We start from the raw sequence: 57,465 nt of genomic DNA, 5'->3' as shown, positions 1-57,465 counted from the left end.
GGTTGACCGTGAGATCCCTGGTGCGCTGTTGCTGCTGCAATTGCTCTTCAGCCTGCTGCAACTGGCGCTGCATGAAGCCCTTAGCAGCCGCCTGCTGCTGATCCGGCGTTGCGTTAGCAGGGATCTGACCGGCCTGAGCTGCCTGGGCGATCAATTGATCGATGACCTGGGGGTTATCCATCTGGGCGCGGGCCATAGCCAGCTGACCCTTACGGGCTTCCAGCTGCTGGTCGGCCTGTTCAGTGAGGCTGCGGTCGCCACTGATCGACATCGGCACCGCCACGATCAAGGCAATGGCAAGCAGGATGCTCACTACAGCTACGAGCCCGCGCAGCGGGGTGCGACCGGCGGCGGGGTGGTCGAGGCGACTGCCATAGAGCATCAGCAGTAAACCAACCAGGGCCATCGGCGACTGGGTCACCAGCCGATCCATCAATAGCTGGCGGTATCCCTCCTCCGCCCAATTCCAGGATCCCAACAGCACCAGCAGCTGCAAGACCAGCAACACGACCAAGGTGAGGCCGAGCCAGCGCAGCAGGTGGCCCAGGCGGCCGAAGGAAGCAGTGCTCACAGAAGGGGCTCGCGGCAGATTTAAACAACGGCTCAACTTTACGGGCGATGACCCTGCACGCCCACCACGACCTGGCAACACGTTTAAAACAACAGGCCCAAAAGCTTGGCTTTGACCCAGTGGGCCTCGCCGCCGTACCAGCCGGGGAGCGCCTAAAGCTGCGCACGGCGGCCCTGGAGCGCTGGTTGGCCGCCGGCTATCAAGCCGACATGGCCTGGATGGCCGACCCGCGCCGACGCGCTATTGAACAGCTGCTACCAGGGGTGCGCAGCCTGCTGGCAGTAGGCCTCAACTACTACGTGGAGGCCGATCGGGCACCTGGGGCGCTCAAGGTGGCGCGCTACGGCTGGGGGCGGGACTACCACCGGGTGATCGATGGCCGCCTGCGCCAGCTAGGTCGCTGGTTGGAGCAGCAGGTGCCTGGGGTGGGTTGGCGGGCCTGCGTCGACAGCGCCCCGCTGCTGGATAAGGCCTGGGCCGAGCAGGCGGGCCTGGGCTGGATCGGCAAAAACGGCAACCTGATCAATCGCGATCGTGGCTCCTGGCTACTGCTAGGCCACCTACTCACCACTTTAGATCTGCCTGCCGATGCTGCCGCCACACCCCTTTGCGGCAGCTGCAGCCGCTGCCTACCGGCCTGCCCCACCGGCGCCATCAGCGAGCCCTTCGTGGTGGACAGCCGCCGCTGCCTGGCCTTCCACACCATCGAAAACCGCGATTTGCAACTGCCAGAAGCAATCGCCAGCAAGTTGCAGGGCTGGGTCGCCGGCTGCGACATCTGCCAGGACGTGTGTCCCTGGAATCAACAGCCGCTGCGAAGCAGTGAAGATGCGGATCTGCAGCCGCGGCCCTGGCTGCTGAACCTGCAAGCCGAAGAAGCTCTCCAGTGGAGCGACACCGACTGGGATACACGGCTGCGTGCCTCCGCCCTGCGCCGCCTCAAACCCTGGATGTGGCGGCGCAATCTGCGAGCCAGCCGGAACAGCGATGCCTAGGCTGATTAAATCCGTCTCCTAGTGATGGCACCGCGCTGGTCGCGCCCTGTTCTAAGAAATGCCCTGCTAACCGCTGCCCTCGGGCTGTTGGTGATAACAGGGCTACCCGCCCGGGCATTGGTGCCCTACGTGTACGTGCCCCAACGGCAGGAACTCGAAGCTGCCGGTTTGGGCATCGCCCAGGCGGCGGCGCGACTGCTGCGGCTTGGCCAAGCCAGGGATGCCGCCCGGCTGGCCGCCCTAACTGTGCAGCTGTTGCCCGAAGACCCCCGAGGCTGGGTGTTATTGGCCGAAGCCCAGTTACGCAGCAACCAACTGGAGCAGGCCGGGATATCTCTGGCCAAAGCCAAGCAATTGGATCCACGCAATCCCGGCATCTGGTTTGCCGAGGGCTCCCTGGCCCTGCGGGCCGGCAAGCCCAATGAGGCCATCGGCCTGTTGGAGCAGGGCCTGAAACTAGACAAGCGCAACGCCGGCGCCTATTTCGACTTGGGCAACGCCCGCATCCTGATTGGCCAGAGCAACCAAGCCCTGGCGGCCTTTGAACGGGCTTCTTCCCTACGCAATAGCTTCTGGGAAGCCATCAACAACCAAGGGCTGGTGTTGTTCGAGCAGGGCAATACAAAGGAGGCCATCCGCCGCTGGCGCGAGGTGTTGAAGATCAAGCCAGATGCGGCTGAACCAACCCTGGCCCTGGCCGCCAGCCTGTTTGCCAACGGCCCGGATAATCGCAGCGAAGCTATCGAGTTGGTTGGCAAGGCCCTCGACACCGAACCCAACTACGTTCTCGACGTCTACCAGAAAGACCAGCTCTGGGGACCGAAGCTGCGCAGCACCACCGCAGAACTCTTCAAGCTGACCGAACTCAAACCAGTGGTGGATCGGGCCCTTGCCAATGCCAGCCCAGAGGGCGAAACCAGCGACGAGGAGTGAGTGGAGGGGCCTGGACAGCATCTGTAGGCTGAGCCGCAACTTGCTCTCCCAGACCCCAACACAGGATGGCCGAGGAGCAATCAGGAGAATCAATCGGACCGGGCAACGACGCCCGCATCGAGCCAATCGCTCTGCACCTAGAGATGCAGCGCTCCTACCTCGAATACGCCATGAGCGTGATCGTGGGAAGGGCCCTGCCGGATGCGCGCGACGGCCTCAAGCCAGTGCAGCGACGCATTCTATTTGCTATGCACGAGCTGGGGCTCACCCCAGATCGGCCCTATCGGAAATGCGCCCGGGTAGTCGGCGACGTGCTCGGCAAGTACCACCCCCATGGTGATCAGGCTGTCTACGACGCCCTAGTACGCCAGGTTCAGACCTTCGCCAGCCGCCATCCATTGCTGGATGGTCACGGCAACTTCGGCTCCGTCGACGACGACCCGCCGGCGGCGATGCGCTACACCGAAACCCGCCTGGCTCCGATCGCCAACGAAGCACTGCTCGATGAAATCGGCGCCGACACCGTTGATTTTGCAGCCAACTTCGATGGCTCCCAGCAGGAGCCGACGGTGCTGCCAGCCCAGCTGCCCTTCCTGCTGCTAAATGGCTGCACCGGTATCGCCGTGGGCATGGCGACCAACATCCCGCCCCACAACCTGGGCGAGGTGGTGGATGCCCTGATCGCCTTGGTGCGTAAACCGGAGCTGAGCGATGAAAAGCTGCTGGAGCTAGTGCCCGGCCCCGACTTTCCCACCGGCGGCGAAGTGCTTGTGGGGCAAGGGGTCCGCGATACCTACCTCGTGGGCCGCGGCAGCATCCCGATGCGGGGCGTCGCCCACATCGAGGAGGTACAGCCCGGAAAGGGACGCCATCGCCGCGGCGCCGTAGTGATCACCGAGCTGCCTTACCAGCTCAGCAAAGCCGGCTGGATCGAGAAACTGGCTGAGCAGGTAAACGACGGCAAGATCGGCGGCATCGCCGATATCCGCGATGAAAGCGACCGTGATGGCATGCGGGTGGTAATTGAACTCCGCCGCGACGCCAACGCCGAAACCGTTCTGGTCGACCTGCAGCGCCGCACCGCCCTGCAAAGCAACTTCGGCGCCATCATGCTGGCCCTGGTGAACGGCCAGCCGGTGCAGCTGAACCTGCGTCGCCTGCTGCAGGAATTCCTGGACTACCGGGAACTCACCATGATCCGCCGCACCCGCCACGCCCTCAAGCGTTGCGAAGACCGCCTGGAGGTGGTTGAAGGCCTGCTCAAGGCACTGCATGCCCTGCAACAGGTGATCGCCCTTATCACCGCGGCGCCCGATGCCGCCAGTGCCCGGGCGGCCCTGCAGGTACAACTCGACCTAAGCGAGCGCCAGGCAGACGCAGTGTTGTCGATGCCACTGCGGCGCCTCACGGGCCTTGAACAGGAAAGCCTGCGCAAGGAAGCTGCGGAACTGGCAGAAGAGCGGGAGCGCTTGCGCCACCTGCTCGATGATCGCACCGTGCTGCTCGACACCCTGGTAGCCGAACTTAAGGCCCTGCGCAAGCGCTTTGCTACGCCCCGGCGCACCCGCCTAGTGGAGGGCGGAGATGCGCTGGTTGCCCAGCGAGCCGCCGCCATCCGCCCCAACGCCGAACTGCAGCGCCAGCAAGCTTTTAGCGCCCTGCCCCCCGAGAGCCGGCTACTGATCCAGGCCGATGGAGCTGTGAAGATCCTCAGCCCCCAAATGCTCGGACGGCTGCACCTGGATGAACCGATCGAACTGGGTGACCATCCATCACCCGCCAGGCTGATCCTGCCGATCGCTGAGCAACCCCTGCTGCTGGCCTTCACCGGCAGTGGCCGAGTGGCGCTGCTGCGCTGGGAATTTGCCAGCCAGCAACCCGGGAAGCTGGAGCGCTTCCTGCCTGAGAGCATCGAGGGTGAGCCAGTGGTACAGGTGCTGCCCCTGCCTAGCCAAGGCAGCCTGGGGCTGCTGAGCAGTGATGGGCGCTTCAAACGCCTACCCGTGCAGGAGCTTCAGGAATTGTCTGGTCGGGCTACAACCGTGCTCAAGCTCAAGGAGGGCGTGACCCTGCGACGAGTAGTGGCTGGCCAGGAGGGAGACACCCTCGTGGTGGCGAGCAGCACCGGTCGCGTGCTGCGGCTACGCCTGGATGAAACCCAGCTGCCCCTGATGGGTCGCGCTGCCCAGGGACCGCTATTGATGCGCCTTCTGCCCGGGGAGTTGGTGGTAGGTGCCGCCTGCCTGCCAGCAATTGAGGCCGAAACCGACGAAACGATCACCGGCTCTGTAGTTCTGGCAACGGCCAGTGGTCAGCTGAAACGGCTGCTTACATCGAGCCTGCGGCCCTGTCAGCGAGGCGACATGGGTCAGATCGGTATGCGGCTGCAACAGCGGGGCGATTACCTCATCGACCTGCAGAGCGCCGGCAGCGCCGTGCTTGGAATCCTTACTGACAAAGGCTGGAGCTGCCGCATCGGCTCGGATGAGCTAGCCGGCGAAAACACCAGCGGCACGGGCATCAGCCTGCCGCTTCCCCAGGGCCAGCAGCTGCAGGAACTGGTACCGCTGATCAACTAGCTGCCAAGAGATTGGCAGCCTTTAGAGCTCCTGCAACACCTTTGCAGCGATGCCAGCTGGCTCAAGCATCAGCTTGCTGGAGCGCAGCTGCTCTGCCATCTCAATCGGATAGGCGCCGTCAAAGCAAGCTGTGCAGAAGTGGGTGGAATTGGCATGGGCCGCATCCACCATGCCCTGCTTGCTCAAGTAAGCGAGTGAGTCAACGCAAAGGTGAGCGGCGATCTCTTCGAGAGTGAGGCGAGCTGCGATCAACTGGTCCTGGGTATCTGTGTCGATGCCGTAGAAGCAGGGATGGGTGACCGGCGGCGAACTGATCCGCATATGTACCTCGGTAGCACCGGCATCCCGCAGGGCTTGCACCAACTTGCGACTGGTGGTTCCCCGCACGATTGAGTCGTCGATCACCACAACGCGCTTACCGGCCAGCACATCCGGCAGAGGGTTGAGCTTCACCCTGATGCCTGCCTCCCGCATCGCCTGGGTGGGCTGGATGAAGGTGCGACCCACATAGCGGTTCTTAATTAGACCATCTGCGAAAGGGATGCCGCTGAGCTGGGAATAGCCAATAGCCGCCGGAATACCGGAATCGGGGACACCGATGACGATGTCGGCCTCAACCGGTGTTTCGCGGGCCAGGGCCTCGCCAATCCGCACCCTGTAGCTGTAAAGGGATTCGCCGAAAAAACGGCTGTCTGGCCGGGCGAAATAGATCATCTCGAAGATGCACAACTTGGTGGGCTGCTCACACCAACGGCTACGGCTTGGTTCAGCTTGACCTGCACGGAAGTGAATGATCTCGCCGGGATCCACATCGCCATCAAAGACGGCACCGATGATGTCAAGCCCGCATGATTCGCTGCTCACTACCCACTGGGCTTGCTCGTTGTCGCCGATGTGACCAAACACCAGGGGCCTGATGCCATAGCCATCCCGCAAGGCAAAAAGCCCATCAGGCGTACCGATCACCAGGCTGAAGGCACCGCGACAGCACTCGGCCGCAGCCCGAATCGCCCCATCCCAATCCAGGCCCCGGTTCACTGCCTGCTGAATCGCAAAAGCGATCAGCTCTGAATCGGTGGTAGAGGTGAGCTCCTTAGCAATGGCGGCCAGATCGTGACGCAGCTCAGCTGCATTGACCAGATTGCCGTTGTGGGCAAGGGCGAAAGGACCAATGCGGGTGTTGAGCACCACCGGCTGGGCATTGCAAACCTTGCTACTGCCAGTAGTGGAATAGCGGTTGTGGCCGATGGCCAGATCGCCGGTGAGGCGCTCCAGCACGGCCTGATCAAACACCTGGCTCACCAGGCCCATGTCCTTGTGCAGCCGCACCTTGCGATCGGCATCAAAAACGGCAATACCAGCCGATTCCTGGCCTCGGTGCTGCAGAGCATATAGACCGAAGTAGGTGAGGTTTGCCACCGGTTGCCCCGGCGCCAGCACGGCATAGACGCCGCAGGCTTCCTCGGGCTTGTCCGGACGCATCACCAGCACAGGCCCATCAACAGTCACGGTGAAATTTCATTCTGCACGAGCGCCCTCGCCCATTCGCCGCGGGATGGCCTGCTCGTAGCAGGCCGCCAGTGTCGCCAGGCTCTGCTCAAGCAAAGGCTGGCCTGCTTGGCGAATTACCAGGCTGGCAGAGGCCTTAACCACACCAAGCCGCTCAGCTGGCACCGCCGCCGCCGCCAGAGCCTGCTGCCAGGCGGCATCCTGGTCGACTGGCACGCTCACCAGGATGCGGGCACCACCTTCAGCAAATAGCAGCCGATCAAGCCGGGCAGTACCAGCCGGCAACTCCAGCTCAGCTCCCAGAGGTGTTACTGCAATGGTGGCAATGCAGCACTCGGCTGCAGCCACCGCCAGGCCGCCATCGCTGAGATCGTGGGCAGATGCCACCAGGCCGGCGGCAATCGCCTGGCGCAAGAAAGCCTGAACCGAACGCTCCAGCACCAGATCAATCTCAGGCGGGCGCCCTGTGACGGCTCCATGCAGCCGCTCCAGATAGCTGCTGCCGGCCAGGCTCAAGCGGGGATCGGCTGGAGCCTCGACCGTTTCCAGCGGCACCCCCAGAAGCCAGATGGCATCGCCCGCCTGGCGCCAGGCCTGGCCTCGCACCTTGGCCAGATCATGCACCAAGCCCACCATGCCAACCACCGGGGTGGGATGGATCGGCTGCATGGAGCCATCGGGCAGGCTGGTCTCGTTGTAGAGCGAAACGTTGCCGCCAGTCACGGGGGTGTCCAGGGCGCTGCAAGCGGCCGAGAGGCCGCGGCAGGCCATGGCCAGCTGCCAGTAGCCGGTAGGGGTTTCCGGCGAGGGGAAATTAAGGTTGTCCGTCACGGCCAGGGGCTCGGCCCCCACGCAGCTGAGATTGCGGGCCGCCTCAACCACCGCCGCCATGGCGCCGCGCTCGGGGTCGAGGGCCACCCAGCGGTTAGAGCAGTCCACCACAGCTGCCACGCCACGGCTCGATGCCGCCATGGCGCCCTCGCCCTGCTGGGGCCGCAGCCGCACCACAGCCGCATCAGCGCCGCCGGGGGGCACCACCGTGTTGGCCTGCACCTGGTGGTCGTACTGGCGGTACACCCAGCGCTTGGAAGCGATGGTGGGATCGTCGAGGAGCGCCAGCAGGGCCTCATTCCAGCTCAAGGGCAGATCGGTGGGCAGATCGGCCTCGCTCCAGCGCCAGTGGGCCTGGATCTCGGCCGGGGGTTCGCTGATTAGGTCGTGATGGTTGATCGGCGTATCGTCGGCCAGGGCGCTGGCGGGCACCTCGGCCGCTATTTCGCCGTTCTGCAGAACCCGCACAATGTTCTCTTCCAGCACCCGTCCCACCACGGCCGCCTGCAGGCCCCAGCGGCTGAAACGAGCCATCAGCGCCTCTTCCCGGCCAGGCTTGACCACAAACAGCATGCGCTCCTGGGATTCGCTGAGCAAAAACTCATAGGCGGTCATGCCGGCCTCGCGGGCGGGCACCTTGTCGAGATCTAGCTCGATGCCCAGGCCGCCTTTAGCAGCCATCTCAGAGCAGCTGCAGGTGAGGCCGGCGGCTCCCATGTCCTGGGCAGCCACCACATCACCGCTCTGGAAAGCCTCCAAACAGGCCTCGATCAGGCCCTTCTCCAAGAAGGGGTCGCCCACCTGCACGGCGGGGCGATCATCCAGGGAGGCCTCAGTGAGCTCGGCGGAGGCAAAGCTGGCGCCACCCATGCCATCGCGGCCGGTGGTGCTGCCCACGTAGACCACCGGATAGCCCACCCCCTCGGCGCCGGAGCAGACGATCTCCTCGGTTTCCATCAGCCCGAGGGCCATGGCGTTCACCAGGGGGTTACCGGAGTAGCTGGGATCAAACGCCACCTCGCCGCCCACGGTGGGCACGCCGACGCAGTTGCCGTAGTGGGCAATGCCGGCCACCACGCCCTCCATTAGGCCCACGTTGCGCTCATCCTCCAAGGGCCCAAAACGCAGGGCATTGAGCAAGGCGATGGGGCGGGCGCCCATGGTGAAGATGTCGCGCAGGATGCCGCCCACGCCCGTGGCCGCCCCCTGGAACGGCTCCACCGCCGAGGGGTGGTTGTGGCTCTCAATCTTGAAGGCCAGCCGCTGGCCCTCGCCCAAATCCACCACGCCGGCATTTTCGCCAGGCCCCACCAGAATGCGTGGACCAGTGGTGGGAAAGCCCTGCAGCAGCGGCCGCGAGTTGCGGTAGCAACAGTGCTCCGACCACATCACCCCAAACATGCCCAGTTCGGCCCGGTTGGGAGCGCGGCCGAGGCGACGGCAGATCTCGTCGTAATCGGCCTGGCTGAGGTTCTCCTTCTTGAGGGCATCGGGAACCGAATAGGCCGGTGCTTCAAAAGAGGCGGCAACCACGTGCAGCTGGGCAAGATCCCTGCAGTCTCGCCGAGCGGGCCTCACAGCAACCGGAACTGGTCTAGGCGGGGTTCAAATCCAGGGATCTTCCCCTTCAGCAGGAGGACCAGAACGGCGGCGGCGAGGGGGGTCATCGGTTTCGTAGGGCTGATCTAACTTCTCCGGCTCCTGCCAGGGCGGCTCCTCAAGCCAGCCCTCCAGCCTCTCCTCAAATCGATTGCCCGCCTCCTGCACCTGATCGCGCCACCGCCTTGAACGACGCAAAAACTCTTGCCGCACACTTGCCCGGGCCAGAGGCAAGTCGTCGATGCTCTCAAGGGCAGTTAGCACCTGGCCTGGCTGCTGATCCAGCAGGCGATCCAAGCTCAATCGCCAACGGCTGCTGCCCGGCAAGCGCGGATCACTGCGACTCACCAGATAGTGACGGATGCGGCCGCTACGCAACTCGATGGCGGCATCAGCCAGGGTGCCAATTGGTTGCTGGCGGCGATCCAGAACGGCAGCATCGATCAGGGTTGGCAGCTTCTCCAGCACAGCGAGCTCCGTTTCTGCTGGTTCGCCCTGCACAAGGGATTCCAGCTCGGAAATGCCCCTCAACTGGTTGAGACGCCACACCACCCGGCGATTAGCAAAAGCCGATGGCTTTGAAACCCAACCCAGCACCCGATGCACAGGGGGATGCATCCACACCTGCACGCCCGCACCGTGATCGAGCCCCTGATCGCAGCGGACACGGCGGCGCAGCAGCTCACTCAGCAGCACCTGCTCAGGAAGGGGCCCCACCGTCAGCTGCGGATCTGAATGGGCATCACCAGGTAGGTGAATTGATCCCCTTCCGCAGGAGTCAAGATCGCCGGCGTAGTAGGGGCGTTGCACTGCAACAGCACCCGATCAGATGCCATAGCTTTGAGTCCATCTAACAAATAGCGCACGTTGAAGGCGATCTGGATTGCTTCTCCCTCAATCGTGGCCGCGAGTCCTTCAGAACCACTGCCCACGTCCTGGGCATCGGCCTGAATCAATATTTGACCGGTGGCGGGTTCGGCGCTGAGCTTGACGACATTGTTGTGCTGATCAGCAAGCACTGCCACACGCTCAAGGGCCGACACCAAAGCTCGGCGATCAAGGTTGATCGTGCGAGTGAAACTCTCTGGAATTAGCTGGCGATAGTTGGGGTAGATGCCATCAATGCTGCGGCTGGTGAGCACCTGATCAGCCCAAAGGAACACCACCTGGCCGCGATCACAGAACAGGCTCAAGGGCTCTTCAGATTGACGTCCTGACAGAAGACGCTCCAGCTCCCGCAGGGAGCGAGCGGGCACGGTGACGGCAAAAGGCTCCTCGGCTTCGCTTTGTCCAGAGGCGTTTGCATGGGCAAGACGGAGCACGGCCAGACGATGGCCATCGGTTGCCGCACATTCCAGCCCGGCCAGATCAAGGCCCAGGTGCACACCAGTGAGCAGTTGCTTGGCTTCATCGCCACTGCTGGCAAAAAGGGTGGCGCGCAGACCCTTAACCAGGGCTACTGCTTCCAGTCGGATCGGCGTACCGCTCTGCACTAGGGGCAGGTCGGGAAAATCATCGGCAGGCATACCCCGCATCTGGTAGCTGCCCGAAAGGCTGGTGAGCTCCACCTGCTCGGAACCCTCAGCGCAATTCAGGGTGATCGGGCTATCACTCGAGAGGCGCGAAACAATTTCACCAAACAACCGGGCCGGCAGGGTGATAGCGCCGCTGGTCTCAACGCTGGCGCTGAGGCTGGTCTGGATGCCCAGGCTGAGGTCAAAGCCGGTGAGGCTGAGTCGGCCCGTGCCCGCATCAGCGGTAAGCAGCACATTTGCAAGCACCGGATGGGTGGGGCGACTGGCCACGGCCCGGCTCACCAACTGCAGGCTGGAGCTGAGTTCGGACTGGGAGCAGACCAGCTTCATGGCGTTTGTGCTGGGCAGCCTGACGGCTTGATCAAGGGCGACCCCACGCTTCCACAGGGCGGCTGATTTCGCAACGCCGGTGATCCGTCTTGCTGTGCGCTTCTAAGGGTTTGATTGATCAAGCTCAAGAAAGAAATTAAAACCGTTTTAGTAGGGGCTGAGGAAACCGGGGAAAACCGAAAACCTCTTTGCTGCAGCTGGTTTTGATCTGGATCAGCCCTGGGGAGTGGCCTGGGCCAGCTGGGGTAAAAATTAGCTTTTCCGCTGTTTCCAGGGGCTGGGGAAAACTTTGAGGCCGAGGAGCTTGGCTAAGGCGAGATCTTCTCCGCGATTTTTAGCCCCTTTTCCCAAGCCGTTCAGCAGACGCTTTGCTGATTGGTTGAAGCTTTTGGCTAGGCCTGGGCTTGGGCTAAGCCTGGCTTGGGCTAAGCCTGGCTTGGGCTAAGCCTGGGCTTGCTTAAAAACCCATCACTTCAGCCACCTTGGCAGTGTCCGCCTCCAGTCCGGTATGGAAGCGGGCGTCATTGTTTTCGATGGCGGTGGTTGGATCCTTGAGGCCGTTGCCGGTGAGTACACAAACCACCGTGGCTCCCTGGGGCACCTCCTGGTGGTGCTTGAGCAGGCCTGCAACCGAGGCAGCACTAGCTGGCTCGCAGAACACGCCCTCGCCGCTGCCCAGCAGCTTGTAGGCATCGATGATTTCAGCGTCGGTTACGGCCAGGAAGTTGCCTCCGCTTTCGCTGCGCACGTTTAGGGCCTTTTCGCGATTCACCGGGTTGCCGATGCGGATCGCCGTGGCGATGGTGTCTGGCTGCTCAACCGTGTGGCCCAGCACCAAAGGAGCGGAACCCGCCGCTTGAAAGCCCATCATTCGGGGCAGCTTGCGGCAATGGCCCTCTTTGAGATACTCGTTGAATCCCATCCAGTAGGCGCTGATGTTGCCGGCGTTGCCAACCGGGATGCACAGCCAGTCCGGCGCTTCTCCAAGGGCATCCACCACCTCGAAGGCGGCGGTTTTTTGCCCCTGCAATCGGTAGGGGTTCACCGAATTCACCAGGGTGACTGGGTATTTGTTGGCAACTTCCTGCACAATTGCCAGGGCTCTGTCGAAGTTGCCCTGGATGGCGATTACCTCGGCGCCGTAGAGCAGGGCTTGGGCCAGTTTTCCCTGGGCGACGTATCCATCTGGGATCAGCACGAAGGCCCGCATACCGCCACGGCGGGCGTAGGCGGCCGCAGCTGCAGAGGTGTTGCCCGTGCTGGCGCAGATAACCGCTTCTGAACCTGCTTCCTTGGCCTTGGATATGGCCATGGTCATGCCCCGGTCCTTAAAGGAGCCGGTGGGGTTGAGGCCGTCGTATTTCAAATAAACCTTGACGCCGCGACCGATCCGCTCCGTGATGACGGGGGCAGGAATCAGCGGTGTTGATCCCTCCCTCAGGGTGATGACGGGGGTGCGCTCTGAAACAGGCAGCCAGCGCCGATAGGCCTCGATCAGGCCTGGCCAGTCCTGCATGATGGGACGGGCGGCAAAGGGTCCCTTGCTCAAACGCTGCAGAGAACGGAGCAAGGACACGATTTAGACAGATGCTCCAGTGAATCTACGGCGCAGCAGCAGGCGTATCGCCACGCAACCCATCGAGGGGCGATTCGGAGAAGAAGCGCACCAGCTCTGTGATCGAGCTGGCCTTACTGAGCAGGTTCATCAAGGCAGGGATGCTCACCTCCATCTCCCGAGCGGGATAGGCCCGCAAAAAGGACAGGGCGGAGATCGCACCGTTGCCTTCAACCACCCCCAACACCATGGCGGAGCGCATAGCAGGAATCCCGGCCTGGGATGCCTTGAGCGGAAATACGATTACAGCTAGACGCTGCAGGATTGCCTCACCGATTCGGGTATTGAGCAGCCTGCTCACCAGGGTTACCGGCAGGCTCACCGACTGATTTAGCAGCTTGGCGATCTCCTGGGGATTTTGGCGGCTGAAGCTCAAAACATCGGCTAGCAGGCCCCTGGGCTGTCCGGTTTCAGCCAAGTGCTCTAGGTCGGCAACGGGGATGGAGCGACGAAAGGCGCCGCTTACAAACACGAGATTTTCTGCAGCACCAGCCTGGCGCTGGCTTGACGCAGGCCAAGCAGCTACCAGGCTCAGGCCCAGGGCGATGGCTACTAGGGATTGGCGTTTACGGCCCGTTGAGGCTTTTTGCATGGCCAGCAGCCTACGGCGATTGCTTTCAAATTCAGGCGGCGACGAGCACATCTCGCACCAGGCGCACCATGCTGCGCTCGGCCAGGCCCTTGGCTAGTTGAACGCCCATTTGGCGCAGTTCCGGTTCCCCTATCAGGCGAGGTAGGCGCCTCAGCAGCATCTGGGGTTCGAAGCCAGGTAGGGATTGGAGGATTCCCATCAACTGGCGCACCGGTTCAATGTCGAGCAGTGGTTCACCCGCTTCACTGAGCCTGTGACGGCGCAGGCCTGGGGGTTGGAAACGCTCCGGTAGGCGCTTGCCGATGCGCAGGGTGGTTTGCCAGGCCATGGCATCCATACGACCCACCATGGCATCTACAAGCTGTAGGCGCAGTAGGCCGCCGTTGGCTGAGAAAAGAAAGCTCAGCACCTGATCGAGCAGGCCTTCTAGATCGAGCTGGGCTCCTTGGGAGGCGCTAGCGATCAGGTTGTCGAGCCTTTGCCAGCGGAAGATGTCACCATCGAAGAGCATCTCCTTGAGGCTCTGGCGCAGAGTTGGATCGGGGTCTTCCATCAGCCGCCGGGCGAAGTAGGGATAGGCGGCGCCGAGAATTTTGAATTCGGGGTCAACGCTTAGGGCGATGCCCTCCAGGGTTACCAGGGAGCGGATGATCAGGGCGTAGTAGGGCGGCACCTGGAAAGGGAAGCGATACATCACCCCGGAAAGGTCGTCGGTGACTGCCTTGAAATCCATGCGGCTGACCCCCTGCTCGATCGCCTGGCCGAACACTGTCTCAAAGGCCGGCACGATCGGTTCAAGGTTTACGTCTTCTGCCAGGAAGCCCAGGCTGACGAAATCCTTACTCAGCTTGCTGAAACTGCGATTTACCAGGTGGACAACCGCCTGGATCAGGCCGGTGCGCGATTCGCGGCTCACCTCGCTCATCATGCCGAAATCGAGGTAGGCAAGACGACCATCCGCCAGGGCCAGCAGGTTGCCGGGGTGGGGGTCGGCGTGGAAAAAGCCGTGCTCCAGGAGTTGTTGCAACGAACAGCTCACACCTATCTTGACCATGTCGTCGGGATCGACACCGATGCCCCGCACCGCTTCGAGGTTGGTGAGTTTCACCCCCTCGATCCACTCCATGGTGAGTACTCGGCGGCTGGTGGCCTGGTGATAGATACGAGGTACTGCGATGCGTGGATTATTGGCGTGCAGTTCAGCGAAGCGTTCGGCGTTGGCGGCTTCGTTGAAATAGTCCATCTCCTCAAACACCCGCTTGCCCAGCTCATCGATCAGGGCAACTAGGTCGGAGCGGATTAAACCGACGTTCTGGTTCAACCAGGCGGCGATATTGCGCACGATGTAGAGGTCGAGCGTGATCTGTTCACGCAGGCCTGGGCGCTGCACCTTGACAGCAACTATCTGGCCTCCCTTGAGCACACCCTTATGAACCTGTCCCAGTGATGCGGCTGAGATCGGTTCTGGGTCTAATTGTTCGAAAATATCTAGTACCGCTGCGCCTAGGTCCTCTTCGATGCAGGCCATCGCTAGGGCGGAGTCGAAGCCAGGCAGTTGGTCCTGCAGTTGGGCCAGTTCTTCCAACAGCACAGGTGGCACGATGTCGGGCCGAGTGGAGAGGGCCTGGCCGGCTTTGATGAAGGCGGGGCCCAGTGAGGCGACCAGATCAGCTGCTTCCTTAGCTCTGGACCTGGCGACATCCGTATTTTTCACGCGGCCGGTGAGCCAGTCAAAGCCCACCCCAAGTAGGTAGAGGCCGATCGGTACCAGGGTTTGCCAGAGTCGTCGGACCAGCCGTTGTGGGTGGCCGGCGTAAATGCGGGTAATGGTGGCCGGGTCGTAGCTCAGTAGGCCGGCAGCCTCCAGAAAGTCTCCCAATTCGGGATGGTTGCTGTCGGGTTCCATAGGAATAAGTCAGGCGAGGCACCGCAAAGGCGCACCACCCCCCTTCTAAACGAAACCCACTGCCGCTACGGTCTGGCCGGTTACCCCAGTCCGGTTAGCGGAGGCCGACGTGCTCACGGGACTGCGCCTCAGCAACATTGCCCTGATTGAGCGGCTGGAGCTCAGTTTCAGCGAGGGCTTCACGGTGTTGACCGGTGAGACGGGTGCCGGTAAGTCGATCCTGCTTGACGCCCTCGATGCCCTTTTAGGTGGTGCCCAGGGCAGCGCCGGCGCCCGGCTGCTGCGCCGCGGCGCTGAGCGCGGCACAATCGAGGCCAGCTTCAGCCTCTCTCCTCCACTGCTGGCCTGGTTGCAGCAGCAGGAGCTGGAAGTTGAGGATGACGAACTGTTGCTGTCGCGCGAGTGGCGCCTCACGGAGGAGCGCCTGAGCAGCCGCAATCGTCTCAATGGCGTGGTGGTGAGCCGGGCCCAGATCCAGGAGCTGCGCCCCTTGCTGCTCGATCTCACCGTGCAGGGCCAAACCCAGCAGCTGGCGCGGCCCGGTCAGCAGCGGCGTTGGCTGGACCGCTTTGGCTGCGAAAGCCTTTCGCCTTTGCTGGAGCCGGTGGCCGCGGCCTGGCGCCACTGGAAACAGACGGCGGCAGCTCTGGAGCAGTCCCGCAGCCACTGGGACCAGTTACAGCAGCAGCGCACTGCCCAAGAACAACTGCTGGCCGACCTGGAGGCGGCCCAGCTGCAAGATCCCCAGGAGCGTCAGCAGCTCCAGAACGAGGAAAATCGCCTCGCCCATGGGGTGCGGCTACAGGAAGGGGTTATGGGTTTGCTGGGCCGCTTGGTGGAGGGTGCAGAGCAGGCGCCATCGGTGTTGGACCACTTGGCAGTTTGCGAACAGGAGCTGCTGCAGATGGAGGCATTAGATGCAAGCGTCGGCGATCTGCGCAGCCGCTGCAGTGATGGTTTGGCGGCTTTGCAGGATCTGGCCCGCGATCTGGATCGCTATGGATCTGGTCTCGAGAGTGACCCAGAAAGCTTGGCGGCGTTGCAGGAGCGCATAGCCCAGCTCAAGGCCCTGGAGCGTCGCCATGGCCAGGAGCTGGCCGGCTTGATCGCCCTGCGCGATCGCTTGCGGGAGCAGCTAGCATCCGGTGGCGGCGAAGCTTCCCTGGAGGCCCTGGAGCTGGCGGAGCAGCAAGCCCGCCAGCTTCGCGATCAGGCCAATGCCTCGCTCAGCGCCGCCCGCCGCCAGGCCGCCGCTGCCCTGGAGCAGCAACTGATGCAGGCGCTTCGGCCGATGGGACTGGCCAATGTGCGCTTCGCGGTGGCGATTGCACCAGCGCCAGCGGGGGAGGAGGGAGCCGATGCGGTGCAGTTCCAGTTTTCAGCCAACCCGGGTGTGCCGCTGGCTCCCCTGGCTGAGGTGGCCTCAGGCGGTGAGATGTCGCGCTTTCTGCTGGCTCTGAAAACCTGTCTGGCCGCCGCAGACCAGCACGTCACCCTGCTTTTCGATGAGATCGACACCGGCGTGAGTGGCCGGGTGAGTGGCGCCATGGCCGAATTACTGGCCCGGCTGGCCCAGCAGCGCCAGGTGTTTTGCGTTACCCACCAACCCTTGGTGGCTGCGGCGGCAGACCATCACTTCCGCGTCTCCAAGCAGGTGTTGGAGGGGGTTACCCATACGCGGGTGTCCCAACTGCTGGACACTCAGGCTCGTCAGGCGGAGCTGGCTGAACTGGCGGGAGGCGATTCCGGCGAGGCCCGCAGCTATGCAGCCAGCCTGCTCGATCAGCACGGTCATTAGAACTGCTCCAGCACTGGTCTATGCCCATGGCAAGGGGGAGCATCCGTAGACTTGCTAGTTCATGAGCCGTCTGGATGCCCCGCGCCAAGAGCTCTGCAGCCTCTAGCCCTGCGACCAACGGTTCAGCTGCCAGCAGAACCCTCGCCCAGACCGTTCACGAAAAGGCCCTTGACCCGAGCCGTGTGCTCAGCGGCGGCTCTTTTGAGGATGTGATCCGGGTGCGGGGCGCCCGCCAGCACAACCTCAAAAACGTCGATCTGACGATCCCGCGCAATCGCCTGGTGGTGTTCACCGGTGTGAGTGGCAGCGGTAAGAGCTCGCTGGCTTTTGACACGATCTTTGCCGAGGGCCAGCGCCGCTACGTCGAGAGCCTCTCGGCCTATGCGCGCCAGTTTCTGGGCCAGGTGGATAAGCCCGATGTGGATGCGATTGAGGGGCTCTCCCCGGCGATCTCGATCGATCAGAAATCCACCAGCCACAATCCCCGCTCCACCGTTGGCACGGTGACGGAGATCCAGGATTATTTGCGCCTGCTGTTTGGCCGGGCTGGGGAACCCCACTGCCCCCAGTGCGACCGCTCGATCCGGCCCCAAACCATCGACGAGATGGTGGATCAGATCCTGGCCTTGCCCGAGGGCACCCGCTACCAATTGCTGGCGCCGGTGGTGCGCGGCAAGAAGGGCAGCCACGTGAAGCTCCTGGGTGGTCTGGTGGCTGAGGGCTTTGCGCGGGTGCGCATCAATGGCGAAGTGCGAGAACTCGCCGACAACATTGAGCTGGATAAAAACCACGCCCACAACATTGAGGTGGTGGTGGACCGGCTTGTGGCCCGCGAGGGGGTGCAGGAGCGGCTCACAGATTCGTTGCGCACTGCCCTTAAGCGGGGTGACGGCTTGGCCTTGGTTGAGGTGGTGCCCAAGGCTGATGAGGAGCTGCCCGAGGGGGTGGAGCGGGAGCGGCTCTATTCGGAAAACTTCGCCTGCCCGGTGCATGGCGCCGTGATGGAGGAGCTATCGCCACGGCTGTTCTCCTTTAATAGCCCCTATGGGGCCTGTGCCGATTGCCACGGCATCGGTCATCTGCGCAAGTTCACCCCCGAGCGGGTGGTGCCTGATCCCTCCTTGCCCGTTTATGCGGCGATTGCACCTTGGGCCGATAAGGACAACTCCTATTACTTTTCCTTGCTCTATTCGGTGGGTGAGGCGTATAAGTTTGAGATCAAGACGCCCTGGAATCAGCTCAGCGCCGAGCAGCAGGAGGTGCTGTTGCATGGCAGCCAGGAGCCGATCACAATTCAGGCCGACAGCCGCTACCGCAAGAGCGCCGGTTACGAGCGGCCGTTTGAAGGCATCTTGCCGATCCTGGAGCGCCAGCTGAGCGATGCCAATGGTGAATCGGTGCGCCAAAAGCTGGAGAAGTTTCTCGAGCTGGTGCCCTGCGCCACCTGTCACGGCCTGCGTTTACGGCCGGAGGCGCTGGCTGTGCGGGTGGGCCCCTATGCCATCCACGAGCTCACGGCGGTGAGTGTCGGCGAAACCCTGCGCCGAATAGAGTCTCTGATGGGGGTGGGCGAGAGCGAGGGCGCTGATCCGTTGCTCAGTCCTCGCCAGATCCAGATCGGTGATCTGGTGTTGCGGGAGATCAGGTTGCGCTTGAAGTTTCTGCTGGATGTGGGGCTCGATTATCTGAGCTTGGATAGGCCCGCCATGACCCTCAGCGGTGGTGAAGCCCAGCGGATTCGGTTGGCGACCCAGATCGGCGCCGGTCTCACCGGAGTGCTCTACGTGCTGGATGAGCCCAGCATCGGTTTGCACCAGCGTGACAACGACCGGCTGCTTAATACCCTGCTGAAATTGCGGGATCTAGGCAACACCTTGATCGTGGTGGAGCACGACGAAGACACGATTCGTGCGGCCGACTACGTGGTGGATATCGGCCCGGGGGCTGGAGTTCACGGCGGCCACATTGTGGCTGAGGGCAGTTTTGAGGATCTACTTGCCGCAGAGGATTCCCTTACTGGGGCCTACCTAAGTGGCCGCCTCTCGATACCGACCCCAGCGGAGCGGCGCAGCACCGGAAGCCGCCGGCTCACGATGGTGGACTGCGAGCGCAACAACCTTGCCGGCTTCGATGTGGAGATTCCCCTGGGGCGGCTGGTGTGTGTCACCGGGGTAAGTGGCAGTGGCAAGAGCACCCTGGTAAATGAGCTGCTGCATCCGGCCCTGGAGCACCAGTTGGGCATGAAGGTGCCATTTCCACCTGGTTTAGGTGAGCTGCGTGGTATCAAGGCGATCGACAAGGTGATCGTGATCGATCAATCACCGATCGGTCGTACGCCCCGCTCCAACCCCGCCACCTATACGGGCGCTTTTGACCCGATCCGCCAGGTGTTTGCAGCCACGGTGGAGGCCAAGGCCCGCGGCTATCAGGTGGGTCAGTTCAGTTTCAATGTCAAGGGTGGCCGCTGTGAGGCCTGCAGTGGCCAGGGTGTCAATGTGATTGAGATGAACTTCCTGCCGGATGTATATGTGCAGTGCGACGTTTGTAAGGGAGCTCGATACAACCGCGAAACGTTGCAGGTGACCTACAAGGGTCACACGATTGCTGATGTGCTGGAGATGACGGTGGAGCAGGCCGCCGATGTGTTCTCAGCCATCCCCCAGGCTGCCGATCGATTGCGCACCTTGGTGGATGTGGGCCTGGGCTACGTGAAGCTCGGCCAGCCAGCTCCCACCCTGTCAGGAGGTGAAGCCCAGCGGGTGAAATTGGCCACCGAGCTTTCCAAGCGCGCCACCGGAAAAACGCTCTATTTGATCGACGAACCCACCACCGGCCTCAGCTTTTTTGATGTCCATAAGTTGATGGATGTGATGCAACGGCTGGTGGACAAGGGCAACTCGATCCTGGTGATTGAGCACAACCTCGATGTGATCCGCTGTGCCGACTGGATCGTGGATCTCGGCCCGGAAGGGGGAGACAAGGGAGGAGAGATCGTGGCGTGTGGCACCCCGGAGGAGGTTGCCGAGCATCCCACCAGTCACACGGGCAGGTATCTCAAGCAGGTGCTAGAGCAGCATCCTCCTGAGGTTGTAGTTGCTTGAAGCAGCACCAATTCAGGGCTCGGGCTGTTCGTCGCCAACCCCGGCGTAATGGCTATTACCGTTGGGCATCCAGTAGCTGAGGTCGTTGTGCCAGAACAGGCGGCCCGGAAGTTGCTGGGTGCTCAGTTTGGTGCTAGCCATAGCTGAGATCAGTTGGCCCATCTCCACTGGTGAAAGATCGGTTTTGATGTCTTCGCCGGCGACCTTCAGCAATTCCGGTAGCTGGGCCAGGGTGGAGGGTTTGGCAAGTTTGCGAAAAACCTGGGCCAGCACCAGCTTTTGACGCTCCATGCGACCCAGATCGCCCATCTCGTCATTGCGGAAGCGCAGGAAGCCCTCGAGTTGCTCGCCTTTCAGCACCTGCAGGCCTGGATAAAGATCGATGTAAAGGTTCTGGGCATTGTCGACGTAATACATCCGTTTAGGCACATCAATTTCCACGCCATCAATGGCATCGGCTAAGTGCTCCACAGCGCGCATATTCACCCGCACATAGCGATCTACCGGTGCATTCAGAAGACCGGTGAGCTCTTGCTTTAGGGTACTAATTCCCCCGAAGGCATAGAGGGAATTAGCCTTGATTACGCCAAACTCGGCCGATTCCACGAAGGTGTCGCGCGGCACCTGGGTGAGCTCGGTGACACCGTCCTTGAGTTGAACTGTGAACATCACATCGGTGTTATCGCCCACCTTGTCGGTGCCGATCACAACAACACGCCGGTTGCCGTTTCCAAATGGGTTGATCAGGCTGGTCAGCTGGCTTGGTCCGCGCAGCATGGCTGCCCAAACCCCTGAGGCCATTTGCGGCAGGGGCCCGGCAAGTCCATAGCCCAGGCCGATACCCAGTAAGAAAGCCAGAACTGGCGGTTTGCGTCGTCGAGGTTTTGGCGCTGCTTGGGCTTTGGTGTCGTTGGCTTGCGCTGCTTGACGCAGCTCGCGCCGGTTGCGCAGGTCGGTGACCAGAGCCCGGCGGCTGCTTTCGCTTCGGCTGCGACGCGGGCGGGGCTGGGCCTGGCTCATATCGGCTCCTATTGATCGCACCTTAAGGGCCGGATTCCTGCCGCACCAGGGGGTGAGCGCCGCTTGCTCAGCTGGAATCCCGCACCTGGATGCAGGCAGCTGCCCTGTCTGCCTTGCGGCGGGCTTCCTCCTCATTACGGCCGCAGGCCAGGGCTACGCCCATGCGCCGCTGGGGCCGGGCGTGTTGCTTGCCGAAAAGCAGCACCTGGGTATCGGTTTCGCTCAGGGCCTGCGCTACGCCGTCATAGGAGACCGCGGCTCCCTCGCTGTTGGCCAGAATTACCCGGCTGGCAGCGGCTCCCAGGCTGTGGATCGACGGGATCGGCAGGCCCAGCACTGCCCGCAGGTGCAGTTCGAATTCGCTCAGGTTCTGCCCCACCAGCGTCACCAGGCCGGTGTCATGGGGTCGCGGCGAGAGCTCGGAGAACACCACCTTAAGCTCACCTGGCTTATCGGAGCTGCTGCCGGGCTTCTTGCATAGGAAAAATTCAACGCCAAACAGGCCGGCGCCGCCCAGGTTGTCGGTGAGGCTGCGGGCCATGGCTTCTGCTTCCGCCAGAGCGGCGGCTGGCATCTGGGCTGGCTGCCAGCTGCATTGGTAGTCGCCCCGCTCCTGGATGTGGCCGATCGGCGGGCAGAAGAGTGTTGGACCTTGCCATTGCTTGACGGTGAGCAGGGTGATTTCGAGCTCGAAGTGCAGGAATTCCTCCACTATCACCAGCTCGCCGGCACCTCGGGCACCCGCCAGCGCTGTCTCCCAGGCGGTGGCAATTTCTTCTGGACCCCGCACCACGCTTTGGCCCTTACCCGAGGAGCTCATTACGGGTTTGACCACCACGGGCCAGCCCAGGCCGGCAGCGGCGCTTGCCAGTTCCCTGGCGCTGCTGGCGTAGGCAAAGCAGGCGGTGCGCAGCCCCAGCTCAATGGCCGCCAGGTCGCGGATGCGGTCGCGATTCATGGTCACGGCCGTGGCCCGAGCGGTGGGAATAACGCAGATGCCTTCCGCCTCTAGCTCCGCGAGGGCATCAACCGCTAGAGCTTCTATCTCTGGAATCACCAGATCGGGCCGGTGCTGGCGCACAACCGCCTTGAGGGCTTCTGGGTCGGTCATGGCGACCACCTCAGCGACATCAGCCACCTGCATGGCCGGGGCGTTGGCGTAGCGATCCACTGCGATTACCCGGCAGCCGAGCCGCTGGGCTGCGATGGCAACCTCCTTACCCAGCTCACCGCTGCCGAGCAGCATCAAGGTGGCGGGAAGAGTGGCAGGGGTGGGAAAGGTCATGGTGGTCGCCCGGATCGCGGGCAGGACAGCAAGATGGAACTGATCTTTTTGCACACCGGGGCGTGTTGATGGCTTGGCTGTTGGGATTGCCCTTGGGTTTCAGTACGGCTGGGGACGCTGCTAACGGCCTGTTATTTGGCTGGGACATCGCCACTTTGCAGAAATGGGCCCTGATCTACCTGGGTCTTTCCTCCCTGGCTTTTGTGGTGGTGTGGCTGGTGGGCTATGTGCGTCGAAACTGATTAGCTCAGCAACGTCAGCTGCCGTACCGGCGATTCCTCGTTGATGAAGCCGTAGGCCTCAAATACGTTTGGATCTGGGTGGGTGATGTGCTGGCCATCGCTGTGGCGCTCCAGCTGAAAGCCTTCGCTGGCCATGCGGCGCATCAGGGCAGCGGCTTCCTCGAAGCGGGCAGCCATGGCGGCCAGGCTGGCGCAGTCGGAGCTGAGGCCGGTGTCCTTCCAGGTGAAGTAAGCCATGGTTGATAGGCGAGAGCAGGGCTTAGGGCAGCAGCACTAAACCCAACCCCACCAGTAGCAGGCTGGCGAGCCAAAAGCGGATCACTACCACCTGTTCGTTGAGCCCACCAAGCTCGAAGTGGTGGTGCAGCGGCGCCATCTTGAACAGACGCTGGCCCTGGCCCGTGGCTGGGTTTTTGGTGGCTTTGAACACCCACACCTGCAGGATTACCGACAGCGATTCCGCCAGGAAGACGCCGCCCATCAGCAGCAGGGGCCAGAGGCTGTTGGAGAGCAAGGCGACGGCGCTGAGGGCTGCGCCCATGGCCAGGGAGCCGGTGTCGCCCATAAACAGCCGGGCCGGGTGGCGGTTGTGGGCCAGAAAGCCCAGCCAGCAGCCGGCCATCGCGGCGCAGAAGCCAGCCAGAGCCGCATCGCCTTCGTGGCCACGCAGCATCAGCTGCAGCCCCATGCCGGTGAACACCACGGCGCCGCAGCCTGCGGCCAAGCCGTCGAGGCCATCGGTGAGGTTGGTGGCGTTGCTTTCGGCCATAAACACAAACAACCCCAGCGGCCAGATCAGCAGACCGATCGGCAGCACCCAGCCCAGGGGCAGGGCGATGTCGCCGGGGGAGGCCCCACCCAGCCACTGGCCTGCTGCGGCCCAGATCAGAAACAACAGGGCCGCGCCCGCCTGCAGCAGCAATTTGCCCCGGGGCGTGAGGCCCGTGTTGGTTCGGCGGGTGAGGCTGCGCCAGTCATCGATGGCACCGATCGCCATGTAGGCCAGGGTTACGGCGGCAACAGCAAGCAGGCGGGGATCGCTTGGGCTCAGCAGGCCGCCCACCAGCACTCCCACGGGCACCACCAGCAGGCCGCCCATGGTGGGAGTGCCGGCCTTGCTGAGGTGGCCCTGGGGCCCCTCGGCGCGAATCACCTGGCCGAGCTTGAGCTGGCGCAGTCTCGCCACCCCCCAACCGCTGACTGCAGCGCTGATTAGGCCGGCAACTAGCAACGGCACGGTGAGCTGGGGTGCGCCGCTCAACCAGTCACAAACCAGACAGGCAAGTAGCAACAGACCGCTGAGTAGGGCAGCCGGGGTCGATAAAACCAAGAGAAAGGGACGGCGACCGCCCCAGTTTCCCCTGCGGAACTCAGTCTTCCCAGTCTTCGTCCTGTTGTTCGTCGTCCTTGTTGTAGTCCTCCTTCTCGCCCATCAGGGCGGAAAGCTCCTCCTCTTCCACCGTGCTCACTTCGGTGCTGGCGGTTTCTTCATCCGCTACCAGGCGGCCAGTGCTCTCCAGCCAGCTCAGCAGATCGGGTTCATCGCGCAGGGGCAGCACCGGAGCTGGATCGCTGCGCCGGTAGCGGGTCAGCGAGGGATTGATTGTGTCAAGTCGACTGCTGTCACTGGTCGCGAGTGTGCTCATGCGTGCGCCTACCGGTAGCTAGGTCTGGGGCTAGGCCCATACAGACCAATCAGTCACCATAGCTGCAAAGCAAGTGCACCCCTCCCGCCCATGCCCACCAGCAGCCAAAAGGCCAGCCCTCTAGCCGGAGTGCTGAAGGTCTGGGCCCTGGCCCTGGCCATTAGTGCCGCGCTGGCCGCAGCGGGCGAGCGCTGGCCCCAGCCGTTGCCCCTGCAGCAGGGGGTGGTGTGGCTGCTGGTGGGCCTGCCGCCCCTGCTAGTGGGGTTGTGGTTGCTGACCCACTGGTCCGTGCCACACCCCGACAGGGGAGAATCGAGCAACTGAACGCATGGAGAGGCGTTGATGGGTCGGGCGAAGAAGGCGGTGCTGGCCTATTCCGGCGGCGTAGACACCAGCGTCTGCATTCCCTACTTGATGCAGGAGTGGGGCGTGGAGGAGGTGATCACCTTTGCAGCCGACCTAGGTCAGGGCGACGAGCTTGAGCCGATTCGCCAGAAGGCGCTCGATTCAGGGGCCAGCCAGTCGATCGTGGGCGACCTGATCGAGCCCTTCATCACCGAATTCGCCTTCCCGGCTATCCGTGCTAACGCCCTCTATGAAGGCCGCTATCCCCTCTCCACCGCCCTGGCCAGGCCCCTGATCGCGCGGCGACTAGTGGAGATTGCCCGAGAGCTGGGAGCTGATGCGGTGGCCCACGGCTGCACCGGTAAGGGCAACGACCAGGTGCGCTTCGATGTGGCGATTGGCGCCCTCGCCCCCGACCTCAAGGTGCTCACCCCGGCGCGGGAGTGGGGCATGAGCCGCGAGCAAACCATCGCCTACGGCGAGCGTTGCGGCATTCCTTCGCCCGTGAGCAAGAAATCGCCCTATTCAATCGACCTCAACCTGCTGGGCCGCTCGATCGAGGCTGGCCCCCTCGAAGACCCCAACGTGGAGCCGCCCGAGGAGATCTACGCCATGACCGTGTCGGTGGATGCGGCGCCGGATCAGGCCCAGATCGTTGAGATCGGCTTTGAGCAGGGCAATCCGGTGAGCATCGACGGCCTGCGCCTCGATCCGGTGAGCTTGATCCGCCAGGCCAATGCCCTGGCTGGCTGCCACGGCTTCGGCCGCCTCGACATGGTCGAAAACCGGGTGGTGGGCATCAAGAGCCGGGAGATCTACGAAACCCCTGGCCTACTGCTGTTGATCAAGGCCCACCAGGAGCTGGAGAGCCTCACCCTGGCGGCCGATGTGCTGCGCACCAAACGCCAGCTCGAGCAGCAGTGGGCGGATCTGGTGTATCAGGGCCTTTGGTATGGCCCGCTCAAGGATGCGCTTGATGGCTTCATGGACCGCACCCAGCAAACCGTGAATGGCACGGTGCGGCTGAAGTTGCACAAGGGAAATGCCACCGTGGTGGGCCGCAGCAGTGCCAGCCACAGCCTCTATGTGCCCGATATGGCCACCTACGGCGCTGAAGATCAGTTCGACCACAAGGCAGCTGAGGGCTTCATCTACGTGTGGGGTCTGCCCACCCGCCTCTGGGCAGCCAACCAGCGCCGGCGTTAGGGAGCCTGGGTGCTGCCAAAGCCGAAGGCATGGAGCAGGGCTTGGCGCCGGCGAGGCCGGCTTTGCTCATGCTGGGGCACAAGTAGGTGCTGACGCAACATTGAGTTGTCGTTGATCAGTCTCTGTTGCTGCTCGAGTAATGGCTGCAATCGCTGCCGAAATTTGTCCTCAAACAAACCGGGTAGGTCTTCGAGCAGGGCCTGCATGGCCTGAAGCTCTTCCCGAGTTTTGGCGAGTTCTTGTTCTAGCTGGCTTTGGCGCTCGAGCTGCTGGTGCCACGAAACGGAAGTGACAGAGGGCTGCCGCTTCGGTATTGGTGGTATGTAGTCACGCTCCATAAAAGAAGAATACGAGTGGGCTTGTTTTTTCACAAGCCCACTCGTATTCGTTTCGTAGCTACTTGGAGTCTGGGAGTCAGACAGCAGCTGGTTCCATTGGAGCGGCTTCGCTGGCGGCTCCGGGTAGGGTGCGGGGAGCTGGCATCGGGCCGTCTTGCTTGACGGTGAGGTAGCGAATCACATCCTCGGAAAGACGCATGGCGCGCTCCAGTGGTCCAACCTGCTGGCCGTCACCATTGTGATTGAGCTGCACGTAGATACCTTCGCGGTGCTTGGCGATCGAATAGGCCAAGCGGCGCTTGCCACGCATCTGGCAATCCAGCACTTCACCACCGGATTCGGTTACCAAATCGCGGTACTTGGCGACATGGGTTTCAACCTCTTCCTCCGGAATGTCCGGACGAAGGATGTACATGGTCTCGTAGTAGGGCTGCGTCATGGTCGCTTCGGGGTTGTCGCCTCAGGAGTTGGGGCAGCGGCCGATGGGCTGATGCCCACCAGCGACGGATCAACCACTTTACAACTGCATCCGAACAGCCTCTGAGAGGCTGGGAATATCGGCCTCTTTGCCTCGCAGGTTCTGCACTATTGCGAACAGCACCAGCACCAAAACGCCGATGAACACGGTGTTGCTGAGGGTTTTGCCGACGAAGTCCAGGGCGCCCAGCTGCAGCACCTGGAAGGCCAGGGTCACCAGCACCACCACGATGTCGATCAGGATCGCCTGCAGCACGTTGAAGCGGATCACGTAGGGCACCTTGTTGTTGCGCACCACCGCCAGGAAAAGCACCAGGAACAGCACCAGTCCGCCAAAGGGCACCGCCTGCTCCAGCAGGGCGATCGGCAGGATCGGCACCCCTAGCCACTGCAGTGCTGGGAACAGGCCGAACAGCCCCCGACCGAAGGAGAAGGCGTCGCTCCACGGCAGCAGGTAGGCCAAGGCCGCTAGCAGTCGCTGCCAGATCGGTGGATCCTGCATGGGCGGTGACGTTATAGGGCCCTAAAGCTAGGAGCCCAGCTGGGCAAGGGCCGCCGCCCGCATTGCCGTCACGGGCACTTGCTCAAGCCCGCTCCAGCGCCGCAGGGAGGTCGCCCCTTGCTGCACCAGCATTTCCAGGCCATCGAGGCTTCGGCAGCCCCGACTGGCCGCCGCCAGCAGCAGGGCCGTGGGCCTGGGCGTGTAGATCAAGTCGTACACCGTGGCAGCGGGTCGCAGGGCCTCCAGCTCGCCGGGGCTGAGCGGGCACTGCCGGGCCGCATCCGGATTGCCCGCGGTAGCCATGCCCACGGGTGTTGTGTTCACCACCAGATCTGCCAGAGCCAGGGCCTCGGCCAGTGCCCTGCTGCTTTCTGCCCATTCGAGCCCCCGCAGTTGGGGCGCCCAGCTGTGGCAGGTGGTCAACAGGTCCTCTAAGCGATTTGTGCTTCGGCCCGCCACGGCGATCGAACTGCAGCCCAGTTCCACCAGGGCTGCCACTACGGCTCGGGCACTGCCGCCACAGCCCAACATCACCGCTCGCCGCCCCTGCCAGTTTTGCTCACAGCTACGCAGGGGCGCCAGGAAGCCCTCCACATCTGTGTTTTCGCCAAACCAGCCCCCTTGCGGATGCCGCACCAGAGTGTTCACCGCACCCACCCGTTGCGCCAGGGGCGAGAGGCTGTGGCAGAGGCCGGCCACGACCTGCTTGTGGGGCAGGGTTACGTTGAGGCCGCGGCAGTCGACGGCCTCCAGGCCCTGCAGCACCACCGCCAGCTGGTCGGCAGGGGCTGGCAGGGCCAGATACACCCAGTTGAGCCCCAGCTCCGCTAGGGCGGCATTGTGCATTGCCGGCGAGAGGGAGTGGCGCACCGGATCCCCGAGAACCCCAGCTAGGGCAGTGCTTCCGGAGATCGGCTGGGGCATGTAGGTGGGCTGGGTGGCTGGACCTGTTCGGGAACCACCCCTCGCCTGGGAAGGCCCCAGCTGCTGAAGATGCTCCCAGACAGATTCACTCACCGTAAGGAATTAGTTACCCATGGGCAAGGTCGTTGGCATTGATTTAGGCACCACGAACAGCTGTGTTGCCGTCATGGAGGGCGGCAAGCCCACCGTGATCGCCAACGCTGAGGGGTTCCGTACCACTCCTTCAGTTGTGGCTTACACCAAAAACCAGGATCAGCTGGTGGGCCAAATCGCCAAGCGTCAGGCGGTGATGAACCCGGAGAATACTTTTTATTCGGTGAAGCGATTCATCGGTCGTCGCGTTGATGAAGTCAACGATGAATCGAAGGAAGTTAGCTATGGCGTAGAAAAAGCCGGCGCCAATGTGAAGGTGAAGTGCCCGGTTCTCAATAAACAGTTTGCTCCCGAGGAGGTGAGCGCCCAGGTGCTGCGCAAGCTCGCCGAAGACGCCGGCAAGTACCTCGGTGAAACGGTGACCCAAGCGGTGATCACCGTTCCCGCCTACTTCAACGACTCCCAGCGCCAGGCCACTAAAGATGCCGGCAAGATCGCTGGTCTTGAGGTCCTTCGCATCATTAACGAGCCCACGGCGGCCGCTCTGGCCTACGGCCTCGATCGCAAGAGCAATGAACGCATCCTGGTTTTCGACCTGGGCGGCGGCACCTTTGACGTCTCCGTGCTCGAGGTGGGCGACGGTGTGTTCGAAGTGCTCTCCACTTCCGGTGACACCCACCTGGGTGGTGATGACTTCGACAAGGTGATCGTTGATTACCTGGCCGCCAGCTTCAAAGCCAATGAGGGCATTGATCTGCGCCAGGACAAGCAGGCGCTGCAGCGTCTCACCGAAGCTGCCGAGAAGGCCAAAATTGAGCTCTCAAGCGCTACCCAGAGCGAAATCAACCTGCCGTTCATTACGGCCACCCCAGAGGGTCCCAAGCACCTCGACCTCACCCTTACCCGAGCAAAGTTTGAAGAGTTGGCCTCTAAACTTATAGACCGTTGCCGCGTGCCGGTGGAGCAGGCGCTTAAGGACGCCAAGCTCTCTTCCGCTGAACTCGACGAGATTGTGATGGTGGGCGGCTCCACCCGTATTCCGGCGGTGCTTGAGCTGGTCAAGCGCGTCACCGGCAAAGACCCCAACCAAACCGTCAACCCTGACGAAGTTGTGGCTGTTGGTGCCGCGATCCAGGGCGGCGTGCTGGCCGGTGAGGTCAAGGACATCCTGCTGCTGGACGTCACCCCTTTGTCCCTTGGCGTTGAGACCCTTGGCGGCGTGATGACCAAGATGATCACCCGCAACACCACCATCCCCACCAAGAAAACCGAGGTGTATTCCACGGCGGTGGACGGCCAGACCAATGTGGAGATCCATGTGCTCCAGGGTGAGCGCGAGATGGCTAGCGACAACAAGTCGCTCGGCACCTTCCGCCTAGACGGCATCCCTCCCTCCCCCCGCGGCGTGCCTCAGATCGAGGTCACTTTCGATATCGATGCCAATGGCATCCTTAGCGTCACCGCTAAGGACAAGGGCAGCGGCAAGGAGCAGAGCATCTCGATCACCGGAGCCTCCACCCTCAGCGACAATGAGGTGGAGAAGATGGTCAAGGATGCCGAGAGCAACGCTGCTACCGACAAGGAGAAGCGTGAAAAGATCGACCTGAAGAATCAGGCCGAAACCCTCGTCTATCAGTCGGAGAAGCAGCTCGGTGAGCTCGGCGACAAGGTGGGCGCTGAGGATAAGGCCAAGGTGGAATCCTCCTCCGCCAAGCTCAAGGAGGCGATCGCTAAGGAAGACTTCGACACTATGAAGTCTGAGCTCGAAATTCTGCAGCAGGCTCTATACGCCGCTGGTGCCGCCGTGTATCAGCAGGCTGCAGGTGCTGAGGCCGGCGGTGCTGCCCCTGGTGGCAATGGCGCCGGTGCCGATGCGGCCAGCTCTGCCTCCAGCGACGACGTGATCGATGCCGAGTTCACCGAGAGCAAGTGATCAGGAGTTAGTAACTGCTGACAGGTAATTGCCAGCCCCCCGCAAGGGGGGCTTCTTGCTGGCTCAGGGGCCAACGCTGGCCAGGGCATCCTTCGCTTTGGCCAAAACAGGAGCGGGCAAGGGGATGTAGCCCAGAGCTGGAGCCTGCTGTTGGGCTGCTTCGCTCAGGGCGTAGTTGAAGGTGCGCTGCAGGAGGGGCAGCTTGGCTGCATTGCCATTTTTGTAGAGCAGCACCCAGGTGAAGGTGACGATTGGATAGCCGGCGCTGGGATTGGGATCGCTACCCGTGAGATCGTCTCCCAAGTTGATCGTGGCCAGGGCCTGGCTGGCGTTTGCGGCATTGGGCAGGTTGAAGCTGCCGCTGCGATTGGCGATGGCGGCGGCCTGGAGGATGCCCCGCACATAGGCCGCCTCCACGTAGCCAATGCTGCCTTTGGTTTGCAGCAGGCTGGCGGCGATGCCCTCATTACCTTTGGCGCCCACTCCCGTGGGCCATTTCACCGACTTACCAACGCCGGGCCCTTTCTTCCAGCTGGGGCTGAAGGCGGCCAGGGAATTGGTGAAGTTGTAGGTGGTGCCGGAGCCATCGGAGCGCACCACCACCTGGATCGGCTGGTCGGCGCAGCCCAGCTGCTGGAAGTTCCTGATCTTGCCCTCGAAGATCTGCACCAGCTGCTCCTGGTTGAGCTTGAGCTTGCAGCCGGGCAGGTTGTAGGCCACGGCGATGGCGCCAGCGGTGAGGGGTATTTGCACTACACCGCGTTTGATCGCTGCAGCATCTTGGCCGTCTAGGGGTTTGTCGCTGGCGGCGAAATCCACCGTGCCGGCTTGGAACTGGCGGACGCCGGCATCGGAGCCCACCGACTGGTAGTTGACCCGAATCTTGTCCTTGCTTGCCAGGTCTGCAAACCAGCGTTGGTAGAGGCCCGCCGGGAAGCTGGCGCCGGCGGCTTGCAAGGTCTGGCCGTTGCTGCAGCTGCTCATGCTGATTAGGGCAGCCAAGCCGAGGGCGCTCCTCAACAGGATGCTGGGGCGAAAGCGGCTGACGGCCATGGAGGTAGCTGGTGAGGTGTGGCGTCCCGGCAGGTTAGGGCTTGATTAAGAAGGTGTTTGCTGGCTGGTTTGTCAGCCTTGCTCCAGTTGCTCTGCCACCCATTGCGCTGTCGCCGCTGCCAGCAGCACGCCATTGCGGTAGTGGCCGCTGGCCAGCACTAGGCCCGGCTCCAGCTGCTCGAGCAGGGGCGCTGGGCGGCCGATCGGATGGGGCCGGTGGCCCTGCCATTGGCGCACCACGGTGGACTGTTGTAGCCAGGCTGGCGCGGTACCACCCAGCTGTTGCAGGTTGGCGAGAGCGGCGGGATCGGCTTGATCGCCAGGCTCCAGGGTGGCTCCCAGCCAAAGCTTGCTGCTGGCACGGGGCACCAGGTTGAGCCCCTGCCACACCACTGCCCCAGGCCAGGGGCTGGTGCTGCTCCAGTTTGTGGGGGGTGGCAACTCCAGTTCCAGGGCCTGGCCTAACACCGGCTCCATGGGCATCTGGTGGCCTAGGTCTGCCAGCAGAGCGCTACTGGCTACCCCGGCGCTCAGTACCACCCCTTCCACCTCCAGATTTTCGCCGCAGCGAGTGTGAACGCTCCAGCCACCGGGGCGTTGCTCGAGGCGCTCAACCCGATCGCAGCAGGTCTGCAGACCCAGCCGCAGGCCATCGGCTAGCAGGGCTGCGAGGGCGGGGCCGGGATCCAGCTGCCCGTCGGCCGGGGAGTAGAGCCCGGCTAGGGCTCCGATCGGCAGGGCTGGTGTCAGGGCGTCAAGCTGGGGTTGCTCCCAGAGCTCCAGGGCAAAGCCCTGCTGCCGCCGGCTTGCCACCAACTGGCGCTGGCGCTCCAGTTCCTCAGGCGTGCTGGCCAGCAGTAGCAAGCCGGGCCGCCAGGGCAGGGCCCAGCCCTGGGCCTGCAACTGTTGACGCCATTGGCCCCAGAGCTCCAGGCTGCGTTGGCGCAACCGCCAGGCCCGGCCGCTGTTGCGGTGAAACACCTGGGCCATCAGCACCCCCAGGGCCGCCTCGCTGCCTGAACTGGGGTCGCGCTGGCCGTCCAGACCTGGATCGAGCAGCAAAACTCGGTGGCCACGCTGCAGCAGTAGCCAGGCGCAGGCGCGGCCCACCAAGCCGGCGCCGATTACAGCGATCGAAAGGCGCCTAGCGGCTGATCCGACGGGGTGGGTTTGCTTAATCAGATCTGCTTGAGGTCTTCCTGCACTTGGGTGGGCAACACCTGGGCATAGAGACCAAAACCGCTCGCCACCTTGATGTAACCCTTACGCAGCTTGTCGCCGTCTTGAAGGCGGGAGGCTTCATCGAGCTGGGCAAGGGCGGTTTTTAGGGCGGTGGCGCGCTTCTCGGCCTCGGGGCGGTCGGCGGGCAGCAGCCTTTGGTTGATGTAGCTCATTTCCCGGCCCACTTCCTGCATGGGGCCGTGGATCAAGTTGGCGGTGAATACCCAGTTGCGATCATTTACGAGGGCGGCCAACTCGGGCAGGCGGTTGCGGGCTGCCAGGAAGCCCTCCGCTTGGCGCTCGATCAGGGCCATGTCCTCTGGGCTGATGGTCGGCGGCTTCTTGCCCTGGCTGCCGTCACAGGCGCTCAGGCCGAGGCAGAGCACGGTGGCAAGGCAGAGCACCAGTAAACGGCGTAGCTGCTGGCCAAAAGTGGTTTGGCTAAAAACGGGTTGGCCGGAAGCAGTGAAAACCGCAGGAATCCGCGCAGAAGCCATCAGCAGGTACCAACACCTTTTCGTGGGGGTGAGTTTATCGGGGCGGGCTGGCTCTTCCGGCCTGTCTGTTGCCCCTCGCAACCTGGCCCTAAATGCCGCCGAGGTGCTACGTCTGAATCGTCGTTGACCAAGGCCATGACTACAGCCACCGCCATCCTGCAGATGATCTGCCCGGATCAACCCGGACTGGTGCGGGAATTGTCTGGCTGGGTAGCGGCTAACGGCGGCAACATCGTGCACGCCGACCACCACAGCGATCAAGGCGCCGGCTTGTTTTTGAGTCGGATCGAGTGGCAGCTTGAGGGTTTCGGGCTGCCGCGGCAGGCGATCTGTCCCATGGCCAGCGCCCTGGCGGAGCGTTTGGGCGGCCAATACAAGGTGAACTTCTCAGATGTGCGTCCGCCGGTGGCGATCTTCGTGAGCAAGCAGGACCACTGCCTGCTGGACCTGTTGTGGCGCACGCGCACGGGCGAGTTGCCGATGCAGGTGCCGCTGGTGATTTCCAACCATCCCGACCTTGGCGCCATGGCTGAGGAATTTGGGGCCCGCTTTGCCCATGTGCCCATCTCAGCCGCCAACCGGGAGGAGGCTGAAGCCCGGCACTTGGAGCTGCTGGCCGAGCACGGCATCGAGCTGGTGATCCTGGCCAAGTACATGCAAGTACTTACACCGGCATTTTTGGAGAGCTTTGATCCACCGGATGCTTTCCATCGAGTGATCAACATCCACCACTCTTTCCTGCCTGCCTTCCAGGGCGCCCAGCCCTATCACCGGGCCTGGGAGCGGGGCGTGAAGCTGATCGGTGCCACCGGTCACTACGTGACCGAGCAGCTGGACGGGGGGCCGATCATTGCCCAGTCCACCGTGCCCGTGGGCCATCGCGACGAGATCGATGACCTGATCCGGCTCGGCCGCGACTGCGAACGCCTGGCCCTAGCCCGGGCCGTGCGCCTGCACCTCAAGCGCCAGGTAATGGTTTACCGGGGGCGGACGGCGGTGTTTGCTTGAGGTTTATACGAAGAGGATATCGCTGCCACTGAGGCTGGAAACACCTTCAAGGATTGCGATCAGCTCGTCGCGGTTGCGACCGCCCGTATCAAGCTTGCCATTGCCGTTGCGATCCCAGTAGAGGGAGAGATTGCCGCTCGAAACGGTGGAAAGGTAGGTGGCATTGCGCAGCTGGAGTTTGTCTTCTCCTGCGATGAAATCCTTGATCCGGGCATAGTCGGCTGTGCCTAGGTTGCCGCTGTTGCGGTCGTCGTAGAACACGCCGCGGCTGTCGCCCAGTACGAACACATCGGCTCCGGGGCCTCCAGTGAGCACATCGATCTGCCCCCTGCCCATGGCGGCTGCGGTGGTACCGCTGGCCAGTACGCCTGAGATCCGGTCGTTACCGTTGCCGCCGGTGATGGTGTCGCTGCCGGTGGTGCCCCAGAGGATCTGATCGGTGGTGGTGACCGGCGTTGTGGAGGTGTCGTTCACAGTTATCGAGGCCGATGCGAGCACTGTGGTACTGGCTGCATCGCTGAACAAGTTGGCCACCAAGGTCTCGGCCCCTTCGGTGAGGGCGTCGCTGGCCAGGGTGATGCTGAAGCTGGCCTTGCCGTCGCTGCCTACGATGACGGTGCCCTGCAGGCTCCCTCCCACCACGTCACCGGTGGTGATCCCGGTGCCGCTGAGCGTCCAAGCCAGGCTGGTGTTCGCAGCCACATTGGTGGTGGTGAGCGTGAAGGTGCTGCTGCTGCCCTCGTTAACGGAGTTGGCTTCAGCGCTTAGGGCGTAACTGGGCTGCGGATTCGTGCCGCCACCGCCATCGCCAAAGGTGGCACTAAGCAGCTGTAGGGAGCGATTCACATCCAGACGGCCGCCGGTCACGGTTTTGCCGGAGAGGCTGGTGGTAGCGGCGGTGCCGTCGTAGAGGGCTTTCTGCAGCTGCTGGGGGGTTGCCTGGGGGAAGGCCGAAGCCAGTAGGGCTAGGGCTCCCATTACATGGGGAGTGGCCATCGAGGTGCCGCTGTAGCTGGCATAGCCGCCACCGGCCACGGTGGAGTTGATCGACGAGCCGGGTGCCCCCAGATCAACGGTCTGAGAGCCGTAGCTGGAGAAGCTGGACAGGCCTCCGGAACTGGTGATCGAGGCCACGGCCACCACAGCCTCCCAGCCAAGTGCAGAGGTGGTGCTGTAGTTGGAGGGGAAGTTGCTGGTGCTGTCGTTGTTGGAGGAGCTGTTGCCGGCCGCCGCTACAAATAAATTGCCTGCCCTGCCGCCATTGCCGATGGCGTTGTTGAGAGTGCTGCTGAAGCCACCCCCTCCCCAGGAGTTGTTGGTGCCCACGTACTGCGCGGTGGTCCCATGCTGGGAAGTCATGTTGGCGTAGTAATTAACCGCTGCTACTGCGCCCGAGGTGTACCCGCCGTTGGGCCCCAGGAACTTCAGCGCCATCAGCTGCACATCCCAGTTGACGCCGGCTACCCCAACGCCATTGCTACCGATGCCGCCGATGGTGCCGGCCACGTGGGTGCCGTGGTTGTCACCTTCCGATGGGCGATAGGGATTGTTGGTGTTGTAGACGAAATCCCAGCCGATCAAATCATCGTTGTAGCCATTGCCATCGGTGTCGATGCCATCGGCCCAGCGGGAGTCATTCAGTAGGTCACCGGCATCGATGCGGCCATTGAGGTTGATGTCGCTTACGAAAGCCGAATTGCTGCTGTGGTTGAGATCACGGAAGGTGATCAGGCCATCGCCATTGATGTCGTTGAGGCTGCTGAAGAAGCTGAGCCCCCTGATCTCCCCCTGGTTGAGGAAGATGTTGAGATAAAGGTCAGGGTGGGTGTAGTCGATGCCCTCATCGATCACGCCCACCACGACTTTGCTGCTGCCCGTTTGACCCTGGGCCCAGGCCTGCTCGGCCTGGCTGCCAAAGGCGTTGGTGGTGCCACTGCCACCGGCAGCCGTGGGGTTGTCGCTGGAGTACATCCCCCAGAGGCGGCTGCTAGTTGTGTAATAAGGATCGTCAGATATAGATTGGGTGCCTACCACCCAGTCCACCTCGGCCAACTCAACGCCTGGCCGGTTGCCATAGGCGCGGATGGCCTGATCAACCGACATCCCAGGCGGCACGCCGATCACCTCAACCACCCCCTGGCCCAGCTGCTTCATCAGGTTGGTCTGGATCGTGCTCACCACCCTTCCACCTATGGCACCGAGGGCCGCTAGGCGTTGATTTGCGGTGCTGGTTGGGTTCCACTGCACCAGAATCTGGCTGGTCGTCAGCTTGGGAGTCGCCTGAACGCCCCCTGCGCGTCCGTCCGGCCCGCCCGCTGCTCCGCCACCCAGCGCCAGGGTGCCGTTAATGACTGGGGAGCCAAGTTCCGATTGGATGTCGAGGCTGGTGTTCGGGAAAGGGGCCGTCGGAGATGGATCTATATAGGTTGCGTATCGGGCATCGCCTGTTTCTTTTGCGATCGGCGAGGAGCGGAGGGAGGTGTTGACAGGGTGGTTCTTGTCAGCCTTGTTGACGGGACTGAGCTTGTCCAAGACATTGCTGGAGCGTCGACCAAGGCGGGTGGCTTGCTCCCAGGGCCAGTCTGTGGCGAGGGACAAACGGGCCATGACATCAGTCTCCAATTGGGTAAAGCTTCACGTTGAGCTTGATTTTCACCCTAGTTGGTGCTGCAGCGCCTGTGCAGCATGTTGTTGCAAAGTTTTCGCAGGCAGCGGCCCCTCCAAGTGCGCCCAGGGCAACACCCGCTCCGGGCTCCAGGTGGCGTGGATCACTTCCTCCCAGGCTGGTGGGCTTTCGGGCCCTGAGGTTTGCTCCCGCACCGCCCGATAGGCCTGCTTCCAGCCCCCCAGGCTCTCGTGCTTGCCGCGGGCGGCAGCGATCACCGGCGCTAGGCGCCGGTCGCTGCGCGACAGCAGGGCCTGGATCACACTCCAGCCGTAGCTCTCGGGGCGCAGCTCGATGCCCTTGGGCTTGAGCCGCTTGGCCAGCAGCTTGAGTCGCTTGTCCGCTTCGGGCCGCACGCCTTGCCACTGGAACGGCGTGTGGGCCTTGGGCACGAAGCTGCTCACTCCCAGGGTGAGCCTCAGGCCGGGGGTGGCCTTTTTCAGAGCCAGCAGCAGCTCGGCGGTGGCTTCCACATCGACGTCTTCTTCCGTCGGCAGGCCCACCATGCCGTAGAGCTTCAGGCCCGTGAGGCCACCTTCTTTGGCATAGCGGGCTGCTGAGTAGATCTCTTCGGTGGCAAGTTTCTTGTTCACCACCTGGCGCATGCGCTCGCTGCCGCTTTCAATCGCGATCGTGAGCGATTTGCTGCCCCGTTTGGCCAGGATTCGCCCCAGCTCGGCGGTCACGGTGGCGGCCCGCACCGAGCTGACGCTCACCCGCGTGCCTTCAAAGCGGTCCTGGTCTAGCCAGGCCAGCAGGTCGGCGAATTGGGGGTGCTGGGTTACTGAGGCTCCCAGTAATCCCAGGCGCTGGGTGGCGACCAAACCCTTCTCTACCGCTGGGATCAGGCCGTCTTCCAGGCTGGGGGTGCGAAACGGCAGGGTGAGGTAGCTGGCCAGGCAGAAGCGGCAGAGCTCCGGACAGCTGCGCGCCACCTCCACCATGTGGATCGAGGGCCAGGCCGCCTCCGGGGTGATCACCGCCGAATGGCTCAAGGTGTTGCCGCGCCAGGTTTGTTTGGCCACCGTGGTCGGGATACCCGCTTCTGTTGGCACAACCGCGAGCAGATCGCCCTCGGGGCTATAGCGGGGGGCATAGAGAAAGGGCACATACACGCCGGGTACGGCCGCCAGCCGCCGGAGCCGTTCGGCTCGGGGTGCGCCGCGGCCTGCCTGCAGGGCATCGATGAAGGCCGGCAGCAGCAGTTCGCCATCGCCCAGCAACACCACATCAAAAAATGGTGCCAGCGGCTCAGGATTGGCGGTGAGCACCGGCCCACCGCCGAACACGATCGGGTCGTTGTCGCCGCGCTCGGCCGCCCAGATCGGGATGCGCTGCTGCTCCAGCAGATCCAGCAGCACCGGCCCATCCAGTTCCCAGCTCAGCGATAGCCCGAAGAGGTCGCAGTGGCGATGCGCTGGATCGCCCTGGTCGGTGAATAGGCGCCGCACATCCACATCGGCCCGCTGGGCCAGGCTGGCCCACACCACCTGGTAGCCCAGGCTGGTGATCCCCACGGTGTAGGTGCTGGGGAAGGCCAGCACGGCACGCAGGGCACCGGCCTCAGCTGGGGCGGGTTCGAACAGCAGGATTTCCTTGTTCAGATGAGACGACGGCTGTAGGCCTCCAGCGTCTCACCACGGCAGGCTCGACTTACTTACCGGCCAGGGCGAAAAGGGGGCCAAGTAAGCCACTGATGGGGGCGTTGGGGGTGCCTTTGCTGAAGGTGCTGGTCAGGCCCTGGGCGGCCTTGACGCTCTGGGTGGCCTGGTCACAGCCGGTGAGGGCGTCGCTTCAAACGAGGGCCAGGGCCAGGGCACCTTTAAAACACAATAAATGGAGATCGCGATGCAGTCTTCTGGATACCAGGAAGTCCAGTTGGTGCAATTGATCCTTCAGTTTATGTCAGTCTTTATACCAACGGGCGCCTGCCTGTGCGGCTGTCGCATTGGCGCAGGCCTCAGCGGGCATCGGATTCGTCATCAAACTCGTCCAGCCATTGCTGGTGGTCCTGTTGGATGATCAGCTCTAGCTCGTCGTCGCCTGTAAGTTGTCGAAAGGCGTAGATCGTGCGTCCTTGGAGCCTTCGTGTGCTGGTGAGATCCAGTAGCCAGGTGGTGCCGTCGTCATCGTATTTGGTGACAATCCAGATCTGACTGTCTTCCCGTTTGAGCAAGGGAAATAGCGCGTGCTCTCGCAAGGGGTGATGGGGTTGCAATTTGGCCTCTAGATAGGCCAGAGCGTCGTCCACCACATCCAGCTGCACCATCTGCCAAGGCTCCAGGATTTCCAAGGCCGGGGGTTCTTTGAGGGGTGCGGCTGATTGAGCAGCTGCCCGCTGCCAGGGCGGAGCAGTGGCGGGCTTGCGATGTAAGCGTCCGGCGGCCTTGAGGTTGAGGTAGCGCGTATGGAAGCTGCGCCAGATCCCCTGGCCCAGCTGAACGCTTGCGACAAAAATCCCATCGCAGAGTATTTTGCCGGCGAAGGGGCAGAGTGCGGTTTCCACAAGAAATCCTCGATCTCCGATGATGGCGCTCGGCAGTTGGGTGAGGCCCACTGCGCTGTAAGCCTCGGTGCCCTCCTGATTGAGAAAGATGGCACCGCTTTTCAGGTCTTTGAGGTGTACCCATTCCGCCAGCTGCATCTGGCGTAGGGCCGTGATCACCTCTGAGTCCGCCTCAGTGTCGCGTTGCTCCAGAAACCGAACGGCCTGGTCGAGCAGTGCGGGGCTCTGCTGGAGCCGCTTGCGGGCAGCAGCGAGGCAAGCGGATGGACTCTTTGGAGGTTTCTTGTCGCAGACGGCATGTAGGGCAATGGCCACCCGCTCGTAGGTGGTCATGAAGCGGCGTGCATCCTGTGGAGAAAGCAACATGGCTGCCTTTCACACCCCCGCAAGCACCCTGGCCTCCTCTTCGCTGCTCACAACCCGGCCGCTGTCTTCGAAACCCTCGATTTGATCGAAGTTGAGGTAGCGGTACAGCTCGGCGCCGTAGGGGTCGAGCTTTTCGGCGGCGATCTTCAGGTATTCGACCCTGGAAGGAATCCGTCCCAGTTGGGCGCATACCGCCGCCAGTTCGGCGCTGCCCAGGTATACCTGGGCGCCGTTGCCGAGGCGGTTGTTGAAGTTGCGGGTGCTGGTGGAAAACACCGTGGTGTCGTTTTCCACCCGGGCCTGATTGCCCATGCACAGGGAGCAGCCGGGCATCTCCATGCGGGAGCCCGCCGCTTCGAAGATGGCGTAGTAGCCCTCTTCTTTGAGCATCTCCTCGTCCATGCGGGTGGGTGGGCATACCCACAGCCGCGCGGTGTTTTCACCCTGGCCTTTGAGCACTGTGGCGGCGGCGCGGTAGTGGCCGATGTTGGTCATGCAGCTGCCGATGAACACCTCATCGATCGGCGCACCGGCTACTTCGCTCAGGGTTTTTACGTTGTCGGGGTCGTTGGGGCAGGCCAGGATCGGCTCGCTGATCTGATCGAGATCGATTTCGATCACCGCTGCATATTCGGCATCGGCATCGGCCGCCAGCAGCACCGGGTTGGCCAGCCAGGCCTCCATCGCCTGGATGCGGCGCGCCAAGGTGCGCCCGTCGCCGTAGCCGCGGGCGATCATGTTTTTGAGCAGCGCCACATTGCTGCGCAGGTATTCGCTCACCGTTTCAACACTGAGCTTGATCGTGCTGCCGGCACAGGAGCGCTCGGCGGTGGCGTCGGTGAGTTCAAACGCCTGCTCGAGCTTGAGGTCGGGCAGCCCCTCGATCTCCATGATCCGGCCGTTGAACACGTTTTTTTTGCCTTCTTTGGCCACGGTCAGCAGGCCCTGCTGGATCGCCACGTAGGGGATGGCGTTCACCACATCGCGCAGGGTCACCCCCGGCTGCAGGGAGCCGGAGAACTTCACCAGCACCGATTCGGGCATGTCGAGCGGCATGGCGCCGATGGCGGCAGCGAAGGCCACCAGGCCCGAGCCGGCCGGGAAGGAGATGCCCAAGGGGAAACGGGTGTGGCTGTCGCCGCCGGTGCCCACCGTGTCGGGCAGGAGCATGCGGTTGAGCCAGCTGTGGATGATCCCATCGCCGGGGCGCAGGGCCACACCGCCGCGGGACGCCATGAAATCGGGCAGCTCGGCGTGGGTTTTCAGATCCACCGGCTTGGGATAGGCGGCGGTGTGGCAGAAGCTCTGCATCACCAGATCGGCGGAGAAGCCCAGGCAGGCAAGCTCCTTCATTTCATCGCGGGTCATGGGCCCGGTGGTGTCCTGGGAGCCGACGGTGGTCATCAGCGGCTCGCAGCTGCTGCCGGGGCGCACGCCCGCCAGGCCGCAGGCCTTGCCCACCATCTTCTGGGCCAGGGTGTAGCCCTTGCCGGTGTCGGCCGGGGCCACTGGGCGGATGAACAGGTCGCTGGCGGCAAGCCCCAGCTGGGCGCGCACCTTATCGGTGAGCGAGCGGCCAATCAGTAGGGGGATGCGGCCGCCGGCGCGCACCTCATCGCTGATCGTGCTGGGCTTGAGCTCGAAGCGGGCCACGATCTCGCCGGCGTTCGCTTCGCCGCTGGAGCGCTCGATCGTGCCGGCGTAGGGGCGAATCGTGATCACATCGCCGCTGCTCAGGGCGCTCACGTCGCACTCGATTGGCAGGGCGCCGGAGTCTTCGGCGGTGTTGAAGAAGATCGGCGCGATCTTGCCGCCCAAGATCACAGCGCCGCCGCGCTTGTTGGGCACGTGGGGGATGTCGCTGCCGGTGTGCCAGAGCACCGAGTTGATGGCGGATTTGCGTGAGCTGCCCGTGCCGACCACATCGCCTACGTAGGCCACCGGGTGGCCCTTGGTTTTGAGCTGGCTGATCAGCTCCAGGCCGCCGGGCATGCGGGTTTCCAGCATCGCCATGGCGTGCAGGGGGATGTCGGGCCGGGTGGTGGCGTGGGTGGCGGGGGAGAGGTCGTCGGTGTTGGTTTCACCCTCCACCTTGAACACCGTGACGGTGATCTCGGCGGGCAGCTCGGCCTTGGCGGTGAACCACTCGGCGGCGGTCCAGCTGTCGATCACCCGCTGGGCATAGGCGTTGCCTGCCGCCAGCTCGAGCACGTCGTTGTAGGCGTCGTAGACGAGCAGGGTGCGGCTCAGCCCCTCGGCGGCGGCGCTGGCGATGGCCGGATCGGAGTTGCTCAGCAGCTCGATCAGGGCGCTGACGTTGTAGCCGCCGATCATGGTGGCCAGCAGCTGCACGGCCTCCACCGGACTCACGAGCGGGCTGGTGGCGCTGCCTTGGGCCACGGCGCTGAGCCAGCCGGCCTTTACGTAGGCCGCCTCATCGACGCCGGGGGGGATGCGTTGACTGAGCAGGTGCAGAAGAAACGGCTCCTCGCCAGCGGGGGGGGCGGCCAGCAGCTCGGTGAGCGCCTGGACCTGGCTGGCGGTGAGCGGCAGGGCAGGCACGCCCAGGGCTTCGCGCTCGGCGGCGGCGGCGCGGTAGCTGCTGAGGAAGGTGGCTGGGGACATGCCCTTGTGCGTCATCTGCTTCCCATTCTTCTTGGCAGCCGGTCCCCAGGGTGGTCGCAATCGCTGCTGTCTAGGGTGGAGTGCACACCTGCGGAGCCGCTCTGACGGCCATAGGCCCATGACCACCACCACCTCTGATTTGCATGTGGTGGAAACCCGGCCGCTGGTGGCTCCGGCCCTGTTGCATCGCGACTTACCGATCAGTGAGCGCTCAACGGCAACAGTTCAGCAAGCTAGGGAACGTATTCAGGCGATTCTCCACGGCCGCGATTCCCGCCTGCTGGTGATCGTGGGGCCTTGTTCGGTGCACGATGTGGCGGCGGCCCATGAGTACGCCGACTTCATCGCCGAGGCCCGTCTACGGCACACTGCCGAGCTGGAGATTGTGATGCGGGTCTATTTCGAGAAGCCCCGCACCACCGTGGGCTGGAAAGGGCTGATCAACGATCCTCACCTCGACGGCAGCTATGACATCAATACGGGTCTGCGTGTGGCTCGCGGCCTGTTGCTGCACCTAGCCGAGCTGGGCCTACCGGCGGCCACCGAGCTGCTGGATCCGGTGGTGCCCCAGTACATCGCCGACTTAATCAGTTGGACGGCCATCGGCGCCCGCACCACTGAGAGCCAGACCCATCGAGAAATGGCCTCCGGCTTGTCGATGCCGATCGGCTTCAAAAATGGCACCGACGGCAGTGCCATCACCGCCATCAATGCCATGGAGGCTGCGGCGCGGCCCCACCATTTCCTCGGCATCAATGGGGAGGGCCAGGCGGCGATTGTGAGCACCACCGGCAACCCCGATGGCCACCTGGTGTTGCGGGGTGGCAAGCGAGGTACCAATTACCACCCAGAGGCGGTGGAAGAAGCCGCTGCCGAGCTGGCCAAAGCCGGCTTGCCAGCCCGGGTCATGGTGGATTGCAGCCATGGCAACTCCAACAAGGATTATCGCCGCCAGGGCGAGGTGGCAGAACAGGTGGCAGAACAGCTGCGCGCCGGCTCTGGTCATGTGATGGGTGTGATGTTGGAGAGCCATCTGACGGCGGGCAGCCAGAAGATTCCATCCGATCTGAGTCAGCTCACCTACGGGCAGAGCATCACCGATGCCTGCATCGATCTGGCGAGCACCTCGGAGGTCCTCGAAACTCTGGCTGAGTCTGTGCGCTAGCTAAGCCAGTGCGCTAGCTGAGCCGTTGCCACAGCCAGCCGGCCGCCAGCGGCACGGTGAAGTTGTCGAGGCCCCCTACCGCCACCTGCTCAAGCACCACTGCGGTGGCGCTGATGGCCAGCAGGGCAGGTAGCTCCGGATGGGGCAGGCCAGCCGAGATCGTCAGCTGGCGTACAAGCAGCAGCATGGCCAGGCTGCCAGCGGCCATGGCGCCGGTGCCAACGACGGATTTGCGCTGGCCCCACACCAGCCAGCAAGGGGAGCTCACCAGGGGGCCGAGCAGTCCGGCGAGGCCATCACCCACGGCCATCACCAGCACGCCAGCGGCTACGGCAGCTGGTTGTTGCGGCCAAAACTGCAGCAGCAGCAGGGTGATTGAGGCTCCATAGGCAATGGTGCCGTAGCTGGAGCGGCCCACATCTTCGATGGCTGGCAGCAGGCGGAAGCGATGGTTCAGTGCCGCCAGCAGGGTGATCAGGCCGGCGGCGGGGATGGCGATCAGGCGATCGATGCCGGTGGCCCAGGCGATCGGCACTACGGCACCGGTGCCGATGTGCACCAGCTTGCGACTCCATTCTCGTTGACCATTCCAGCGCTGCCGCACTTGCAGCGCCGCTAGCGCTAACAGAGCCAGCCAGCCAGCAACGGCGGCAACGCCCAGCAGTTGCTGCGACCATCCAGTAGCCATGGGCTCAGGCGGCCTGCTGATAGTTGCTCATCAGGCGCAGCTTCATGATCGCCTTGGCCTCTAGCTGCCGCACCCGCTCTCGCGACACATTGATCAGCCGCCCAATCTCCGCCAGGGTGAGGGGTTCGGATCCTTCCAGGCCGAAGCGCAGCTTGAGGATCTGCTGTTCCCGTTCATTCAGTTGGGAGAGCCAGGTGCCCAGGTGCTCCTTCTGGATGAGTCGGTCCATCGAGTCCAAGTGCTCGTTGCTGGCCGGGTCGGCGATCAGCTCGCCGAGGGTGCTGCGATCTTCTTCGCCACGGGCATGGGCATCGAGGGAGGCGCAGGGAGCGCTCTGGGTCAGCAGGTCCTCAAGATCCCGCGGGACCATGTCCATGGCATGGGCGAGCTCGAGGCGATTTGGTTGGCGGCCGAGCCGATGGGAAAGCTCTCGGCTGATCCGTCGCATTTTTGACAACTTTTCGCTGACGTGAATCGGCAGACGAATTGTGCGAGCACTGTTATCTATCGCCCGAGTCATCCCCTGGCGAATCCACCAGTAGGCATAAGTAGAAAATTTATAGCCCATGGCAGGGTCGAACTTGTCGACGGCTCGCTCTAGGCCAATCGCCCCCTCCTGCACAAGATCCAACAGCTCCAGTCCCTGGTTTTGATATTTCTTGGCGACGCTTACCACCAGGCGTAGGTTGGCCGCCATCATTCGGTCCCGGGCGCGCTGGGCCATGCGCAGCTGGCGCTTGTGCTTAGGGGTGTGTTCGCCGGCAGGTAGCTCGTGTAAGCGTTTGCCGGCCTGCACATGGTGAGCCAGCTCAATTTCTTCGGCGGCTGTGAGCAGCGGAACCCGGCCAATGGTGCCCAGGTACCAGCCGATTGAATCTGCGCTTAGGCGACCTCCAGCCTTAGGGCCTGTGGCGCGTGCCTTTGCAGACGCGGATTTGCTAGCAGCAGCATTTGGCGCCATCAAAGATGGCGAAAGCTTCGAGGCGCTGCTATCAACAACGTCTGAAGCGGATTGCAAAGGCGTCCCCACACCCAAGCCTCCGTATTGGAATTAGTCGGAATTTAGCACTGCATCGTTGGTTTTAACTCGTTGATTTGGAAGACTTCCTATATGGATTGCTGTTGATCACGCTACCAAGCCGCCGCGCCAGCGACGCATCATCTCTCGCTGAACCAGTTGTTGTTCGCCCTCAAGCTGTCTTTGACTGAACTTTCCTTGGTTGTCCATGTGCCAGGCACCTGTGTCATTTAGGTAGAGATCGATGACTTGCTCAAGCTGATGGCGCAGTTTTGGATCTTCGATTGGGGCTACCGCCTCCACTCTTCTGTCCAGGTTGCGTGACATCCAGTCGGCACTGCCGAAGAAAAGTTCGGGCTCGCCGCCATTGCCAAACCAAAACAACCGTGAGTGCTCGAGGAAGCGACCGATCACACTCACAACCTGGATGTTGTCGCTGATGCCCTCCAGTTGGGGTCGCAGGCTGCACATGCCACGCACCACCAGCTCGATCATGACGCCAGCCTGGGAGGCTTCGTAGAGCAGGGCGATGATCGCTGGATCCACCAGGGCATTCATCTTTGCCCTGATGCGTCCGCCCCTGCCGGCCTGGACATGGTCGATTTCGCGGCGGATCAGGCCTTCCATGCGGCTGCGCAGGGTCACTGGAGCCACTAGTAGGCGTCGGAAACTTTGCTGCTTGGAGAAGCCGGTGAGGTAATTAAAAAGCTCCACCAAGTCGGCACCGAATTCGGGCCGGGCAGTGAGTAGGCCGATATCGGTGTAGAGGCTGGAGGTTTTGGAGTTATAATTGCCCGTACCTATATGCACGTAGCTGTTAAGGCGCTCCTTCTCCTTGCGTACTACGAGCAGGATCTTAGTGTGGGTTTTCAGGCCCAGTACTCCGTAGACGACGTGTACTCCAGACGCCTCCAACTGCTTGGCCCATTGGATATTGTTGTCTTCATCGAAGCGGGCTTTTAATTCAACAAGAGCCATCACCTGCTTGCCGTTTTCAGCGGCTCGGATCAGTGCCGCCACCACAGGTGAATTCTTGGAGGTGCGGTAGAGGGTCATCTTGATGGCCAATACCGAGGGGTCGTCGGCGGCCTGGTTGAGGAATTCCTCTACCGACGTGGAAAACAGGTCGTAGGGGTGATGCAGCAGCACATCACCTCGGCGGATCACCGAGAAGATGCTTTCAAATTCCTCCGCCTTGATGGAGCCGTCTTCCAGCTGGCTTTTCTGGGTGCGCGCCAAAGCAGGTGTGGTGCGGCCCTTGTGGGGCTTCTCCTTGAGTTGGGGTAAGGGAATGGCCATCAGGCTCATCAGATCGTCAAGGCCTAGGGGCCCATTGACCCGGTAAACGTCTTCCGCCTCGACGGCGGTGCCTTCCATCAGTAGCTGCACCACCGCTTCTGGCATTTCATCGGCCACCTCCAGCCGCACCACCTCGCCGCCGCGGCGGCGTTTGCGCAGGCCCTCCTCAAGGGCCTCCATCAAGTCGTCGGCCTCTAGGTCGCGCAATTCCAGGTCGGCATCGCGGGTGACGCGGAAGAAGTAGTGCCCCTCCACGTGCATCCCTGGGAACAGCAGGCCGAGGTTGAAAGCCACCACCTGCTCGAGGGGCACGGCCGTAAACACGGGCTCGGGCTGCTTGCTGCTCAGGTGGGGGGGGAGCTGGACGAAGCGGGGCAGGTTTTTCTGTGGCACTTTCACCCGGGCGAATTCCTGCTGACCCGTATCGGGGTCGCGCACTAGGGCGGCCACGTTGAGGCTCAGGTTGCTAATGAAGGGAAAGGGGTGGGAGGGATCAACCGCTAAGGGGGTGAGTACCGGGAAAATGGCGCTCTGGAAATAGGCGTTGAGCCAATCGCGCTGGGGACTGTTGAGGTTGGCGTAGTCGGTGAGGTGAACGCCGTAGTCGCAGAGATGGCTCTTTAGGGAGTGGCGGTAGTGCTGCTGCTGCAACTCCAGCAGGGGGTGCAGCTTGGTACGGATCGCTTGGAGCTGTTGCTGGGCGGTGAGTCCGTCATCGCTAAGACTGCTCACCCCGGCATCGATCTGGGACTTCAGCGAGGCCACCCTCACCATGAAGAACTCATCAAGGTTGTTGCTGAAAATGGCGCTGAATTTCGCCTGATCTAGCAGCGGCGTGCGCTCGTCTAGGGCCTGGGCTAGCACCCGGTAGTTGAACTCCAGCCAGCTCAGTTCACGGTTGATGTAAAGCTCGGGAGCTAGCCGGATTTCAGCCGTTGATTCCGCCACGCAGCACCTTGACCTTGATTAGCGGCAACGTAGCAATCTCAACTGTCTGATCCTTGTAGTCCTGCTTTCATCCCGGCGTTTTGGCCAGGCAGACCACCCGCCACCAGCATGGCCACCCCCACCAGCAAGGCGATGCCGAGCCAGAAGGGGCTTTGGCGCCCGCTGGTTTCGTAGGCCAGGCCCGCCAGCGGTGGGCCCAGGAAGCTGCCCAGGCTCTGGAGCCCCTGCAAGCTGCCCAGGGCGGCGCCTTGGCCTTCACCGTCAAGGCGGCGTGACACCAGGCTGCGCAGGCAGGGGGTGACCAGGCCGGTGCCCAGGGCCAAGATCGCAACGGCGCTGAATACCACCGGTTGGGCGTTGGCCCGGGTGGCCAAGGGGATCAGCAGGCAGCCGGCGATCACAAAGCCCAGGCCGGCCAGGGTGAGGCGCCATTCGCCGAAGCGCTTCACCAGCGGTCCGATCAGGCCGCCCTGCACCACCGTGGCCACCACGCCCACCACTAGGAAAGCTGCGGCCGCTAGGCCGGGCCCCCAGTTGAAGGCCTGCTTGAAATAGAGCACCAGCACGGCGGTGAAGCCGTTAAAGGCCAGGAAAAACAGAAAAAAAGCCACGCAAAGCCGCCGCACCTGGGGGTTGGTGAACACCCGCTGCAGGGCGGCAAAGGGGTTGAGATCCCGTTTGCGCGGCATGGCTCGGCGTGCTTCTGGCGGGTGGGTTTCTGGCAGCACGGTGAGCACCAGCACCAGGTTGAGCACGGCGATCGCTACGGCAACGAGCAGCGGCAGGGTGACGTTGATCTGGCCGAGCAGCCCGCCTAGGGCGGGGCCAAGAATGAAGCCCAGGCCAAAGGCCACCCCGATCAGACCGAAGGCCTTGGCCCGTTTTTCCGGCGGCGAAATATCAGCCAGCACGGCGCTGGCTGTGGCGGCGGTGCCGCCGCTGACCCCGTCGATTAGCCGGGCGCCGAATAGCAGGGCCAGGGGCAACCCGGCGGCCTGGGCTTCAGGCCAGAGGCTGGCCCAGGGCAGGCTGATGGTGAGGGCAAACAGGGCCAGCCCTAGCACCGAGCCGGCTACGCAAACGCTGATGACCGGTTTGCGTCCGAAGCGGTCGCTGAGGGCGCCGATCAGGGGCGTGAAGGCAAACTGGGCCACTGCGTAACTACCCGCTAGCAGGCCCAGCACGCGGCCGTCATTGGTGAAGCCCGCCAGCAGAAACGGCAGCAGGGGAAACACGATGCTTTCCCCCAGCCGGTCGTTCAGCAGGGTGAGGAAGGCGCAGAAGAAGGTGGAGGGGCGGGGGAGTGACAACGGCAGGGCGGCTAGCCAGCGCTTCAAGCCACACGTTATGGGGCGGTAGCGGTGCCGCTAGGTGCTGAGCTTTGATGCTGGGGCGTCGATTGCAGGATGGCTATGGCTGCAGCGGAGTTGACCCATCTCAATGCCGCCGGCGAGGTGCACATGGTGGAGGTGGGCGATCGGCCTGCCACTGCCCGTGAGGCGCAGGCCGAGGGCTTCATCAGCATGGAACCTGCCACTCTCGCCCTGGTGCTGGAGGGCCGAACCGCCAAGGGCGATGTGCTGGCGGTGGCGCGGGTGGCTGCGATCCAGGCCGCTAAGCGCACCTGGGAACTGATTCCTCTCTGCCATCCGATCGCCCTCAGCGGGGTCAGCGTGGAGCTGGAGCGGGCCGCTGACGGTAGCGGTCTGCGCCTGACGGCTACTGCTCGCACCATTGCTCCTACCGGGGTGGAGATGGAGGCGCTCACGGCTGTGCAGGTGGGTCTGCTCACCCTCTACGACATGCTCAAGAGCGCCGATCCCGCCATGACCATCGGCCCGGTGCGCCTGTTGCGCAAGAGCGGCGGCCGTAGCGGCGACTGGCAACGGCATGACTGAGCCCTTTGGCCCCGAAGGCCTGCCTTTGGAGCAGGCCCGCGCCCAGATTCTTGAGCGGCTGCAGCCCCTGGGGCTGGTGGAACAGCTGCCGTTGGCGGCCTGCCTAGGTCGCACCACCGCTGAGCCCGTACTGGCGGCGGCGGCCGTGCCGGGTTTCCGGGCTTCGATCATGGATGGCTACGCCATCGGCGGCCAGGCGGCTGAGCTGGGCAGTAGCTGGCGGTTGGTGGGTTACTCCGCTGCTGGAGCGCCCTATCTGGCAGCACTGGCCCCGGGCGAGGCGGTGCGGATCCTCACCGGCGCAGTGGTGCCCGCTGGTAGTGGCCGGGTGTTGCCCCAGGAGTTGGTGCGGCGGTTGGAGGGCGCGGTGCCGGATCGAATCGAATTGGTGCATCCCTGTGGCCCTAACCCCTGGATCCGCAACCCCGAGGAGGAGGCAGCCCAGGGAGACGCACTGGTAGCGGCTGGCCAGCGCTTAGGTGTGGCCGAGCTCGGCCGATTGGCCAGTTGCGGGGTGCAGCAGCTCACGGTGACCCAGCGGCCGCGGCTCGGTTTGCTGATCAGTGGCGATGAACTGCTCAGTCCCGGATTGCTTCGGGGCCCTGGCCAGATCTGGGAGAGCAATTCCGCTTTGCTCACGGCGTTGCTTAGTCGTCTTGGCTTTGAGGTGGCCGATCAGCGCGTCGTCGTCGACGAACCGGAGCCGTTGCGTGATGCGTTGCTTCAGCTGGCGGCCGGTTGCGATGTGGTGGTGAGCACCGGTGGCGTGTCCGCCGGTGACAGTGACTGGATCCGCTCTCTGGTGGCTGAACTCGGCGTGGTGCGCTTCTGGAAGTTGTTCCTCAAGCCGGGGCGGCCATTCGCCTGGGGAGAGGTGGCCGGCACTCCCTTTTTCGGGCTGCCGGGCAACCCGGTGGCGGCGGCGATTACAGCTCTGCAGTTGCTCTGGCCGGCGCTACAAAAACTTGAGGGCGGCGAGTTGCAGCTGCTGCCTAGGTTGCGGGTGCGGCTGGAGCAGGACTTGCGCCGCGGTGCAGGGCGGCCGGAGCTGGCCCGGGCCCAGCTCGTGGTGGCAGCCGATGGGGCGCTGTTGGCACGGGTGGCAGGCTCGCAGGCCTCATCGCGCATCGGCTCGCTGCAGGGGGCTGATCTGCTGCTGGAGATCCCGGCGGAGCTGGGTACTCTTGAAGCGGGAACGGAACTCTGGGCCCAGTTGCTGCGGTTGCCGATCTTCTGAGCTGTTTACTTCTGAGGCGTTTATAGGGGGGTGTTGCCCTGCACCCAACTGCTGCTGCCAGCCGCCAGCCACTCGCGCTTCCAGAAGGGGGCCTCGTGCTTGAGGGCCTCCAGCAGCTCCTGGCAGCAGCGCAGGGCCGGGCCGCGGCGGCTGGCGGCCACGGCCACCAGCACGATCGACTCGCCTGGCAGCACCCGCCCCACCCGGTGGCGCACCAGCACCGCCGTGGCGCCGTGCCTGGCGGCGGCGGCACTGGCCAGGGAGTGCAGCTGGGCCTCGGTCATGCCTGGGTAGTGCTCCAGCTCCAGGGCGGATAGGGCTTCGCCGCCAGCTGCGGTGGGGCGCACCCTGCCGATGAAGTGGCTCTCAGCGGCGGGCAGATCCCCGAGGGCTGCGGCCAGCGTGGTGTGCCAGGCGGCAAGGCTCTGCAGCGGGTCAAACGGTGCAGGCTCTATCGCGATGGCGAGTAAGGGGCCGTCCAGGGGCAGAGGGCCGTCAGCCACCGCTGATCGGCGGCAGGAAGGCCAGTTCGTCGCCGTCTGTCAGCGGGGCATCCCAGCTGGCGAACCGCTGGTTGATCGCTACCCGCACCCCGGCGGGCGGTTCGTCTGGCCCGAGCCCAAGCTGCTGCCAGAGGGCCAGGGGTGTGCGGGCCGTGGTTGCCGGGGTCACCAGCTGCTCGCTCCAGCCTGTTGCTTCGCGCAGGGACGCGAATAGCCGCACCTGAATGCATACCCCTTGTTGGGCGGACGCGGCCATGGGCTACAGCGGCTGGTGGTCAGTCTGGGCCCAAGCACAATGAAACGACGTTTCGTCTGGCCCCCTGGTGAGCCTTGCCATCGCTCTGCTTACGGTGTCGGACACGCGCACCCTCGAAGACGACCGCAGCGGTGACGCCCTGCTGGCGCGGCTGCAGGCGGCTGGTCACCGGCTGGTGGAGCGGGAGCTGGTGCCCGACAACCGCTACCGGATTCGCTCTGAAGTGAGCCGCTGGATCGCCGATGAGGCAGTGCAGGTGGTGATCAGCAGTGGCGGCACCGGTCTCACCGGCCGCGACGGCACGCCGGAGGCGGTGGCGCCCCTGCTCGATAAGACGATCGAGGGTTTCGGTGAGCTGTTCCGGGTGCTGTCGTTTGACACGATCGGCACCAGCACGCTGCAGAGCCGCTGCCTGGCGGGGGTGGCCAACGGCACGGTGATCTTTGTGCTGCCCGGCTCGCTCGATGCGGTGCAAACCGCCTGGGACCGGCTGATTTGTGCCCAGCTCGATGCAGGGACGCGGCCTTGCAACCTGGTGCAGTTGCTGCCGCGGTTGCGGGAGTCGCCGGATAAACCGGCTGTTCCGTGATGAGGCCTCAGGCGCCCGCTGCAGTGATATCGCTGGTTGGGCAGCATTGATATGGCCGAACTGAATTGACTTGATTTCCTCCGGTGGCTGGATTGCCCCGATGTATTTAATGAGCTGATGATCTTATGTGGATTTTTCCAGCTGAATAAACCGGGCCCTAGCTCCAGTGAATTGCAGGAGTGTCAGGCTTAAGGAGAGGTAACACCTTCGCAATAACCATCGCTTAGCCGGTTTGGTACGGCGGGACTCAAGACCAGCACCCAATCCCACCTCTTCAGCCAACCCTCGAAGAATCCTCACGCCAAGGCTGTTTCCCATTTCTGAAACTTCGCTTGCGTGCTCCAGCCGCGGCTATACACAGTCTATACACCCATCTTTCTAGCGCTCGCCATCACCTGGCCGCAAGGAGCGGGTAGCAAAGCAGAAGGCCTACGGCGGCGGCTCAGGTGGATGGCAGGGTTAGTTTGCGCCAAACAAATCGTGGAGAAGGTTCCCCACCTCTTCTTTTAGGACAACCAGATCGGAGTAGACAAGGCCGAACACCGAATCGTCGTCAACGGCACCATAGTCATGAGCGAGGAGATTCCTAAAATCAATCATAGCCTTGAATTAGATATTGAAAGAAATAAGCGCTCATCAAGCACGCTGATTCTGCGAAGAGCTTCGCCAAAGATGATAAATTCTCGCTCCACTGACGACCTGACAGCGCGCCAGGCTCGATACTCCTCCAAGGAGACAGCCTCGGTCACCTCTTCAATCGCAACGCAAGCATCATAGATATCCTGCAAATACGCAGATACATCACGTGCCATAAATAAGCTTCTTCGTCCGATCAATCTCGCTGGCGATGACCTTATTCTTGACAGCACCGCTCATTACCAAGTCAACCTCGCTCTGAAGGATCTTGCTAAATGCAGCACGAGCCTCTAGGTAAGTATGGAATTTCTTGGAGATATCGATAGGCCCAAACTCTACAAGAAGATCAACATCGCTGTCTCCATGCTTGAAGTCTTCTCTGAGAGCAGAGCCAAAGATAAATAAGCGCTCGATACCGTACCTCTGGCAGGCTTTTGCGATCTCTTCTCGCTTCTCATCAATGATCATGGGCATGAGACGCAACTCCTCAAGCCATCTTAGCCGGATACGAGAGCGGCAACAGGAGGCAAGCACCTATGCCGCGTCAAACTAACGCTTATTGGATGGTTTCCGAGAACCACGGCAACGCTCTTTCTTGTTTCCGATAACCACCTCCTTGTTGCCAAGCTAATCCTAGCCATCGCAGTCAGTTCATGGCAGATGTGCTCGATATGAACAGTGGATATCGGACCCGATATCCACATGTAGCAGTTGCTATAAACTGCACTGCGGGTTGAGAGGGCGACGGTCGGCCCTGAAAGGCAGGCAACGCGGAGGCCATAGATCTAACGCTACAGCAAATTATCCTTGGTCTTTATTTCTGTGTCGGACTTTAGGCTGATAAGACAGGCGAGATCTAGGGCTCATGTTTACGAGCAAAGTATCAGCGTGCCGGCAACATAGCCCGATTATTCTCACATCGACTAAATACCTTCGCTGTCCTGAGTAATCATTCAGAAAATTCAAGATATGTCAACCAATACTTGAAAGAGTTTCTGGCGAACCTTCGCATGGCCTTGGCTTGGTTTTTCAGATTCTTCGAACGCTCCCACTCAGCCGCAGGTTCAGGCAGGCGTGGCAACTTTCTTTGGAATTGGCGGGAAAGATCGTGACGGTGCTGGATTGCTGGATTGAGGATTTGCTTGAGGTTATTGAGGGGTAGTTGAGGGAAATGCATGTCCCTCAGAGCAGCTCTGCCCCCGTTTTCCTTAACCACTGTCTGTGCTCAGGGTAGGAAGCATCATGGCGACCAACCAACTGCCAGAAGTCCTTGGAGTGGTTTGGATGGATGAGATGGCACAACTCATGGATCACCACATAATCCACGATGCTGTGCGGTGCCTTGATGATGTTCCAGTTGAAGACCACCTCCCCCTTTTTGTCGCAGGACCCCCAGCGGGACTTGAAGCTGCGGACACTGATCCCCGCTGGTGAGACCCCGATCTGCTGGGCATAGCGGTGGGTCTTGTCCTGGAGGCGTTCAAGTGCCCGTGAGCGATACCAGTTTTCCAGGTATTGCTGAATCCTTAGTGCTTGATGCTCACGCTGCTCTGTTGGGCGGATGGTTGCTCGGAGGTATCCACCTGAGAGGCATACCCCCACTTGATGACCCTCTTGAACCTTGAGGCGGTAGTTGCGACCCAGGTAAGGGAAGGACTCACCACTGACCAGTTCTTTGGTGCGGTGGGGTGGCACCCGTTTGAGTTCAGCAACCTTGGACCTGATCCAGGGGCGTTTCTGCTTGAGGATCTCTGCCACCCTTTGATCCTCCAGGTGCTCAGGGACCCTTACCTGCAAATCAGTGCCAACGATGTGCAGACCAGCAGTGCGCCTGATGGATCGCACCACCTCCACCCGCAAACCCAGGACCTCCTCTGGAATAGCAGTCACCTGAAGTGCCTCTTGCCCAGGTCCATAAACCGCTCGGTCACGGCATCAACCAGAGCCCTGTCACCGAAGGGTTGATCCAGGATGGACCGCTTGATCTGCTTTTTGATGCGGGTGACCTCATCCCACTTGTCAAAGAACCCGACGATTTGAGTTGCCTCCTGGAATTCGGCAACAAGTTCCTTGGTGAGGTCCAGCACCCTCTGGTGTGTTTCCTCATCCATGGTGTCGTCGCTTGCTGCCTTGGTGATTTCTGCCATCAGCGACCTGTAGAAGGGACCCTCTATCTCGCTCAGTCCCAGGTCCTCGTTCTGCTGGGTCTTCTCCTGCTCGATCCCATCACGGAACAGCAGGAGTTGCTGCACCAGTACCTCCCACTTCTGTTGGTACTTCTGGATGATCTCCTCTAGACGCAGTGCCAGGGACTGGTAGTACTCCGGGTCATCGTCCAACTTGACCTTGAGGTGTGCCTTGATGGCATGTTCCACCTCAGATGCCTTTGCCCTGTCGTTGGTTTGGGCGGCAAGGACCTGCTCAAACTCCACATCAAAGAGTTTGGTGGGGGGCACCCGTGGATCTACTCCTGTGGCACGGACATGCTCTTCAATGAGAGCACGGACCTTTTCCCCGCACCCCACAAGGTTGAGTTGATCATCCCGATAGCGGTTACGGCATCCGATGACCACCTTGCCCAGTGCCTTGAGATCACCCAGAAATGGTGTTGCTGCTGGATCGGGTAGGACGATCTCCACCTGCTTGGCAAAGGTCCGAAAGTCCGCTTCAAACTGCTGCCGCTTGAGTTCGTCTTCAAGGGCAGCAACGCAGGCATCAATGTCCTGGAGGTTCAGACCCTTGAGGTGTTGCTTGACCCTGGTGTGTGCTGCCTGAAGTTTCGGGATTTCGTCTTTGAGGTTCTTGAGGGCACCTTTGACATCGGTGGAGGAGAAAACCTTGAGGGCATCAGCGAGGTAGTCGGTCAGACCGTAGTAATCAACGATGTACCCACTGAACTTATTGGCGGCGGTCCGATTCACCCGTGCAATCGCCTGCAGCAGGGTGTGGTCGATCAGTTTGCGGTCTAGGTACATCACCTGACAAATGGGGGCATCAAACCCCGTCAAGAGCATGTCCTTGACGATCAGCAAGGACAAGGGATGCTCGTGAATTGGTTTCTTGAAGTTCTCAATCGCCTGCTTGTGGTCCGCAGGATTGGTCCATTTCGCCAGATGAGGTGGGTCGTTGTGGTCACCTGAAATCACCACTGCTGACTCTGGTGCTCCTGGTACCTGGTCCAGTTTTTGTTTGTAGGTGACTGCTGCTTCCCTGCTGCCTGTCACCAAGATGCCCTTGAAGCCATTCGGCAGGATGGTGCTGCGGTAGTGCCCTACCAGATCGAGCCCGACCCATTCAATGCGTTGAGGTGCTTCCAGCACTGCCTTTTCGGTGCCGTACTTCTTCTTGATCGCTGCCTTTTCCTCTGGGGTCTTGTCCTGGAAGTAGCGGTCAAAGAGGGCATCCAGCGAATCGCCTGTGACCTTGGTGGTTGCTTCGCGACCTTCGTAGAGGATCTGGCAGGTGGCACCATCGGCGACTGCCTGCTCAATGGTGTAGGTGTCTATGTATCCACCGAACTCTTGGGTGGTCTTCTCAGTGGTGATCAGGGGGGTGCCCGTGAAGGCGATCTTGGGGGCATTGGGCAGGGCGGTGTTGATGGCAGCACCAAGGGTTCCGTACTGAGTGCGGTGTGCCTCGTCTGCCAGCACGATGATCCGATCTGAGTCGTTGAGGCAGGAGTAGCCAAAGTCCCCTTCCTGCAGTTTCTGGATCGTGGCGGTGACCAGATCAGAAGCGTCCCTGGCAAGCAGGTCCTTGAGGTGACTTACCGACGAGGCATTGAGAACGGACTCCCCTTGAGCGTTGCGGAAGGTGGCAGTCAGTTGCCCGTCCAGTTGGGTGCGGTCTGTGAGGAAGACGAGTTTGTAGTCCCGTAGCAGTGGGTCCCGACGGATCTTCTGGGTGAGGAAGACCATGGTGAGGGACTTGCCTGAACCCTGGGTGTGCCAGATGACCCCGCCTTTGCTCTTGCGCTCTCCTGGTGCTCTGAGGCGTTCAATGGTCTTCTGGACTGCCCTGAACTGCTGGTAGCGGGCGATTTTCTTGATCGTGCGACCGCTTTCGGTTTCGTAGAGCGTGAAGTTCTGAATGATGTCCAGGAAGGTGGCAGGGTTCAGCAGTCCCTGGATCAGGAGTTGCTGGGCAGTGGCAGGGGACCCCAGGTCATTTGGATCAGTTGGGTATGGGTCTTTCCATTCCAGGTAGTACTCAACAGGTGAGGAGATGGTTCCGACCCTTGCTCCATCCCGATGAGTGGAGACCATCACCTGGTTGTAGTGGAAGAGTTTCTCGCATCCTTCTGTGTCGCTGGGATTTCTGAGGTTGGCGTAACGGCGTAGTTGGTTGATCCCCTCTGCCATCGGATCGGTCACGAATGGCGACTTGCACTCAATGACCCCTAAAGGCAATCCATTCACGAAGAGCAGGATGTCGGGAATGATGTTCTGGGATGGACCCTGGATCTTGAACTGATCAACGCAGAGGAACTCGTTGTTCTTTGGTTGGTCAAAGTCAATCAGTTTGAGGGTTTGCCCACGACGACCGCTCCCAAGGTCCTGATCCACACTGAAGTACTGGGTGAGTCGTTCCCAGAACCACTTGTTTGACTCCATCAAGGTGGAGAACTGAATCAGGGTGACTTCTCGGACGACCTTGCGGAGGTTGTCTTCGCTGATCCAGGGATTGATGCGTTGGATTGCCTGCTCAAGGTTTGGAGTGAGGACCACATCCTTGAGTGAAGAACGATGGTTGGAGGTGCCTGGGACGAGTGTGGTGCCATCAATGTGCAACCATCCCAGACCCTTGAGTTGCTCAAGGGCAGGTGCCTCAACTAATTGCCTCTCGTCTCCTGCCATTAGATGCTGACCCTCTTGCGACCTGAGAGGAGGTCTGTCGCTAATGCCTGCTTCAGGTGAAGAAGTTTCTGTTTTTTTGTAGCGTGCTTATCTATGCAACAGGAAATTGACTCGTATATAGATGTAGCAATCCTCTGTTCTGATTCGTTGGGAATTTCAATCTCAAGGTTGCGAATGTCTTTCACATTCGCATGCCCCACTGTTGAACCGCCTGAAAGCAGTTGAAGTTTTTGCTGAGTTGCCAGCGACCTGAGGCGGAATAGCAAGAACTCTGGCGACAGGATTCTGGGATTTGCTCTTAGGAGCATCATGCGCTGACCAATGCAAAGGGGAAAATCTTTGGGAACGAGGCATGCCTCACCGAGTGGTGCCTCTCTTGTGAAAAGAATATCCCCTGGTTCTGGTTTGTCTTTTTGAATCCACTCCCGATAACTCTCTTCTGAAATAAACTTCAGGGCACCTCGAAAAATACGATCAGCCCTTGCGTTGAGGCGACAATAGCTTATAATTTGAATAGTTAATTGCA

At 62.2% G+C, this 57,465-nt stretch carries 49 protein-coding genes and 1 pseudogene (1 of these 50 only partly in view); 14 read left to right on the top strand and 36 right to left on the bottom strand.

Annotated features, from left to right (window positions below):
* Positions 1-571 carry the 5' portion of an HpsJ family protein gene (locus tag AC01FP_RS03620; protein WP_474478258.1) on the bottom strand. Its footprint begins 80 nt before the window's first position, so only the first 571 of its 651 coding nucleotides appear in the window; the start codon lies at positions 569-571; its stop codon lies off the left edge, out of view.
* 47 nt (positions 572-618) lie between these two features.
* Here AC01FP_RS03620 and queG point away from each other — a divergent pair, with 47 nt between their 5' ends.
* The 3 genes from queG (at position 619) to AC01FP_RS03605 (ending at position 5,078) form a co-directional block, all read left to right on the top strand.
* Entirely contained in the window at positions 619-1,566 is a 948-nt protein-coding gene (gene queG / locus AC01FP_RS03615; RefSeq protein WP_474478257.1) for a tRNA epoxyqueuosine(34) reductase QueG, read from the top strand.
* 24 nt (positions 1,567-1,590) lie between these two features.
* Positions 1,591-2,499 (top strand): tetratricopeptide repeat protein, encoded by a 909-nt coding sequence (locus tag AC01FP_RS03610; protein WP_474478256.1) that lies wholly within the window; start codon positions 1,591-1,593, stop codon positions 2,497-2,499.
* Positions 2,500-2,564: 65 nt separating this feature from the next.
* Positions 2,565-5,078: a DNA gyrase/topoisomerase IV subunit A gene (locus AC01FP_RS03605; protein WP_474478255.1), complete on the top strand. Its 2,514-nt coding sequence runs from the start codon at positions 2,565-2,567 to the stop codon at positions 5,076-5,078.
* A 21-nt stretch (positions 5,079-5,099) separates the two neighbouring features.
* On the opposite strand, the gene purF is transcribed toward AC01FP_RS03605, so the two are convergent.
* The 7 genes from purF to AC01FP_RS03570 form a co-directional block, all read right to left on the bottom strand.
* Positions 5,100-6,560, bottom strand: coding sequence for an amidophosphoribosyltransferase (gene purF, locus AC01FP_RS03600; RefSeq protein WP_474478268.1), 1,461 nt, complete (start codon positions 6,558-6,560; stop codon positions 5,100-5,102).
* Between the two features lie 36 nt (positions 6,561-6,596).
* Positions 6,597-8,951, bottom strand: a complete 2,355-nt coding sequence (gene purL, locus AC01FP_RS03595; protein WP_474478254.1) for a phosphoribosylformylglycinamidine synthase subunit PurL — start codon at positions 8,949-8,951, stop codon at positions 6,597-6,599.
* A 72-nt stretch (positions 8,952-9,023) separates the two neighbouring features.
* Positions 9,024-9,734, bottom strand: coding sequence for an RNA methyltransferase (locus AC01FP_RS03590; protein WP_474478253.1), 711 nt, complete (start codon positions 9,732-9,734; stop codon positions 9,024-9,026).
* A 2-nt stretch (positions 9,735-9,736) separates the two neighbouring features.
* A complete protein-coding gene (dnaN, locus tag AC01FP_RS03585; protein WP_474478252.1) occupies positions 9,737-10,882 on the bottom strand; it encodes a DNA polymerase III subunit beta in 1,146 nt (381 codons plus the stop codon).
* A 457-nt stretch (positions 10,883-11,339) separates the two neighbouring features.
* Positions 11,340-12,398: a threonine synthase gene (gene thrC / locus AC01FP_RS03580; protein ID WP_474478251.1), complete on the bottom strand. Its 1,059-nt coding sequence runs from the start codon at positions 12,396-12,398 to the stop codon at positions 11,340-11,342.
* 85 nt (positions 12,399-12,483) lie between these two features.
* The gene (locus AC01FP_RS03575; protein ID WP_474478250.1) at positions 12,484-13,089 is read right to left on the bottom strand and encodes an alpha/beta hydrolase; all 606 of its coding nucleotides are present in this window, start codon (positions 13,087-13,089) and stop codon (positions 12,484-12,486) included.
* Positions 13,090-13,120: 31 nt separating this feature from the next.
* The gene (locus tag AC01FP_RS03570) at positions 13,121-14,995 is read right to left on the bottom strand and encodes an ABC1 kinase family protein (protein WP_474478249.1); all 1,875 of its coding nucleotides are present in this window, start codon (positions 14,993-14,995) and stop codon (positions 13,121-13,123) included.
* Positions 14,996-15,104: 109 nt separating this feature from the next.
* Here AC01FP_RS03570 and recN point away from each other — a divergent pair, with 109 nt between their 5' ends.
* Both recN and uvrA read left to right on the top strand, forming a co-directional pair.
* Positions 15,105-16,793 carry a DNA repair protein RecN gene (gene recN, locus AC01FP_RS03565; protein ID WP_474478248.1) on the top strand — a complete coding sequence of 563 codons (1,689 nt, stop codon included), beginning with the start codon at positions 15,105-15,107 and terminating at the stop codon, positions 16,791-16,793.
* 74 nt (positions 16,794-16,867) lie between these two features.
* Positions 16,868-19,894 carry an excinuclease ABC subunit UvrA gene (gene uvrA / locus AC01FP_RS03560; protein ID WP_474478247.1) on the top strand — a complete coding sequence of 1,009 codons (3,027 nt, stop codon included), beginning with the start codon at positions 16,868-16,870 and terminating at the stop codon, positions 19,892-19,894.
* Positions 19,895-19,906: 12 nt separating this feature from the next.
* On the opposite strand, the gene AC01FP_RS03555 is transcribed toward uvrA, so the two are convergent.
* Together AC01FP_RS03555 and purT are read right to left on the bottom strand one after the other, a co-directional pair.
* The gene (locus AC01FP_RS03555; protein ID WP_474478246.1) at positions 19,907-20,914 is read right to left on the bottom strand and encodes an LCP family protein; all 1,008 of its coding nucleotides are present in this window, start codon (positions 20,912-20,914) and stop codon (positions 19,907-19,909) included.
* Between the two features lie 67 nt (positions 20,915-20,981).
* Entirely contained in the window at positions 20,982-22,199 is a 1,218-nt protein-coding gene (purT, locus tag AC01FP_RS03550) for a formate-dependent phosphoribosylglycinamide formyltransferase (protein WP_474478245.1), read from the bottom strand.
* A 68-nt stretch (positions 22,200-22,267) separates the two neighbouring features.
* Here purT and AC01FP_RS03545 point away from each other — a divergent pair, with 68 nt between their 5' ends.
* Complete coding sequence (locus AC01FP_RS03545; RefSeq protein WP_474478244.1) at positions 22,268-22,441, top strand: cytochrome B6; 174 nt, start codon at positions 22,268-22,270, stop codon at positions 22,439-22,441.
* Here AC01FP_RS03545 and AC01FP_RS03540 read toward each other — a convergent pair whose 3' ends face one another.
* From AC01FP_RS03540 to AC01FP_RS03530, 3 genes are read right to left on the bottom strand one after another with little or no spacing between them, the layout of a single operon-like run.
* A complete protein-coding gene (locus tag AC01FP_RS03540) occupies positions 22,442-22,678 on the bottom strand; it encodes a hypothetical protein (protein ID WP_474478243.1) in 237 nt (78 codons plus the stop codon). It lies immediately after the preceding gene.
* 22 nt (positions 22,679-22,700) lie between these two features.
* Positions 22,701-23,771: a phospho-N-acetylmuramoyl-pentapeptide-transferase gene (gene mraY, locus AC01FP_RS03535; RefSeq protein ID WP_474478242.1), complete on the bottom strand. Its 1,071-nt coding sequence runs from the start codon at positions 23,769-23,771 to the stop codon at positions 22,701-22,703.
* A 40-nt stretch (positions 23,772-23,811) separates the two neighbouring features.
* Entirely contained in the window at positions 23,812-24,087 is a 276-nt protein-coding gene (locus tag AC01FP_RS03530; RefSeq protein WP_322764477.1) for a DUF3134 family protein, read from the bottom strand.
* A 90-nt stretch (positions 24,088-24,177) separates the two neighbouring features.
* Here AC01FP_RS03530 and AC01FP_RS03525 point away from each other — a divergent pair, with 90 nt between their 5' ends.
* Both AC01FP_RS03525 and AC01FP_RS03520 read left to right on the top strand, forming a co-directional pair.
* A complete protein-coding gene (locus AC01FP_RS03525) occupies positions 24,178-24,411 on the top strand; it encodes a hypothetical protein (protein WP_474478241.1) in 234 nt (77 codons plus the stop codon).
* Positions 24,412-24,429: 18 nt separating this feature from the next.
* Positions 24,430-25,638 carry an argininosuccinate synthase gene (locus AC01FP_RS03520; protein WP_474478240.1) on the top strand — a complete coding sequence of 403 codons (1,209 nt, stop codon included), beginning with the start codon at positions 24,430-24,432 and terminating at the stop codon, positions 25,636-25,638.
* Here AC01FP_RS03520 and AC01FP_RS03515 read toward each other — a convergent pair.
* The 4 genes from AC01FP_RS03515 to AC01FP_RS03500 all read right to left on the bottom strand — a co-directional run bounded on the left by AC01FP_RS03515 (position 25,635) and on the right by AC01FP_RS03500 (position 27,879).
* Positions 25,635-25,844: a hypothetical protein gene (locus tag AC01FP_RS03515; RefSeq protein ID WP_474478239.1), complete on the bottom strand. Its 210-nt coding sequence runs from the start codon at positions 25,842-25,844 to the stop codon at positions 25,635-25,637. The genes AC01FP_RS03520 and AC01FP_RS03515 overlap by 4 nt on opposite strands.
* Before the next feature lie 208 nt (positions 25,845-26,052).
* A complete protein-coding gene (rpsF, locus tag AC01FP_RS03510; RefSeq protein ID WP_474478238.1) occupies positions 26,053-26,415 on the bottom strand; it encodes a 30S ribosomal protein S6 in 363 nt (120 codons plus the stop codon).
* A 78-nt stretch (positions 26,416-26,493) separates the two neighbouring features.
* A complete protein-coding gene (locus AC01FP_RS03505) occupies positions 26,494-26,955 on the bottom strand; it encodes a Tic20 family protein (RefSeq protein WP_474478237.1) in 462 nt (153 codons plus the stop codon).
* A 27-nt stretch (positions 26,956-26,982) separates the two neighbouring features.
* Complete coding sequence (locus tag AC01FP_RS03500) at positions 26,983-27,879, bottom strand: shikimate dehydrogenase (RefSeq protein WP_474478236.1); 897 nt, start codon at positions 27,877-27,879, stop codon at positions 26,983-26,985.
* 112 nt (positions 27,880-27,991) lie between these two features.
* On the opposite strand from AC01FP_RS03500, the gene dnaK reads away from it, so the two are divergent.
* Entirely contained in the window at positions 27,992-29,905 is a 1,914-nt protein-coding gene (dnaK, locus tag AC01FP_RS03495; RefSeq protein ID WP_474478235.1) for a molecular chaperone DnaK, read from the top strand.
* Between the two features lie 63 nt (positions 29,906-29,968).
* Here the strand turns inward: dnaK and pstS are convergent, their stop codons facing one another.
* From pstS to psbQ, 3 genes are all read right to left on the bottom strand, one after another.
* Entirely contained in the window at positions 29,969-30,958 is a 990-nt protein-coding gene (gene pstS / locus AC01FP_RS03490; protein ID WP_474478234.1) for a phosphate ABC transporter substrate-binding protein PstS, read from the bottom strand.
* Positions 30,959-31,030: 72 nt separating this feature from the next.
* Positions 31,031-32,083 carry an NAD(P)/FAD-dependent oxidoreductase gene (locus tag AC01FP_RS03485; protein ID WP_474478267.1) on the bottom strand — a complete coding sequence of 351 codons (1,053 nt, stop codon included), beginning with the start codon at positions 32,081-32,083 and terminating at the stop codon, positions 31,031-31,033.
* A 53-nt stretch (positions 32,084-32,136) separates the two neighbouring features.
* Entirely contained in the window at positions 32,137-32,676 is a 540-nt protein-coding gene (gene psbQ, locus AC01FP_RS03480) for a photosystem II protein PsbQ (RefSeq protein ID WP_474478233.1), read from the bottom strand.
* 135 nt (positions 32,677-32,811) lie between these two features.
* On the opposite strand from psbQ, the gene purU reads away from it, so the two are divergent.
* On the top strand, positions 32,812-33,684 hold the full coding sequence (gene purU / locus AC01FP_RS03475) for a formyltetrahydrofolate deformylase (protein ID WP_474478232.1): 873 nt from the start codon (positions 32,812-32,814) through the stop codon (positions 33,682-33,684).
* A gap of 3 nt (positions 33,685-33,687) precedes the next feature.
* Here purU and AC01FP_RS03470 read toward each other — a convergent pair whose 3' ends face one another.
* From AC01FP_RS03470 to acnB, 4 genes are all read right to left on the bottom strand, one after another.
* Positions 33,688-36,291 carry a S8 family serine peptidase gene (locus tag AC01FP_RS03470; protein ID WP_474478231.1) on the bottom strand — a complete coding sequence of 868 codons (2,604 nt, stop codon included), beginning with the start codon at positions 36,289-36,291 and terminating at the stop codon, positions 33,688-33,690.
* Positions 36,292-36,336: 45 nt separating this feature from the next.
* Positions 36,337-37,893, bottom strand: a complete 1,557-nt coding sequence (locus AC01FP_RS03465; protein WP_474478230.1) for a B12-binding domain-containing radical SAM protein — start codon at positions 37,891-37,893, stop codon at positions 36,337-36,339.
* 416 nt (positions 37,894-38,309) lie between these two features.
* Complete coding sequence (locus tag AC01FP_RS03460) at positions 38,310-39,221, bottom strand: hypothetical protein (RefSeq protein ID WP_474478229.1); 912 nt, start codon at positions 39,219-39,221, stop codon at positions 38,310-38,312.
* A gap of 9 nt (positions 39,222-39,230) precedes the next feature.
* Positions 39,231-41,861 carry a bifunctional aconitate hydratase 2/2-methylisocitrate dehydratase gene (gene acnB, locus AC01FP_RS03455; RefSeq protein ID WP_474478228.1) on the bottom strand — a complete coding sequence of 877 codons (2,631 nt, stop codon included), beginning with the start codon at positions 41,859-41,861 and terminating at the stop codon, positions 39,231-39,233.
* Positions 41,862-41,964: 103 nt separating this feature from the next.
* Between acnB and AC01FP_RS03450 the strand changes: the two genes are divergently transcribed.
* Positions 41,965-43,011: a 3-deoxy-7-phosphoheptulonate synthase gene (locus AC01FP_RS03450; protein ID WP_474478227.1), complete on the top strand. Its 1,047-nt coding sequence runs from the start codon at positions 41,965-41,967 to the stop codon at positions 43,009-43,011.
* A 13-nt stretch (positions 43,012-43,024) separates the two neighbouring features.
* Here the strand turns inward: AC01FP_RS03450 and AC01FP_RS03445 are convergent, their stop codons facing one another.
* From AC01FP_RS03445 to AC01FP_RS03430, 4 genes are all read right to left on the bottom strand, one after another.
* Positions 43,025-43,699: a diacylglycerol/polyprenol kinase family protein gene (locus tag AC01FP_RS03445; RefSeq protein WP_474478226.1), complete on the bottom strand. Its 675-nt coding sequence runs from the start codon at positions 43,697-43,699 to the stop codon at positions 43,025-43,027.
* 4 nt (positions 43,700-43,703) lie between these two features.
* Complete coding sequence (locus AC01FP_RS03440; RefSeq protein ID WP_474478225.1) at positions 43,704-44,660, bottom strand: sigma-70 family RNA polymerase sigma factor; 957 nt, start codon at positions 44,658-44,660, stop codon at positions 43,704-43,706.
* A 165-nt stretch (positions 44,661-44,825) separates the two neighbouring features.
* Positions 44,826-46,964 (bottom strand): polyphosphate kinase 1, encoded by a 2,139-nt coding sequence (gene ppk1, locus AC01FP_RS03435; protein ID WP_474478224.1) that lies wholly within the window; start codon positions 46,962-46,964, stop codon positions 44,826-44,828.
* 38 nt (positions 46,965-47,002) lie between these two features.
* The gene (locus tag AC01FP_RS03430; protein ID WP_474478223.1) at positions 47,003-48,301 is read right to left on the bottom strand and encodes an MFS transporter; all 1,299 of its coding nucleotides are present in this window, start codon (positions 48,299-48,301) and stop codon (positions 47,003-47,005) included.
* 75 nt (positions 48,302-48,376) lie between these two features.
* Between AC01FP_RS03430 and moaC the strand changes: the two genes are divergently transcribed.
* On the top strand, positions 48,377-48,862 hold the full coding sequence (gene moaC / locus AC01FP_RS03425; protein ID WP_474478222.1) for a cyclic pyranopterin monophosphate synthase MoaC: 486 nt from the start codon (positions 48,377-48,379) through the stop codon (positions 48,860-48,862).
* Positions 48,855-50,099, top strand: coding sequence for a molybdopterin molybdotransferase MoeA (locus tag AC01FP_RS03420; protein ID WP_474478220.1), 1,245 nt, complete (start codon positions 48,855-48,857; stop codon positions 50,097-50,099). Before moaC ends, AC01FP_RS03420 begins: the two co-directional genes overlap by 8 nt.
* A gap of 20 nt (positions 50,100-50,119) precedes the next feature.
* Here the strand turns inward: AC01FP_RS03420 and AC01FP_RS03415 are convergent, their stop codons facing one another.
* Both AC01FP_RS03415 and AC01FP_RS03410 read right to left on the bottom strand, forming a co-directional pair.
* Positions 50,120-50,602 (bottom strand): molybdenum cofactor biosynthesis protein MoaE, encoded by a 483-nt coding sequence (locus tag AC01FP_RS03415; RefSeq protein ID WP_474478218.1) that lies wholly within the window; start codon positions 50,600-50,602, stop codon positions 50,120-50,122.
* Positions 50,595-50,858, bottom strand: a complete 264-nt coding sequence (locus AC01FP_RS03410) for a MoaD/ThiS family protein (RefSeq protein WP_474478216.1) — start codon at positions 50,856-50,858, stop codon at positions 50,595-50,597. The genes AC01FP_RS03415 and AC01FP_RS03410 overlap by 8 nt, the downstream gene beginning before the upstream one ends.
* A 67-nt stretch (positions 50,859-50,925) precedes the next feature.
* Here AC01FP_RS03410 and moaB point away from each other — a divergent pair, with 67 nt between their 5' ends.
* Positions 50,926-51,447 (top strand): molybdenum cofactor biosynthesis protein B, encoded by a 522-nt coding sequence (moaB, locus tag AC01FP_RS03405; RefSeq protein WP_474478214.1) that lies wholly within the window; start codon positions 50,926-50,928, stop codon positions 51,445-51,447.
* 53 nt (positions 51,448-51,500) lie between these two features.
* Here moaB and AC01FP_RS03400 read toward each other — a convergent pair.
* The 6 genes and pseudogenes from AC01FP_RS03400 to AC01FP_RS03375 all read right to left on the bottom strand — a co-directional run.
* A pseudogene (locus AC01FP_RS03400) lies at positions 51,501-51,614 on the bottom strand (DUF3175 domain-containing protein); the annotation flags it as partial.
* 292 nt (positions 51,615-51,906) lie between these two features.
* Positions 51,907-52,047, bottom strand: a complete 141-nt coding sequence (locus AC01FP_RS03395; RefSeq protein WP_474478212.1) for a HepT-like ribonuclease domain-containing protein — start codon at positions 52,045-52,047, stop codon at positions 51,907-51,909.
* Between the two features lie 201 nt (positions 52,048-52,248).
* Positions 52,249-52,551 (bottom strand): nucleotidyltransferase family protein, encoded by a 303-nt coding sequence (locus tag AC01FP_RS03390; protein WP_474478210.1) that lies wholly within the window; start codon positions 52,549-52,551, stop codon positions 52,249-52,251.
* A gap of 714 nt (positions 52,552-53,265) precedes the next feature.
* Positions 53,266-53,973: a M48 family metallopeptidase gene (locus AC01FP_RS03385; protein ID WP_474478208.1), complete on the bottom strand. Its 708-nt coding sequence runs from the start codon at positions 53,971-53,973 to the stop codon at positions 53,266-53,268.
* Positions 53,970-56,939 (bottom strand): type I restriction endonuclease subunit R, encoded by a 2,970-nt coding sequence (locus AC01FP_RS03380; protein WP_474478206.1) that lies wholly within the window; start codon positions 56,937-56,939, stop codon positions 53,970-53,972. The genes AC01FP_RS03385 and AC01FP_RS03380 overlap by 4 nt, the downstream gene beginning before the upstream one ends.
* The coding region (locus AC01FP_RS03375) for a restriction endonuclease subunit S (RefSeq protein WP_474478204.1) at positions 56,939-57,465 on the bottom strand (527 nt) is incomplete at its 5' end. The genes AC01FP_RS03375 and AC01FP_RS03380, both read right to left, overlap by 1 nt.

It is taken from the genome of Cyanobium sp. NIVA-CYA 375, assembly GCF_056108345.1.
Note: the sequence above shows the minus strand (reverse complement) of the source record. Positions and strands in the feature narration are given on the sequence as shown.

Coding starts and splice junctions, on each gene's coding strand:
- AC01FP_RS03530 (WP_322764477.1), bottom strand. CDS start 24,087: ATGAGCACACTCGCGACCAGTGACAGCAGTCGACTTGACACAATCAAT.
- AC01FP_RS03450 (WP_474478227.1), top strand. CDS start 41,965: ATGACCACCACCACCTCTGATTTGCATGTGGTGGAAACCCGGCCGCTG.
- rpsF (WP_474478238.1), bottom strand. CDS start 26,415: ATGACGCAGCCCTACTACGAGACCATGTACATCCTTCGTCCGGACATT.
- thrC (WP_474478251.1), bottom strand. CDS start 12,398: ATGCAGGACTGGCCAGGCCTGATCGAGGCCTATCGGCGCTGGCTGCCT.
- purT (WP_474478245.1), bottom strand. CDS start 22,199: ATGACCTTTCCCACCCCTGCCACTCTTCCCGCCACCTTGATGCTGCTC.
- purF (WP_474478268.1), bottom strand. CDS start 6,560: ATGCGTCCGGACAAGCCCGAGGAAGCCTGCGGCGTCTATGCCGTGCTG.
- AC01FP_RS03545 (WP_474478244.1), top strand. CDS start 22,268: ATGGCTTGGCTGTTGGGATTGCCCTTGGGTTTCAGTACGGCTGGGGAC.
- AC01FP_RS03420 (WP_474478220.1), top strand. CDS start 48,855: ATGACTGAGCCCTTTGGCCCCGAAGGCCTGCCTTTGGAGCAGGCCCGC.
- AC01FP_RS03470 (WP_474478231.1), bottom strand. CDS start 36,291: ATGGCCCGTTTGTCCCTCGCCACAGACTGGCCCTGGGAGCAAGCCACC.
- psbQ (WP_474478233.1), bottom strand. CDS start 32,676: ATGGCTTCTGCGCGGATTCCTGCGGTTTTCACTGCTTCCGGCCAACCC.
- AC01FP_RS03505 (WP_474478237.1), bottom strand. CDS start 26,955: ATGCAGGATCCACCGATCTGGCAGCGACTGCTAGCGGCCTTGGCCTAC.
- AC01FP_RS03390 (WP_474478210.1), bottom strand. CDS start 52,551: ATGATCATTGATGAGAAGCGAGAAGAGATCGCAAAAGCCTGCCAGAGG.
- AC01FP_RS03445 (WP_474478226.1), bottom strand. CDS start 43,699: ATGGCTACTGGATGGTCGCAGCAACTGCTGGGCGTTGCCGCCGTTGCT.
- AC01FP_RS03540 (WP_474478243.1), bottom strand. CDS start 22,678: ATGGCTTACTTCACCTGGAAGGACACCGGCCTCAGCTCCGACTGCGCC.
- AC01FP_RS03440 (WP_474478225.1), bottom strand. CDS start 44,660: ATGGCGCCAAATGCTGCTGCTAGCAAATCCGCGTCTGCAAAGGCACGC.
- AC01FP_RS03410 (WP_474478216.1), bottom strand. CDS start 50,858: ATGGCCGCGTCCGCCCAACAAGGGGTATGCATTCAGGTGCGGCTATTC.
- purU (WP_474478232.1), top strand. CDS start 32,812: ATGACTACAGCCACCGCCATCCTGCAGATGATCTGCCCGGATCAACCC.
- AC01FP_RS03525 (WP_474478241.1), top strand. CDS start 24,178: ATGCCCACCAGCAGCCAAAAGGCCAGCCCTCTAGCCGGAGTGCTGAAG.
- AC01FP_RS03555 (WP_474478246.1), bottom strand. CDS start 20,914: ATGAGCCAGGCCCAGCCCCGCCCGCGTCGCAGCCGAAGCGAAAGCAGC.
- AC01FP_RS03610 (WP_474478256.1), top strand. CDS start 1,591: ATGGCACCGCGCTGGTCGCGCCCTGTTCTAAGAAATGCCCTGCTAACC.
- pstS (WP_474478234.1), bottom strand. CDS start 30,958: ATGGCCGTCAGCCGCTTTCGCCCCAGCATCCTGTTGAGGAGCGCCCTC.
- uvrA (WP_474478247.1), top strand. CDS start 16,868: ATGCCCCGCGCCAAGAGCTCTGCAGCCTCTAGCCCTGCGACCAACGGT.
- AC01FP_RS03570 (WP_474478249.1), bottom strand. CDS start 14,995: ATGGAACCCGACAGCAACCATCCCGAATTGGGAGACTTTCTGGAGGCT.
- AC01FP_RS03605 (WP_474478255.1), top strand. CDS start 2,565: ATGGCCGAGGAGCAATCAGGAGAATCAATCGGACCGGGCAACGACGCC.
- AC01FP_RS03380 (WP_474478206.1), bottom strand. CDS start 56,939: ATGGCAGGAGACGAGAGGCAATTAGTTGAGGCACCTGCCCTTGAGCAA.
- queG (WP_474478257.1), top strand. CDS start 619: ATGACCCTGCACGCCCACCACGACCTGGCAACACGTTTAAAACAACAG.
- moaC (WP_474478222.1), top strand. CDS start 48,377: ATGGCTGCAGCGGAGTTGACCCATCTCAATGCCGCCGGCGAGGTGCAC.
- dnaN (WP_474478252.1), bottom strand. CDS start 10,882: ATGAAGCTGGTCTGCTCCCAGTCCGAACTCAGCTCCAGCCTGCAGTTG.
- AC01FP_RS03575 (WP_474478250.1), bottom strand. CDS start 13,089: ATGCAAAAAGCCTCAACGGGCCGTAAACGCCAATCCCTAGTAGCCATC.
- AC01FP_RS03500 (WP_474478236.1), bottom strand. CDS start 27,879: ATGCCCCAGCCGATCTCCGGAAGCACTGCCCTAGCTGGGGTTCTCGGG.
- acnB (WP_474478228.1), bottom strand. CDS start 41,861: ATGACGCACAAGGGCATGTCCCCAGCCACCTTCCTCAGCAGCTACCGC.
- AC01FP_RS03520 (WP_474478240.1), top strand. CDS start 24,430: ATGGGTCGGGCGAAGAAGGCGGTGCTGGCCTATTCCGGCGGCGTAGAC.
- AC01FP_RS03460 (WP_474478229.1), bottom strand. CDS start 39,221: ATGTTGCTTTCTCCACAGGATGCACGCCGCTTCATGACCACCTACGAG.
- AC01FP_RS03515 (WP_474478239.1), bottom strand. CDS start 25,844: ATGCAGGCCCTGCTCGAAGACCTACCCGGTTTGTTTGAGGACAAATTT.
- dnaK (WP_474478235.1), top strand. CDS start 27,992: ATGGGCAAGGTCGTTGGCATTGATTTAGGCACCACGAACAGCTGTGTT.
- AC01FP_RS03395 (WP_474478212.1), bottom strand. CDS start 52,047: ATGATTGATTTTAGGAATCTCCTCGCTCATGACTATGGTGCCGTTGAC.